Annotated in this window: 48 protein-coding genes and 1 pseudogene; 27 read left to right on the top strand and 22 right to left on the bottom strand. The window is 58.9% G+C overall.

Annotation, left to right across the window (positions count from 1 at the left end; all coding sequences use genetic code 11):
• Positions 1-219: 219 nt before the first annotated feature.
• The 12 genes and pseudogenes from glpA to G5182_RS17660 all read left to right on the top strand — a co-directional run bounded on the left by glpA (position 220) and on the right by G5182_RS17660 (position 13,982).
• Positions 220-1,893 carry an anaerobic glycerol-3-phosphate dehydrogenase subunit A gene (gene glpA, locus G5182_RS17715; RefSeq protein ID WP_421254585.1) on the top strand — a complete coding sequence of 558 codons (1,674 nt, stop codon included), beginning with the start codon at positions 220-222 and terminating at the stop codon, positions 1,891-1,893.
• Positions 1,883-3,148 carry a glycerol-3-phosphate dehydrogenase subunit GlpB gene (gene glpB, locus G5182_RS17710; protein WP_159143803.1) on the top strand — a complete coding sequence of 422 codons (1,266 nt, stop codon included), beginning with the start codon at positions 1,883-1,885 and terminating at the stop codon, positions 3,146-3,148. Before glpA ends, glpB begins: the two co-directional genes overlap by 11 nt.
• Positions 3,149-3,199: 51 nt before the next feature.
• A complete protein-coding gene (gene glpC, locus G5182_RS17705) occupies positions 3,200-4,402 on the top strand; it encodes an anaerobic glycerol-3-phosphate dehydrogenase subunit GlpC (protein ID WP_040069181.1) in 1,203 nt (400 codons plus the stop codon).
• 624 nt (positions 4,403-5,026) lie between these two features.
• Complete coding sequence (gene nrfA, locus G5182_RS17700) at positions 5,027-6,472, top strand: ammonia-forming nitrite reductase cytochrome c552 subunit (protein ID WP_216953481.1); 1,446 nt, start codon at positions 5,027-5,029, stop codon at positions 6,470-6,472.
• Positions 6,473-6,523: 51 nt separating this feature from the next.
• Complete coding sequence (gene nrfB, locus G5182_RS17695) at positions 6,524-7,123, top strand: cytochrome c nitrite reductase pentaheme subunit (RefSeq protein WP_421254584.1); 600 nt, start codon at positions 6,524-6,526, stop codon at positions 7,121-7,123.
• On the top strand, positions 7,120-7,800 hold the full coding sequence (nrfC, locus tag G5182_RS17690; RefSeq protein ID WP_139734696.1) for a cytochrome c nitrite reductase Fe-S protein: 681 nt from the start codon (positions 7,120-7,122) through the stop codon (positions 7,798-7,800). The genes nrfB and nrfC overlap by 4 nt, the downstream gene beginning before the upstream one ends.
• An 87-nt stretch (positions 7,801-7,887) precedes the next feature.
• Positions 7,888-8,841: a cytochrome c nitrite reductase subunit NrfD gene (nrfD, locus tag G5182_RS17685; RefSeq protein ID WP_421254583.1), complete on the top strand. Its 954-nt coding sequence runs from the start codon at positions 7,888-7,890 to the stop codon at positions 8,839-8,841.
• Between the two features lie 162 nt (positions 8,842-9,003).
• Positions 9,004-10,971 (top strand): heme lyase NrfEFG subunit NrfE, encoded by a 1,968-nt coding sequence (nrfE, locus tag G5182_RS17680; RefSeq protein WP_421254582.1) that lies wholly within the window; start codon positions 9,004-9,006, stop codon positions 10,969-10,971.
• Positions 10,968-11,567 carry a DsbE family thiol:disulfide interchange protein gene (locus G5182_RS17675; protein WP_421173116.1) on the top strand — a complete coding sequence of 200 codons (600 nt, stop codon included), beginning with the start codon at positions 10,968-10,970 and terminating at the stop codon, positions 11,565-11,567. The genes nrfE and G5182_RS17675 overlap by 4 nt, the downstream gene beginning before the upstream one ends.
• Positions 11,564-12,754, top strand: coding sequence for a heme lyase NrfEFG subunit NrfF (nrfF, locus tag G5182_RS17670; protein ID WP_421254581.1), 1,191 nt, complete (start codon positions 11,564-11,566; stop codon positions 12,752-12,754). Before G5182_RS17675 ends, nrfF begins: the two co-directional genes overlap by 4 nt.
• Before the next feature lie 91 nt (positions 12,755-12,845).
• On the top strand, positions 12,846-13,475 hold the full coding sequence (locus G5182_RS17665; protein ID WP_252657057.1) for a DUF2268 domain-containing putative Zn-dependent protease: 630 nt from the start codon (positions 12,846-12,848) through the stop codon (positions 13,473-13,475).
• 54 nt (positions 13,476-13,529) lie between these two features.
• Positions 13,530-13,982, top strand: a pseudogene (locus tag G5182_RS17660) (NUDIX hydrolase).
• 98 nt (positions 13,983-14,080) lie between these two features.
• Here the strand turns inward: G5182_RS17660 and phnX are convergent.
• The 3 genes from phnX to phnW are packed head-to-tail and all read right to left on the bottom strand — an operon-like array spanning position 14,081 to position 17,491.
• Positions 14,081-14,920, bottom strand: a complete 840-nt coding sequence (gene phnX / locus G5182_RS17655; protein ID WP_252657056.1) for a phosphonoacetaldehyde hydrolase — start codon at positions 14,918-14,920, stop codon at positions 14,081-14,083.
• On the bottom strand, positions 14,913-16,352 hold the full coding sequence (locus tag G5182_RS17650; RefSeq protein WP_252657055.1) for an aspartate aminotransferase family protein: 1,440 nt from the start codon (positions 16,350-16,352) through the stop codon (positions 14,913-14,915). The genes phnX and G5182_RS17650 overlap by 8 nt, the downstream gene beginning before the upstream one ends.
• Complete coding sequence (gene phnW / locus G5182_RS17645; protein WP_421254580.1) at positions 16,349-17,491, bottom strand: 2-aminoethylphosphonate--pyruvate transaminase; 1,143 nt, start codon at positions 17,489-17,491, stop codon at positions 16,349-16,351. Before phnW ends, G5182_RS17650 begins: the two co-directional genes overlap by 4 nt.
• A gap of 264 nt (positions 17,492-17,755) precedes the next feature.
• Between phnW and phnR the strand changes: the two genes are divergently transcribed.
• From phnR to G5182_RS17615, 6 genes are all read left to right on the top strand, one after another.
• Positions 17,756-18,463 (top strand): phosphonate utilization transcriptional regulator PhnR, encoded by a 708-nt coding sequence (phnR, locus tag G5182_RS17640; protein ID WP_421254579.1) that lies wholly within the window; start codon positions 17,756-17,758, stop codon positions 18,461-18,463.
• A 120-nt stretch (positions 18,464-18,583) separates the two neighbouring features.
• On the top strand, positions 18,584-19,603 hold the full coding sequence (locus G5182_RS17635; RefSeq protein ID WP_421254578.1) for a putative 2-aminoethylphosphonate ABC transporter substrate-binding protein: 1,020 nt from the start codon (positions 18,584-18,586) through the stop codon (positions 19,601-19,603).
• Positions 19,604-19,875: 272 nt separating this feature from the next.
• Positions 19,876-20,970 carry a putative 2-aminoethylphosphonate ABC transporter ATP-binding protein gene (locus G5182_RS17630; protein ID WP_042080961.1) on the top strand — a complete coding sequence of 365 codons (1,095 nt, stop codon included), beginning with the start codon at positions 19,876-19,878 and terminating at the stop codon, positions 20,968-20,970.
• Positions 20,967-22,703 carry a putative 2-aminoethylphosphonate ABC transporter permease subunit gene (locus tag G5182_RS17625; protein WP_421254577.1) on the top strand — a complete coding sequence of 579 codons (1,737 nt, stop codon included), beginning with the start codon at positions 20,967-20,969 and terminating at the stop codon, positions 22,701-22,703. The genes G5182_RS17630 and G5182_RS17625 overlap by 4 nt, the downstream gene beginning before the upstream one ends.
• Before the next feature lie 18 nt (positions 22,704-22,721).
• The gene (locus G5182_RS17620) at positions 22,722-24,128 is read left to right on the top strand and encodes an FAD-dependent oxidoreductase (RefSeq protein WP_227342706.1); all 1,407 of its coding nucleotides are present in this window, start codon (positions 22,722-22,724) and stop codon (positions 24,126-24,128) included.
• Between the two features lie 520 nt (positions 24,129-24,648).
• Entirely contained in the window at positions 24,649-26,151 is a 1,503-nt protein-coding gene (locus G5182_RS17615; RefSeq protein ID WP_227342704.1) for a hypothetical protein, read from the top strand.
• A 136-nt stretch (positions 26,152-26,287) separates the two neighbouring features.
• Here the strand turns inward: G5182_RS17615 and sucD are convergent, their stop codons facing one another.
• From sucD to sdhC, 8 genes are all read right to left on the bottom strand, one after another.
• Positions 26,288-27,160, bottom strand: coding sequence for a succinate--CoA ligase subunit alpha (gene sucD, locus G5182_RS17610; RefSeq protein WP_005333542.1), 873 nt, complete (start codon positions 27,158-27,160; stop codon positions 26,288-26,290).
• Positions 27,160-28,326 (bottom strand): ADP-forming succinate--CoA ligase subunit beta, encoded by a 1,167-nt coding sequence (gene sucC / locus G5182_RS17605; protein WP_005361097.1) that lies wholly within the window; start codon positions 28,324-28,326, stop codon positions 27,160-27,162. Before sucC ends, sucD begins: the two co-directional genes overlap by 1 nt.
• Positions 28,327-28,497: 171 nt before the next feature.
• A complete protein-coding gene (gene odhB / locus G5182_RS17600) occupies positions 28,498-29,685 on the bottom strand; it encodes a 2-oxoglutarate dehydrogenase complex dihydrolipoyllysine-residue succinyltransferase (protein ID WP_041210302.1) in 1,188 nt (395 codons plus the stop codon).
• Positions 29,686-29,718: 33 nt separating this feature from the next.
• Entirely contained in the window at positions 29,719-32,529 is a 2,811-nt protein-coding gene (gene sucA / locus G5182_RS17595) for a 2-oxoglutarate dehydrogenase E1 component (protein ID WP_164536650.1), read from the bottom strand.
• Between the two features lie 115 nt (positions 32,530-32,644).
• Entirely contained in the window at positions 32,645-33,361 is a 717-nt protein-coding gene (locus G5182_RS17590) for a succinate dehydrogenase iron-sulfur subunit (protein ID WP_216978904.1), read from the bottom strand.
• Positions 33,362-33,377: 16 nt separating this feature from the next.
• Positions 33,378-35,144 carry a succinate dehydrogenase flavoprotein subunit gene (gene sdhA, locus G5182_RS17585; RefSeq protein ID WP_013723668.1) on the bottom strand — a complete coding sequence of 589 codons (1,767 nt, stop codon included), beginning with the start codon at positions 35,142-35,144 and terminating at the stop codon, positions 33,378-33,380.
• 1 nt (position 35,145) lies between these two features.
• Entirely contained in the window at positions 35,146-35,490 is a 345-nt protein-coding gene (gene sdhD / locus G5182_RS17580; protein WP_216953466.1) for a succinate dehydrogenase, hydrophobic membrane anchor protein, read from the bottom strand.
• On the bottom strand, positions 35,484-35,861 hold the full coding sequence (sdhC, locus tag G5182_RS17575; RefSeq protein WP_005346101.1) for a succinate dehydrogenase cytochrome b556 subunit: 378 nt from the start codon (positions 35,859-35,861) through the stop codon (positions 35,484-35,486). The genes sdhD and sdhC overlap by 7 nt, the downstream gene beginning before the upstream one ends.
• 64 nt (positions 35,862-35,925) lie before the next feature.
• Between sdhC and G5182_RS17570 the strand changes: the two genes are divergently transcribed.
• From G5182_RS17570 to G5182_RS17560, 3 genes are all read left to right on the top strand, one after another.
• On the top strand, positions 35,926-36,114 hold the full coding sequence (locus G5182_RS17570) for a hypothetical protein (RefSeq protein ID WP_216953465.1): 189 nt from the start codon (positions 35,926-35,928) through the stop codon (positions 36,112-36,114).
• 189 nt (positions 36,115-36,303) lie between these two features.
• Positions 36,304-37,590 (top strand): citrate synthase, encoded by a 1,287-nt coding sequence (locus G5182_RS17565; protein WP_005346116.1) that lies wholly within the window; start codon positions 36,304-36,306, stop codon positions 37,588-37,590.
• 91 nt (positions 37,591-37,681) lie between these two features.
• Positions 37,682-37,999: a DUF4377 domain-containing protein gene (locus G5182_RS17560; RefSeq protein WP_227342700.1), complete on the top strand. Its 318-nt coding sequence runs from the start codon at positions 37,682-37,684 to the stop codon at positions 37,997-37,999.
• 77 nt (positions 38,000-38,076) lie between these two features.
• On the opposite strand, the gene G5182_RS17555 is transcribed toward G5182_RS17560, so the two are convergent.
• Positions 38,077-38,517 (bottom strand): acetyltransferase, encoded by a 441-nt coding sequence (locus G5182_RS17555; RefSeq protein ID WP_227342699.1) that lies wholly within the window; start codon positions 38,515-38,517, stop codon positions 38,077-38,079.
• 58 nt (positions 38,518-38,575) lie between these two features.
• Positions 38,576-39,421 carry a DUF5718 family protein gene (locus G5182_RS17550; protein ID WP_216953462.1) on the bottom strand — a complete coding sequence of 282 codons (846 nt, stop codon included), beginning with the start codon at positions 39,419-39,421 and terminating at the stop codon, positions 38,576-38,578.
• Between the two features lie 339 nt (positions 39,422-39,760).
• Here G5182_RS17550 and G5182_RS17545 point away from each other — a divergent pair, with 339 nt between their 5' ends.
• Entirely contained in the window at positions 39,761-40,153 is a 393-nt protein-coding gene (locus G5182_RS17545) for an NUDIX hydrolase (RefSeq protein WP_139478043.1), read from the top strand.
• A 77-nt stretch (positions 40,154-40,230) separates the two neighbouring features.
• Here the strand turns inward: G5182_RS17545 and pdxY are convergent, their stop codons facing one another.
• The 3 genes from pdxY to G5182_RS17530 form a co-directional block, all read right to left on the bottom strand.
• Positions 40,231-41,094: a pyridoxal kinase PdxY gene (gene pdxY, locus G5182_RS17540; RefSeq protein WP_216953460.1), complete on the bottom strand. Its 864-nt coding sequence runs from the start codon at positions 41,092-41,094 to the stop codon at positions 40,231-40,233.
• 172 nt (positions 41,095-41,266) lie between these two features.
• Positions 41,267-42,043 (bottom strand): DUF429 domain-containing protein, encoded by a 777-nt coding sequence (locus tag G5182_RS17535; RefSeq protein WP_227342698.1) that lies wholly within the window; start codon positions 42,041-42,043, stop codon positions 41,267-41,269.
• A gap of 84 nt (positions 42,044-42,127) precedes the next feature.
• Complete coding sequence (locus tag G5182_RS17530) at positions 42,128-42,691, bottom strand: VC2662 family protein (RefSeq protein ID WP_005333596.1); 564 nt, start codon at positions 42,689-42,691, stop codon at positions 42,128-42,130.
• A 260-nt stretch (positions 42,692-42,951) separates the two neighbouring features.
• Here G5182_RS17530 and ybcJ point away from each other — a divergent pair, with 260 nt between their 5' ends.
• Complete coding sequence (ybcJ, locus tag G5182_RS17525; protein WP_005361116.1) at positions 42,952-43,185, top strand: ribosome-associated protein YbcJ; 234 nt, start codon at positions 42,952-42,954, stop codon at positions 43,183-43,185.
• Between the two features lie 33 nt (positions 43,186-43,218).
• Here the strand turns inward: ybcJ and G5182_RS17520 are convergent, their stop codons facing one another.
• The 4 genes from G5182_RS17520 to G5182_RS17505 form a co-directional block, all read right to left on the bottom strand.
• Positions 43,219-43,692: a DUF4442 domain-containing protein gene (locus G5182_RS17520; RefSeq protein WP_019446113.1), complete on the bottom strand. Its 474-nt coding sequence runs from the start codon at positions 43,690-43,692 to the stop codon at positions 43,219-43,221.
• A 166-nt stretch (positions 43,693-43,858) separates the two neighbouring features.
• Positions 43,859-45,610 (bottom strand): ABC transporter transmembrane domain-containing protein, encoded by a 1,752-nt coding sequence (locus G5182_RS17515; protein WP_227342696.1) that lies wholly within the window; start codon positions 45,608-45,610, stop codon positions 43,859-43,861.
• Positions 45,607-47,343 carry an ABC transporter transmembrane domain-containing protein gene (locus G5182_RS17510; protein WP_227342694.1) on the bottom strand — a complete coding sequence of 579 codons (1,737 nt, stop codon included), beginning with the start codon at positions 47,341-47,343 and terminating at the stop codon, positions 45,607-45,609. Before G5182_RS17510 ends, G5182_RS17515 begins: the two co-directional genes overlap by 4 nt.
• Before the next feature lie 166 nt (positions 47,344-47,509).
• On the bottom strand, positions 47,510-50,314 hold the full coding sequence (locus G5182_RS17505) for a response regulator (protein WP_421173131.1): 2,805 nt from the start codon (positions 50,312-50,314) through the stop codon (positions 47,510-47,512).
• A 167-nt stretch (positions 50,315-50,481) separates the two neighbouring features.
• Here G5182_RS17505 and trxC point away from each other — a divergent pair, with 167 nt between their 5' ends.
• On the top strand, positions 50,482-50,916 hold the full coding sequence (gene trxC / locus G5182_RS17500) for a thioredoxin TrxC (protein ID WP_216978913.1): 435 nt from the start codon (positions 50,482-50,484) through the stop codon (positions 50,914-50,916).
• Between the two features lie 161 nt (positions 50,917-51,077).
• Entirely contained in the window at positions 51,078-52,463 is a 1,386-nt protein-coding gene (locus G5182_RS17495) for an SLC13 family permease (RefSeq protein ID WP_216978914.1), read from the top strand.
• Positions 52,464-52,829: 366 nt separating this feature from the next.
• On the opposite strand, the gene G5182_RS17490 is transcribed toward G5182_RS17495, so the two are convergent.
• On the bottom strand, positions 52,830-55,304 hold the full coding sequence (locus tag G5182_RS17490; RefSeq protein WP_227342690.1) for a glycogen/starch/alpha-glucan phosphorylase: 2,475 nt from the start codon (positions 55,302-55,304) through the stop codon (positions 52,830-52,832).
• A gap of 375 nt (positions 55,305-55,679) precedes the next feature.
• Complete coding sequence (locus G5182_RS17485) at positions 55,680-55,877, bottom strand: DUF4250 domain-containing protein (protein WP_005333612.1); 198 nt, start codon at positions 55,875-55,877, stop codon at positions 55,680-55,682.
• 230 nt (positions 55,878-56,107) lie between these two features.
• Between G5182_RS17485 and G5182_RS17480 the strand changes: the two genes are divergently transcribed.
• The gene (locus G5182_RS17480; protein WP_227342688.1) at positions 56,108-56,593 is read left to right on the top strand and encodes a cell division inhibitor; all 486 of its coding nucleotides are present in this window, start codon (positions 56,108-56,110) and stop codon (positions 56,591-56,593) included.
• Between the two features lie 412 nt (positions 56,594-57,005).
• The gene (locus tag G5182_RS17475; RefSeq protein WP_005361134.1) at positions 57,006-57,440 is read left to right on the top strand and encodes a YcgN family cysteine cluster protein; all 435 of its coding nucleotides are present in this window, start codon (positions 57,006-57,008) and stop codon (positions 57,438-57,440) included.
• Positions 57,441-57,671 lie beyond the last annotated feature (231 nt).

Below are 57,671 nucleotides of genomic sequence, written 5' to 3'. Positions count from 1 at the left end.
GTCAAACAGTGACAAGGGGCATCCGATGCCCCTTTTTTGTGCCTGTTATTCGCCACCAGCCCACAAACCGATGCGATAACAAGCGTGACAAATGTCACATAATGCTCATTAACGCGCGAGCAAATGAGCGTTTGCGAGCGCAAATTTGGCCCATATCAAACATTTCCACTCAGAAGTAGGCCACACTGGCCTCATCTGGAAGAGATGAGACGGGCAACAATGAAAAGAATAACTACACAAGTCGTCATCATAGGCGGCGGTGCCACAGGGGCCGGCATCATGCGCGATTGCGCACTGCGCGGCATCGACTGCATCCTGCTCGAGCGCGATGATATCGCCGCCGGCACCACCGGCCGCAACCACGGCCTGCTCCATTCCGGTGCCCGCTACGCGGTGACGGATCAGGAGTCCGCCCGCGAATGCATCCAGGAAAACCGCATCCTCAAGCGGATTGCCAGCCACTGTGTAGAGGACACGGGCGGCCTCTTCCTCACCCTGCCGGAAGATGACATCAATTTCCAAACCACCTTTATGGATGCCTGCGCCCTGGCCGGTATCGAAACCCGCCAGCTCGATCCCGGTGAAGCCCTGCGCATGGAGCCCAACGCCAACCCGGCGATGATCGGCGCCATCCATGTACCGGACGGTACGGTCGACCCGTTCCGCCTCGCCGCAGCCAACGTGCTGGACGCCAAAGAGCATGGCGCCCGCATTTTCACCCACAGCAAGGTACTGGGACTCTTGCGCACGCAAGATCGGGTGCACGGGGTCAAGGCCATCAACACCCGCACCGGCGAAGCGTTCGAGGTGGAGTGTCAGGAGGTGATCAACGCCGCTGGCATCTGGGGCCAGCAAATTTGCGAATACGCCGATCTCGGCATCCGCATGTTCCCTGCCAAGGGATCCCTGCTCATTATGGATTACCGCATCAACCAGCTGGTGCTCAACCGCGCCCGCAAACCGGCGGATGCGGACATTCTGGTGCCGGGCGATACCATCTCCCTCATCGGTACCACGTCGAGTCGCATCGATTACAACAAGATTGACCAGCTCACCGTCGAACCCGAAGAGGTCGAGGTGCTGCTGCGCGAAGGTATCAAGCTCGCCCCCATCATGGCCCGCACCCGTCTGCTGCGCGCCTACGCCGGGGTACGCCCGCTGGTGGCGGTGGACGGTGACGACACCGGCCGCAACATCAGCCGCGGTATCGTGCTGCTGGATCACGCAGAGCGCGACGGTCTCAAGGGCTTCAACACTATCACCGGCGGCAAGCTGATGACCTACCGCCTGATGGCGGAATGGGCCACCGATCTGCTGGCCAAGAAACTCGGTAACAACAAACCCTGCCAGACCGCCGAGCTGAGCCTGCCCGGCTCGCGGGATCCGGAGAAGGTCTCCGCTCCCGGTCTCTCGGTGCCGGTCGAAGGCTCCGCCCAATACCGCCACGGCGAGCGGGTCATCGCCTTCTTCCGTGACAATCCCAAGGCCAACGCCCTGATCTGCGAGTGCGAAATGGTCACCGCAGGTGAAATCGAATACGCCCTGCGCGAGCTGGATGTGGACAACCTCATCGATCTGCGCCGCCGCACCCGTCTGGGCATGGGCCCCTGTCAGGGCGAGCTCTGCGCCTACCGCGCCGCCGGTCTGATGCAGGAGTACGGCAAGGCCGACGGTCGCCAGGCCTGCGTCATGCTGCGCCAGTTCCTCGAGGAGCGTTACAAGGGAACCCGCCCCGTCCTGTGGGGCGATGCCTTGCGCGAGGCCGAGTTCACCTACTGGATCTACGAAGGGCTGTTTGGCCTGGGGGAATGGACGGCGCCACAGCTGGTCGCCGATACCCCACGCGACCCAACCAGCGAGACCACTCACAAGGAGAGCCGTCATGAAGTTTGACAATATCGTTATCGGCGGTGGCATGGCGGGACTCTCGGCTGCCCTGCGGCTGGTGGAGGCGGGCCAGAAGACCCTGCTGATGGCCTCCGGCCAGAGTGCCCTGCACTTCTCCTCCGGCTCGGTAGATCTGCTCGAAAGCGAGGGGGATCCCCGCGCTGCGCTGCCTGCCTTTATGGCAGCCCATCCGGATCACCCCTACAGCAAGGTGGGGATGCAAAATATCGAAGCGAGTCTGGCCGATCTGCAGCGCCACTGCGCCGAGCAGGGATTGCCGCTGGTTCGCCACGACACCAATCACCAGCGCCTGACTCCCATCGGTACCCTCAAGCGCACCTGGCTCTCCCCCGATACCTGTGCCTGCGTCACCGATGCGCCGATCCCGGACGTACTGCTGCTGGCCACTCTCGAAGGCTTTCGCGACTTTCATCCGGCACTGGCGGCGGCCAATCTGGCGACCCATCCGCGCTTCGCCCACTGCCGCATTCTGACTGGCGAGATCCGCCTGCCCCAGCTGGCCGAATTCAGCCGCAATCCCCATGAGTTTCGCTCTGCCGACATCGCGCGCCTGTGTGACAAGCACCATCTGGTGGCCGATTTGGCCAGCGAGATCAGTCGAATGGTGCAGGAGAGCGGCGTGCCCGACTGCCGCCATATCGTGCTACCAGCCTGCCTGTCGCTGGGGCTGGTTGGCCCGCGTCTGGCGGAGCTGGAGCAACGTACCGGCTGCACCATCAAGGAGGTGGCGACCATGCCGCCGTCGCTGATCGGGATGCGGATGCAGGAGGCGCTCAAGCGCCGCTTCATGGCCCTTGGCGGCACTTTCCTCACCAGCGAGCGGGTGCTGGGCGCCCGTTACGAGGGGGATCGGGTGGTCGGCGTACACACCCAGAATGGCGATGATCAGCTGTTTGAAGCGGACAACTTCGTGCTCGCCTCCGGCAGCTTCTTTAGCCGCGGTCTGGAGTCCCGTCTGCGCGGCATTCGCGAACCCATCTTCGATGCCGATGTGCTGAGTCTGGAGGAGCGCGACGCCTGGGCCGGTCGTCGCCTGTTCGACCACCACCCCTTTATGGGTTTCGGAGTCAAGACCGACGACAAGCTGCGTGTGCTGCGTGGCGGCAAGCCGCTCGCCAACCTCTACGGCGCCGGCAGCGTGCTGGCTCACTATGACCCCATCAAGGAGGGGTCAGGTTCAGGTGTCGCCGTTGCCACCGGCTGGCAGGCCGCCGGCCATATTCTGGGCGCCGCCCAATGATTTATTTGTCCCATATCCCGTGCCTTCACACCCTACGGGAGGAGAACTGACATGCTACTGGATCACGCCAACCAAACTTTCGATCAGTGCATCAAATGCACCGTCTGTACCGCCTACTGCCCGGTGGCCAAGGCCAACCCCGCCTACCCCGGCCCGAAACAGGCGGGCCCGGATGGCGAGCGGCTGCGGATCAAGAGCCCGGAGCTCTTTGACAGCGCCCTCAAGCACTGCACCAACTGCAAGCGCTGCGAAGTAGCCTGCCCGAGCGGGGTGCGCATCGGTGACATCATTGCCAAGGCCAAGCATCAGTACAGCGGTTTCAAACCGGGGATCCGCGAGTTCGTACTCTCCCACACCGATCTGATGGGCAGCATGTCTACCCTGATGGCGCCGGTGGTCAACTTCACCACCGGCCTCAAGCCGATGAAGCTGGTGCTGGACAAGGCGCTGGGGGTCTCATCCCACCGTGATCTGCCCAAATACTCCCAGGGCACCTTCCGCGGCTGGTACAAGAAGCAAAAAGAAGCGCAGGCCCGTTATGAGCGCCAAATAGCCTATTTCCACGGCTGCTATGTCAACTACAACCATCCTCAGCTTGGCAAGGAGCTGGTGCAGGTGCTCAACGCCATGAACATCGGCGTGCAGTTGCTGGAGCGGGAGAAGTGCTGCGGCGTACCGCTCATTGCCAACGGCTTCATGGACAAGGCCAAGCAGCAGGCGGCCTTCAACATCAAGCAGATGGAGAACTCCCTGCTGGGTAACGAGATGCCGCTGCTGGCTACCTCCTCCACCTGCGGCTTTACCCTGCGCGATGAATATCCCCACCTGCTGGAGCAGGACAACCATAAGGTGCGGGATCGCATCTCGCTGGTGACCCGCTTCCTGTGGAACGAGTTCTACAAGGGCAACAAACCGGCGATGAAGCCGCTCAATCTGCACATCGCCTACCACACCCCCTGCCACATGGAGAAGATGGGGGGCGTCATCTACACCCTCGAATTGCTGCGCGCCATTCCCGGGGTCAAGGTGACTGTACTGGAGTCCCAGTGCTGCGGCATCGCCGGCACCTACGGCTTCAAATCCGAAAACTACCAGACCAGCCAGACCATTGGCGAGGGGCTGTTTGATCAAATCAACCGCCTCTCCCCCGATCTGGTGATCACCGATTGCGAGACCTGCAAATGGCAGATCGAGATGAGCACCAGCTTCCGCTGCGAGCATCCCATTCATCTGCTGGCCCAGGCTCTGGCATAAGATGAGCGTGACCATATCCGCTGGTGTAAACCCCGAAGCCGGGGTATTCGTTGGTTCACCACCATGCCTTTGGGGCTGCAACCCAAACAGTATCTGATCACGATAAGACCTGAGAGGAGCCGGCATTGCCGGCTTCTCTCATTGATGTTGCCGACCATCTCGCCCATCGGCGGAACGCCCGGCCCGTACAGACTGTAACCGACAGCCCTCTCAAAAAAAGAATATTTATTCATTTATTATTTTTATACCCATAAATAGATAATTGATATGACAGATAACCCTGCATGCCTTGCCAAATAACACAGGCATACCTCAGGTGTCGCTCCGTCCCGCCACAGAGACTCATTACACTTCCAATATTCTGACTTTCTTAATAATTTAACCGGGATCTCATTTCTGTCTGTTGGTGCTCTCGGTAATTGATCTAGCGCAAGCCCCCCTCTGATAAATCATCATTCTTTTTACCCATTTGGTAATATCCAACTCGAGCAATCGCATAAAAACATGGGTTTTATTCACTAATAACAATGAAGCGGCCTGCCTGCTCCTGCTTGGCGGGGGCGAACCAATGCCCACATCCAGGATGGAACTGTCAGGTCTGGCAATGAGATCGATTAGGGAGTGATGATCGTGAGTTCACGCAACAGACAGATCAAGCTGGGCCTCGCCGCCCTGCTGCTGACTACCAGCCTTGGCACCAGCGGCTGGGCACAGGCAGCCGATGACACGCAACCCAAAGGCAAGATCGAGGCGCGCAGCGAGCTGTTCGCCAAGGATCACGCCGATCAGTTCACCAGCTGGCAAGCCACCAGCGAAAGCAAGGAACGCACCGATGCGCTGGCGGAAGATCCCAACATGGTGGTGCTGTGGGGCGGTTACCCCTTCGCCAAGGATTACAACAAGCCGCGCGGTCACTTCTATGCCCTGACCGATGTGCGCGAAACCCTGCGCACCGGCGCCCCGAAAACAGCCGAAGATGGCCCCCTGCCCATGGCCTGCTGGAGCTGCAAAGGCCCGGATGTGGCCCGCGTCATCGACGAGCAGGGTGAGGATGGCTACTTCAAAGGGATGTGGGCCAAGGGCGGCCCCGAGATCGTCAACACCATCGGCTGCGCCGACTGCCACGACACCGCCTCGAAGGAGTTCAAGGAGGGTAAACCGGCCCTGCACCTCTCCCGTCCCTATGCCGATCGGGCCATGACAGCCATCGGCAAGCCGTTCAAGGAGCAGGGGCGCTTTGATCAGCAGTCCCAGGTGTGCGGCCAGTGCCACGTGGAGTACTACTTCAGCGGCCCCACCAAGGCGGTCAAATTCCCCTGGGACAAGGGCACCACGGTGGAGCAGATGGAGGCCTATTACGATGAAATCGGCTTTGCCGACTGGACCCATGCCCTCTCCAAAACCCCCATGCTCAAAGCCCAGCACCCCGAGTACGAAACCTGGCGCGCCGGCATTCACGGCCAGAACAACGTCGCCTGTGTCGATTGCCATATGCCCAAGGTGCAGAACGAGCAGGGCAAGGTCTACACGGATCACAAGGTGGGCAACCCCTTCGATCGTTTCGAGCAGACCTGCCGCAACTGCCACACCCAGAGCAAGGAGATGCTGCAGGGGATCGTCAAGCAGCGCAAAGAGGCGGTGATCGAGACCAAGCTGAAGGTCGAGAAGCAGCTGGTACACGCCCACTTTGAAGCCAAGGCGGCCTGGGATGCTGGCGCCACCGAGGCAGAGATGAAGGATATTCTGCAGGACATCCGTCACGCCCAGTGGCGCTGGGACTACGCCATCGCCTCCCACGGGGTGCAGATGCACGCCCCCGAAGTGGCCCTCAAGGTACTTGGCAGCGCGCTGGATAAAGCCGCTGACGCCCGCACCAAGCTGGCGCGCCTGTTGGCCAGCAAGGGGATCAGCCACGAAATCGCCATCCCCGACATCTCCACCAAGGAGAAAGCACAAGCGGCCCTTGGCATGGATATGAAGCAGTTCAACAGCGACAAGGCCCAGTTCCTCAAGACCACGGTCCCCGCCTGGGATGCCGAGGCCAAAGCGGCCGGACGGCTGGCACAGTAACGGCGCCTGCGGGCCCGGCCAAACCTGGCCCGCAATGGATGGAGGCTTCCTATGGGTAATTTAACGATGGATTTATTACGACTGATGCTGATGGCAGCCATGCTGCTCACCAGCCTGCAGGGTCAGGCGGCCGAGTCGGCAGCAGCCCCTGTTCCAGCTACACATGAGGTGGAATTTTTACGCAATCCCGACAAGGCCTGTACCGACTGTCACAAGGAGCAGAGCGAAGGGATGCACGGCAAGCATGGTCAGGCGACCAATCCCAACAACCTTAAACAGGTGACCTGCACCAACTGCCACGGCCAGCCCTCCCCCCAGCACAGGGAAGGGGTCAAGGATGTGATGCGCTTCAGCCACAGCCTGAAGGATAAAGAGAGCATCAAGCTTTATCCCATCAGCGAGCAGAACGGGGTCTGCATGAGCTGCCACGAGCCCAAAGAGCTTCGCGAGACGCTCTGGGCCCACGATGTGCACGCTACCAAGCTCACCTGCACCAGCTGCCACCAGCTGCATCCGGTCAAGGAGCCCATGGTGGGGCTACCGGAGAAGTCCCGCATCAAGCTCTGCGTCGACTGCCACAGCAAGCAGCATGAGGCCAGCAAGGCCCGGCAGGAGCAGTCCAAACCGGCTACCGGCAAGGAGGCATCATGAGCTGCTCTCGCCGTGACTTTATGGCGGGCATGGGCGCGGGGGCCCTTATCATGATGACGGGGCCGACTCGTTCCCTTGCTACCCCCCTCGCCCACAGCCAGACCATCGACGGGATCCGCTATGGCATGATCCACGATGAGACGGCCTGCATCGGCTGCACCGCCTGCATGGATGCCTGCCGGGAGGTCAACAAGGTGCCGGAAGGGGTCTCGCGCCTCGAGATCATCCGCTCAGGCCCGGTCGGTGAATTTCCCGACGCCGAGTACCGCTTCTTTCGCAAGTCCTGCCAGCACTGCGACAACGCCCCCTGCGTACACGTCTGCCCGACCGGTGCCTCCCATATCCGCAAGGAGGATGGCATCGTCGACGTCAACCCGGATCTCTGCGTCGGTTGCATGTATTGCCTGGCCGCCTGCCCCTATCAGGTGCGCTTTATCAACCCGGTCACCCGAGTGGCGGACAAATGCGACTTTTGCCGCAAGACCAACCTGGCGGCGGGCAAGGAGCCAGCCTGCGTGGAGTCCTGCCCCACCAAGGCGCTGGTGTTCGGTAATCTGGATGATCCGGACAGCCCCATCGCCAAACGGCTGGTGAAAGAGACCACCTATCGCTACAAGCAGGCACTCGGCACCTCGCCCAAGATGTACCGCGTGCCCAAAGGGGAGATAACGTCATGACCATACAAGCGGCATTTCACTTCCCCTCGCTGGTGTGGGGATTTGCCCCATCGCCATCTACCGCAGTAACAGAAGGAGGAATGGATCATGTTGCATGACGCATTTCACTTCCCCTCTCTGGTATGGGACTGGCCCATCGCCATCTATCTCTTTCTGCTCGGCATCTCCGCCGGGGCCACCACCCTCTCGGTGCTGCTGCGCCGCAAGGGGGCAGGCAGCGAGAGCGGCATCATCAAGGCGACCGCCATTCTGGCGCCAGCGAGCGTGATCCTGGGGTTACTGATCCTTATCTTCCATCTGGCCCGCCCCTGGACCTTCTGGAAGCTGATGTTCCACTACCAGTTCGACTCAGTGATGTCGATGGGGGTCATGCTGTTTCAGCTCTATATGGCGGTGCTGTTCGCCTGGCTGGCGGTGGTGTTTCACACCGAGATCGAGACAATGCGCAGCCGGTTGCTGAAAGAGAAGTTCGCATTTGTGGATGGGCTGATTGGCTTGCTCGCCCGCATCGAACGGCTGCTGGCGCCGCTCTTGCTGCTGCTTGCCGTGCTGCTGGGGGCCTACACTGGCTTTCTGCTCTCGGCACTCAAGACCTATCCGCTCTTGAACAACCCGGTGCTGCCGGTGCTGTTTCTGGTCTCGGGCATCAGCTCCGGCATCGCCTCTACCATCTTGCTGGCGGTCACCCTGTTCAAGGAGAACCACCACAGCCAGGGGGTAAGTTTTGTGCATCGCTTCGAGCGGCCGGTACTGGCGGTGGAGGTGTTGCTGCTGGTCTGCTTCTTTACCGGCCTCTACTTCGGTGGCGGCCAGAAAGAGGTGGCGATGTGGGGGGCCATCGGCAGCGGCTTCTGGGCTCAGGTGTTCTGGATAGGGGTGGTGGGGATCGGCATGCTGCTGCCCCAACTGCTGGCCCTGCTGACCCCGGCGCCCCTGCGGGAGCGCAATGGCCATCTGGTGCTGGTCTGCAGCCTGACCCTGGTGGGGATCCTGCTGCTGCGCTACTTCGTGCTCTATGCCGGCCAGATGACGGTCGTGTAACCGTATACTCACCGGCGCCAGCCACCTTCGGGTGACTGGCGCTTATTTGTTGCGATGAGTTGTTGCGATTGATTGTTGCCAGAAATGTGGATGCTATTCCCCAGCGCCGGTACGGTGCAGACGCTGCGGCATAACATAGACAAATGATTGACTGGAGGTTGTGTGCTGGCGGAGCTCGGCTATCTCTCACTGTTGCTGGCGACCGGGCTCGCCCTGCTGCAAGGCACCTTGCCCTGGCTGGGATTGTGGCTCGCCTCACGCCCGCTGCTCGGCTGCGCAAAACCGTTGGCCCTCTTGGTCGCGCTCCTGCTGTTGACCGCCCTGCTGCTGCTCGCCAGCTGCTTTGGCCAAGATGATTTCACCGTCAGCTATGTGGCCCAGCACGCCAACAGTGCCCTGCCCCTGGGCTTCAAGCTGGCGGCGGTATGGGGGGGCCACGAGGGCTCCATGCTCTTTTTCGTCTTTGCGTTGGGGCTGTGGGGCGCTCTGGTGGCCCTTTGCTCCAAGCGGGTCGATCCGCTTATTACAACCCGGGTATTGGCCATCATGGGGCTGATCGTCGGGCTGTTCGGCCTCTATACCCTGATCTTCTCCAGCCCGTTTGACCGCCAGTTCCCGGGGCCGCTGGAGGGGCGCGATCTCAACCCCATGCTGCAGGATATCGGCCTCATCATCCACCCGCCCCTGCTCTATCTCGGTTACGTCGGCTTTGCGGTCAACTTCGCCTTCGCCATGGCGGCGCTCCATTCGGGCAGACTGGATGGCGCCGTGGCCCACTGGAGTCGCCCTTGGGCGCTCGGCTCCTGGGTCTTTCTCACCGCCGGCATAGTGCTGGGCTCCTGGTGGGCCTATTACGAGCTCGGTTGGGGCGGCTGGTGGTTCTGGGATCCGGTGGAAAACGCCTCTCTCTTGCCCTGGCTGCTGGGCACTGCCCTGCTGCACGCCCTGATTGTCTGCGAGAAGCGCGGCGCTTACGGCCACGCCGTGCTGTTGCTCTCCATCTTCACCTTCGCCTTGAGCCTGCTCGGCACCTTTGTGGTGCGCTCCGGGGTGCTCACCTCGGTGCACGCTTTTGCGGTGGACCCCAGCCGCGGCCTCACCCTCTTGTTGCTGCTCGGCTTGCTATTGACCAGCGCCCTCACCCTGTTTGCCCTGCGGGCGGATATTCGCGCCCCCTATGCCCGCTTTGGCTTCTTGTCAAAAGAGGGGCTGCTCGGCGCCACCATCCTGCTGCTCTGCGTGGCCTGCGCCAGCGTGTTGCTCGGCACCTTCTACCCCATGGTGTTCCAGTCGCTCCATTTGGGCTCGCTCTCGGTGGGCGCCCCCTATTTCAATACCATCTTCGTGCCGCTGGCCCTTTGCCTGATGGTGCTGATGACCCAACTGCCGCGCCTGCGCTGGCAGCTGCTTGCCGCAGGTTCCCGACTCAACACTTTGTTGCCGCCACTGTTTGGCCTGCTTGGTGGCGGGCTGCTTAGCCTTGCCTATCTGGAACAGGGATCGTTTTCCGCTAGCTGGAGCGGTATCCTCGCCAATATGGTGAGCCTCTGGCTGATGGCCAGCCTGTTGCTCCCGCTCTTGCAACTGACGTCGCGGCGTGAGCTCACCCTCAATCGGTTCGGCAGCCTGCTGGCCCACCTCGGGGTGGCGGTGTGCGCCCTCGGCATCGCTCAGGTGAGTCACCACAGTCAGGAGGGGGGCGCGGTACTCGCCGCAGGCCAGCCCTATCGGCTCGGCGCCTTCGAGTTTCGCTATGAGGGGAGCGAGCCCATCATCGGCCCCAACTACACCGCCGAGCGCATCACGCTTAGCGTGCACAAGGACGGTAAAGAGGAGGCGCGGCTGACGCCGGAGCGGCGTCACTACAGCGTGCGCACCATGAACATGAACGAGCCCGGGATCAAATGGGGAATGCTCGGCGATCTCTACGTGGTGCTTGGCGAGAAGATGGGACCCGGCGCCTATGCCATGCGACTGCACTACAAGCCGCTGGTACGCTGGATCTGGCTCGGCGGCCTGTTGATGATGGCGGGTGGCACCCTGCGCCTGCTCGCCCGCCGGCCGCTGCTGGCTAGCCATCCTGCGCCAACTACCGCCCCCTACCCTCGGCTTGAACAGGAGTCCTTATGAACGCTCGTTTGCGCCTGTTCGTGCCACTCGTGCTCACCCTGGGGCTCGGTGCCCTGCTCTGGCTCGGCCTTGGCAACAACCCCTACAGCCAGGATGAGGCCATCGCCGGCCGCACTCTGCCTGCCTGGCAGAGTGATGATCTGCTTGGCGGCGCCCCCATCCACACCGCGGCGCTCAAGAGGGAGCCCTTCGTGCTCAACGTCTGGGCCAGCTGGTGCCCCAACTGCCGCGCCGAGCATCCGCTGCTGGGTGAGCTGGCCAGCGCCGTGCCCCTCTATGGCCTCAACTACCGGGACAAGGGGGACGCCGCCCGCGCCTGGCTCACCGAGGCGGGCAACCCCTACCGCACCGTGCTGGCCGACCCCGACGGCCGACTGGCCCTTGAGCTCGGCGTCTACGGCACGCCGGAGACCTATCTCTTTGCCGGCGACGGCACCCTGCTGACCCGCCATACCGGCCTGCTCACCCGCGAGATCTGGCAACGCCAGTTTGCCCCCCTGCTTGCAAAGGCCCGCAGCAACAGCGCCAGCCAGCCCGAAGTGGAAAGAGCAGTGGAGAGAGAAGTAAAGAGACAAGTGCAGGAGAGCAAGCCATGAGCCGCCTCGGCCACGCCCTGATCGCGCCGCTCTTGCTGGCCTTGAGCTTCGGGGCCCTTGCCAGCGGGGTCGATACCTATCAGTTTCGCCACCCCGAGCTGCAAAATCGGGCGCAAGAGCTGGCCCGCGCCCTGCGCTGCCCCCAGTGCCAGAACCAGAATCTGGTGGAATCCAACTCCCCCATCGCCCGGGATCTGCGGCTCGAGGTCTACCGCTGGGTGGACGAGGGGCAGTCTGATGAGCAGGTGATCGCCCGCATGACGGAGCGCTTCGGCGATTTCGTCCGCTACGATCCCCCCTTCAAGCGCAGCACGGCGCTGCTGTGGGGCGGCCCCGCCCTCTTGCTGTTGCTGGCGCTCCATCGCCTGCGCAGAAGCCTGCATCGTCAGCAACCGGCGCGGGTACCGCTTATTGGCGACAGAGCCGAGGGGATGCTCGCCCACGACCCCAGGGCCGAGCTGAACCGGCTGATCATGGCCGAGCAGCAGGCGGGGCTTGCACCCCACAGCCGCCTCTACCGGGAGCTGGAGCTGGCCCGCCTCGCCAACACCACCCCAACCGCCGAGCAGGCCCTGCGCGAGCGGCTGGCCAAGGATCGCACCGCCCGTCCGCTGCCCTGGCTGCGGTCATGGATACTGCTTGGGGCCCTGTTGCTGGCGCTGATGGCGGGCATTTATGCCGGCACCGGCCGCTATCAGGCGTGGCAGGCTTATCAGTCGCGCACCGATCCGCTGGCGGGATTGAGCCCGCGGGATCTGCAGGACAAGGAGCTGGGCGCCCTGCACCAGCGCCTGCAAACCAACCCCGCCGATCTCGACAGCTGGGCGGCGCTGGGCCAGCTCTATCTCTATCGGGGCGAATATGACAACGCCCTGCTCGCCTACCAGCGTCTCGCTCTGCTGGAGGGGGGCGCCAGCGCGGCGACTCAAGCCGCGCAAGCCACCGTGCTCTACTATCAGGCGGGCCAGCAGCTGACTCCCGAGGCAACCCGCCTGCTGGAGAGCGCCCTCAAGCAGGACGCGGGGGAAGTGAGCGCCCTGATGCTGCTCGCCTCCGATCACTTTCTGCATGGCCGCTACAACCAGGCCATTGTGCTGTGGCAGCAACTGCTCGATGGCGAGCGCCCTCGCATCAACCGGGCCGCGCTGATTGAGGCGATCCAGACGGCAAGCATAATGGGCGGGTAACCCATTGATTGAAATAGGGTAATCGTGGTGATATGGCGCCGCGACCACGCAAGTGGTTCAGCACTCTCTTTCAATAGACAAGGATGTCTGGATGCAACTCACCCTGTTAAACGACTCGGGCAAATTCGATGGGCTCGATGACACCATTAGGCACGTTTTTGCCGAGACGGCGCACAAATTGAATGCCTTGTTCGATCTCTCCCAACTGGATGTCACCTTCAGCCCTTTTGTCGAAGGGGATGCTCCCGATTCGGGTATCGGTGGCTGGGCCATCAACATGTATCGGGTAGAACTCCAGCTTGATCTGGAACGGCCTGATATCAAAGAGGTGATCATCACCGAATTGCCTGCCGTGCTGGCCCACGAAGTCCACCATATAGTGCAAAAGAAGAACAAGGTGGAAGCAGAAACACTGGCCGAGACCCTGATTTTTGAAGGGCTGGCCTGCTACTTTGAGCAGAGGTTCAATGGTGGCACACTCCCCTCGCTGTTCAAGGAGTCTCATCACCATGACTGGCAATCGCTCCTGGCAGAGATGACACCCCATCTATCCAGCAAGCAGTTCAACTATTTAGACTTTTTCTACTGCCGTGATAACCGGCCATTTCCCAAATATGCCGGTTACTGGGTGGGGTTCAATCTGGTGGCCAGCTATCTGGCCAAAAGCGGCCTGAATGAAATAGAGGTCATGGGCCTACCCGCCGAAGCGTATTTCAATTAACACGCCTTCACACTGTTCGTGGCGATTACAGAGCACAAATCCGGAGAGAAGCTCATGATCCCCATTCGCTGCAAAGCCGTCTCCGGCGTTGCCCTTACCACTGTTGATGGCGAAACAAAATTGCTGGTGATGAAACGGGTCAAGGGGGGCTTCTGGTGCCATGTGGCGGGCACGGTGGAGGCGGGTGAAACCGGCTGGCAGACCATTATTCGGGAGTTTGGCGAAGAGACGGGGCTCAGGGTCACCGAACTCTACAACGGCCAGTATCTGGAGCAGTTCTACGATGCCGCCTTGAATACGGTGGAGGTGGTACCGGTCTTTGTGGTCTATTGCCCGCCCAATCAGGCGGTGACCCTCAACGATGAGCACACCGAATACCGCTGATGTTCCCTGGCCGAAGCCAAGGCGCTGGTGAATTTCCCCGGCCAGAAGGCGCTCTACGACCATATCTGGCACCATTTTGTCGACAATGCTCCCTCTCCCCTGATGCGGGTCGATATCCGCTGACCGCGCACAACTTCCCCCTGTAAATGCAACACGCCCCCGGATGGGGGCGTGTTTTATCTAAAGCCAGCCAAGCGCTTTTGTTAGACCCCACCAATGGCCTACGGCCGCTCGCCAGCGGCCAGACGACGGTTGATATCGGCGATAACCGGGGCGATGTCGGCAAGGGTATCAATCACATAGTGCGCCCCCGCCGCCCGCAGTTTGGCCTCCGCCGGTGCGCGCCGGGCGGCGATCTCCGCCTCGCTCATGGCGACAAACTCGTCCCAGGTGGCGCCAAATTCGTTACCGGAAACCGACAATCCCACCGTCCACATGCCCGCGTTCAATCCTTCGCTGATACCCGGCACGGCGTCATCCACCTTGATGCAGCGATGCACGGCGCTGATTCCCAGCTCAATCACGTTGGCCAGCGCCATCCAGGGACCGGGGCGACCACCGGCTTTGAGGTCATCGGTGGCGACCCAGTGATCCGGCCGATAGCCGTGATCGGCCGCAGCAGGTACCAGCGCCTCCATCACAGGACGGGGATAACCGGAGCAGGAGCCGATTTTCATCCCCTTCACCCGCAGAGCATCCAGCACCGGCAGCACACCGGGGATGGGGTCGGCGAAGCGGGTCACCGCGGCAATCTGCAGCGGCATAAAGGTGTGATAAATGTGGTCCACCTCGGCGTGGCTCATGGGGTGGCCGAAGCGGGCCTGCCAGCGCGCATCCACCGAAGGCAGACGGCCCAACGCAGAGATATGATCCCACTTGCCAAGGCCCATGGGCTGGCGTGCTTCGTCCAGGGTCACAGCAAAGTCATAGGCGCGGGCGAAGGCCTCGACGAAGATGGAGGTGGGGGCGAAGGAGCCGAAATCAACGACGGTGCCGGCCCAGTCGAGGATCAGCGCCTCCACGTCGATGGTCGGGTCTACAGCAATCTGCAAGTCAGTCATGGTGGTGTTCCTGTTTCGGTGAAAGTGCGATCTCGCCAAGGGCGCGATCGAGAATGGTGATGGCGCGCACCAGATCGGCGCGGGCGATATTGAGCGGCGGCGAGAGCTGGATGACGTTCCCTTGGGAGACCTTGAAGCTGAGCCCCAGCTCCAGACAGCGGTAGAGCAGCCGCTCGGCGGCCTGGCTGTTGCGGGTGCGACTCTGATGATCGACCACCAGATCGAGTGCCCAGAGCAAACCGATACCCCGCACTTGCCCGATCAGCGGGTGACGCTCGGCAAGCGCCGCGAGCTCGGCCGCCATAAAACGGCCATCCTCCTGCGCTTTTGCCAGCAATCCAGCTTCGCGGATTGTCTCTATAGTGGCGAGGGCCGCCGCGCAGCCGATAGGGCTCTTCTCGTGGGTGTAGTGACCGAGCGAAATAGCTGCGGCCTGATTGAAACGGTCGCGGGTGATGAGCGCGGCAAACGGTACCACCCCGCCCCCCAACCCCTTGCCCAGACAGATGATGTCAGGCTCGATGCCAAACTCTTCAAAGCTGAACCAGTGGCCAGTGCGCCCCAGGGCGTTGGGGATCTCGTCGACGATCAGCAGCACCTTGTGGCGATCGCAGATCTCGCGCACCCGCTGCCAGTAGGCCTTCGAGGGCACCTGCACATCGGTGTTGCGGATAGGTTCGGCGATAAAGGCGCCGATCCCTCCCTCCTTCTCGATGACGTACTCCAGATAATCGGCGTAGTGCTGGTCATCCCCCTCCCCGCGATACCAGACGCCGCGATAACGGGTGGGCGGTGGAATGCGCTCCACGCCGGCCATCAGCGGGCCCATACCAGCGCGAAAACAGGCCTCGCCACCAACCGAGATGGCATCGAGGGAGGCGCCGTGAAAGGCATCCCACAGGGACACCACTTTGCTGTTGCCGGTGATGAAACGGGCAAGCTTCAGGGCAATCCCCACCACCTCGCTGCCGCCGGGGGCGAACAGCACCCGGTTGAGATCGCCGGGGGCCAGTTCAGCCAGGGTGCGGGCGCAGTCGATGGCAACCTGATGGGTGTAGCGGCGGGGTGCAAACGGCAGATTGGCGAGTTGCTGCTGCACCGCGGCCACCACCCTGGGGTGGCCGTGGCCCAGCTGATGGACGCTGTTGCCGTGAAAATCGAGGTAACGCTTGCCCGATACGCTGGTCAACCAGCTCCCCTGCGCCCCCTCGATCAAATCCAGACAGGGGGTGGAGAGTGCCTGATGGAGAAAGTAGCGGCTATCCTCCGCCAATCCCGCCTGCACCGCCTCGCTCTGGTCAGCCCACCAGCGCGCCCGCCCCTCGCCAAGGTTGATATCCCCTTCGCTATCGGCGCGGCCGCTGCCGTGCAGCTTATGGTCATGCAAATCGCGGCCACGCAGATCACGACCCTGAGCCAGCATGCTGGTCATCGCGCGTCCCCTTGCCAGTAGCAGGCGCTGGCCATGGCGGCGAGCAGAGCGCGCACCCGCCCCGGGGTCACATCACCGATATTGCCGATACGGAAGCAATCGGCCTGGGAGACCTTGCCCGGGTAGATAACAAAACCCTGTGCCTTGAGCCGCTGGTAGAAGTCGGCGAAGCGGTAGTCAGGGTGGGTCGGAGAGTAGAAGGCGGTGATGATGGGAGATTGCCACTGTTCTGGCAGCAGTGGCGCAAAGCCGAGGGCAGCCATCCCCGCCACCAGCGTGCGCTGATTTTCATTGTAACGCTGATGGCGGGCGGCGATGCCCCCCTCCTCGTCCAGCTCGCGCAGCGCCTGGGCAAAGGCAAGCACGGTATGGGTGGGCGAGGTAAAGCGCCACTTGCCCCCTTGCTGCTCCATGGTCTGCCACTGGGCGTGCAGGTCGAGGGAGACCGAGCGGGCACGACCGGCGCAGGCCGCCAGCGCAGCGCGGCGGGCGATGACGAAGCCAAAGCCCGGCACCCCCTGAATGCACTTGTTGGCCGAGCTGATAAGAAACTCGATGCCAAGGCGTCCCATGTCGATGGGGATACCGCCAAAGCTGCTCATGGCATCGACAATCAGGCGAATGCCACGACGCTGGCAGAGCTCAGCTACCTCATCGAGCGGATTGAGCATGCCGGTGGTGGTCTCGCAGTGGACCATGGCCAGATGGGTGATCTCAGGGTGGCGCACCAGCATCGCCTCGATGGCGGCGGGTTCGGGGCGGTTGGTCTCGCCGCAATCCAGCTCGTGGTGGCGCAGGCCAAGGCAGCGGGCCATCTCCCCCATGCGGGCACCATAGGCGCCGTTGTTGATGATCAGCAGACACTCATCGACGCCTATCGCCGAGCCCAGCACGCTCTCTACCACATAGCTGCCACTCCCCTGCAGCAAGACGGCGCTGTAGTCACTTTGATATTCAGGGCCGGTGGCGAGGCGCACCAGCTCGCGGCGGATGGGCTCCACCACCCCCTGGTTGTAGTCCGCATCCCAGGTGCAGCTGTCTTGCAGCATGGCGGCGCGCACCGTGGCAGTGGTCGAGAGGGGGCCCGGGGTCAGCAGCAGGTAATCGACGGCGGCAGGGGCAGCAGGAATATGGGTCATGACTTCGCTCCTTTGGTATATACCAGAATGAGCACATTGTGGGTAACTGCCCCGCCAAGGTCAAAGGGGTGGCGCTACGTGCAACAAAAAATTCATTTTCAGCGCCGGGATCGCGATAATCTAGGAAGCCTGAACAGCAGGGGCGCTGCTGGTATCTACCAACGCATGTTGATGTTGCCGTGTAACGACCGGGCAGATGACCTGCCCTGTGCCCAGCCCATTGCCCAACTCATTGCACAACTTATTGCAAAACCAGGGATTTTCATGAGCAAACCGCAATACCTGCAGATCAAGGATGCCCTCGCCAACCAGATCCTGGCGGGGGGTCTGGCCCCCAACGACAAGCTCCCCTCCGAGCGGCTGCTGGGGGAACTCTATGGCACCACAAGGGTCACCATCCGCGAGGCACTGGTGCAGCTGGAGGCGAACGGCCTTATCTATCGGGAGGATCGCCGCGGCTGGTTCGTCACCCCGCCGCGCTTTCGCTTGAATCCCAGACGCACCTCCAACTTTCACCAGATAGTGCGGGAGCAAGGGGGTGAGCCGCGCACCGAGCTGCTGGAAAAAAACCGCCAGGCGGTGCCGCCCGCGTTGATGGCGCAGTTGCAGCTCAAGCCGTTCGACAGCCTGTTTCTGCTCAAACGGCTGCGCTACGCCAACGGGCGCGCTATCTGCTACTGCGAAAACCACTGCCTGCCAGAGCGGGTGCCCGGCCTGCTGGCACTGGATCTCAACGGCAGTCTGACCGAGATCTACCAGGCCCATTACGATCTCCACTATGCCCGCATGCAGGTGCGCTTCTTCCCCACCGCCCTGCCGGACGAGGTGGCCAAGGCGCTGGGGGCCACCGCTGGTCTGCCCGCCCTGCGCCTCGAGCGGCTCAACTTCGATCAGCACGGACGGGTGCTCGACTTCGATCTGGAGTACTGGCGCCACGACAGCCTGGAGATCGAAGTGGATACCCAGGATTAGTCACGGATAAATCAGGAACGGCAAAACGTCACGGGGCTGTCACGGTCACGTCATAAAGATCCCCTAGCCTCTCTCTCGACCAATCTGGTTTATACCAAACCAATTTAACTGGAGAAGAGGATGAAACAGGGAACCCATCTGCTGGCCGCCGCCGTGCTGGCTGCCATGACCGCCCCGGCACTGGCCGCGACCGATCTCACCGTCTACACCGCCTTCGAACCGGAGCAGCTCAACGAGCTGAAAACCGCGTTCGAACGCCAGCATCCGGACATCAACATCAAGTGGGTGCGTGACTCCACCGGCGTGGTCACCGCCCGCTTGCTGGCAGAAAAAGCCCAGCCCAAAGCGGATGTGGTATGGGGACTGGCGGCTACCAGCCTGATGCAGCTCGATCAGCAGCAGATGCTCAATGCCTATGCACCGAAAGGACTGGAGAAGCTCGACAGCCGCTTTCGCGACAGCAAGGCCGAGCCGCACTGGATCGGTCTGGACGCCTTCTTCAGCGCCATCTGCTTCAACAAGGTTGAGGCAGAAAAACAGGGGATCCCGGCCCCCACCAGCTGGGCCGACCTCACCAAGCCCATCTACAAGGGCAAGGTGATCATGCCCAACCCCAGCTCCTCCGGCACCGGTTACCTGAGCGTTGCGGGCTGGTTGCAGACCATGGGTGAGCAGCAGGGCTGGCAATTCATGAACGGCCTACACCAGAATATCGACCGTTACACCCACTCAGGCTCCGCCCCCTGCAAGCTGGCCGCCAGCGGTGAAACGGTGATCGGTATCTCCTTCGACTTCCCGGCCACCAGCCTCAAGGCCAAGGGTGCCCCCATCGAGGTGGTGTTCCCGAAAGAGGGGTCGGGCTGGGATATGGAAGCCGCCGCCATCATCAAGGGCACCCCCAAGCTGAAAGCCGCCAAACAGCTGCTCGACTTTGCCGCCACCGAACAGGCCAACGCCCTCTACAACAAGTCGTTCGCCGTGGTCGCCATCCCCGATGTGGCCCAACCGAGAGCGGGCTATCCGGCGGATATCAAAGGCCAGATGATCGACAATGACTTTAGCTGGGCAGCCCGCGAGCGCAACACCATTCTGGCCCAGTGGAGTGCCAGCTTCGACGGCAAGACCGAAGCCAAACAGTAAGCGTGAAGGGCGGCGGTTTGTTCACGCCAGACACACCGCTGCCAATAAACAGCCAGTCGAAGGCCAACAGCTGTTGGCCTTCGCTTTTTGGTTTTAACTTCCCGAGTTTGCATTGCCTTCAATTAGCGACGCTTCGCCCATCCACACAGGGCCCAGCCACTTGCTGACGACCCGATCTCATCTGACTGTCATCAAGCTGTCATCCCCCGATCACCTGACCGTCACACTTCACCCGCAAACTGGTATATACCAAATCAGTAGCGAGTCGAACCATGACCCAGCCCTATCTGGACATTCAACATCTCAACAAGCAGTTCGGTGCTTTTCAGGCCCTCAAGGGGATCTCTCTGACCATTGAGCCGGGGGAGTTTATCTGCTTTCTCGGCCCCTCCGGCTGCGGCAAAACCACCTTGCTCAGAGCCATCGCCGGCTTGGATCTGCCGGACAACGGCGAGATCTGGCAAGGGGGGCGCAATATCTCCCGCCTGCCGCCCCAGGAGCGCGATTTTGGCATCGTGTTTCAGTCCTATGCCCTCTTCCCCAACCTGACGGTGGCCCAGAACATCGCCTTCGGCCTTGAGAATCAGGGGCTGGCGCGGGATCTCATCAAGGAGCGGGTCGATCACTGGCTGGGGCTGGTGGATCTAACTGCCCAGTCCCACAAATACCCGAGCCAGATCTCCGGCGGCCAGCAGCAGCGGGTGGCGCTGGCCCGGGCGCTCGCCCTCTCCCCCGGTTTGTTGCTGCTGGACGAACCGCTCAGCGCGCTGGATGCACTGGTGCGCACCCATCTTCGCAGCGAGATCCGCGCCCTGCAGCAGCGCCTTGGCATCACCACCATCATGGTGACCCACGATCAGGAAGAGGCGCTGACCATGGCCGACCGCATCGTAGTGATGGAGGGCGGCCGCATCGTACAGGTGGGCACCCCGCAGGAGATCTACCACCAGCCTGCCAGCCGCTTCGTGGCAAGCTTTGTCGGCACCATGAACTTCCTCGAGACCCTGGTGCTGAGCCCCACTCAGGTGCGCCTCAACGAACAACCGCTGCAACTCGCCAACCAGGCCGCTGCCGGCAGCAAATTGCAGGTGGCGATCCGCCCCGAGGCGATCACCCTGAGTGCGCCGAGCGAGCCGTATCTTGGCCAACATGGCGTTGAAGCAACCATCGATCAGGTGGAGTTTCTCGGCGCCGCCCAGCGCCTTATCTGCACCGCCGACACCTATCTGGGCCCGCAGCAGATCCTGGTGGAGCGCCCGACCCACGAGCTGCCCCGCCACGAACAGGGTGGCTGGCGCAGCGGCATGCGCTGCTCGCTGCACTGGCCCGCCGGAGCGATGCAGCTGTTTGAAGGAGATCGCCCATGACAGCCCCCTTCGCGACCTCCTCCCTGTTGCCGCCAGCGACAGCCCGCCAAGACTCTCGCTGGCAGCGGCTCTGTCGCGGCTGGAGCCGGGATCAGCTGCTGCAACTGATCCTGCTGGTGCTCGGCATCGCCCTGCTCACCGGCGGTCTGCTGCTGCCACTGCTCACCATGCTGCAAAAAAGTCTGCAGGATGAGAACGGCCTCTGGGTGGGCCTTGCCAACTTCAGCGCCTACTTCGACTCCCCTCATCTGGGGCGCACCATCGGCAACACCCTCTGGCTCGGGGTGCTGATCACCGCGCTGGTGGTGACCATCGCCTTTGGCTACGCCTACGCCCTCACCCGCACCTGTATGCCGGGCAAGCCCCTGTTTCGCCTCATCGGTTTGATCCCGCTGTTGATGCCCTCCCTGTTGCCCGCCATCAGTCTGGTCTACTGGTTTGGCAATCAGGGGATCGCCAAGGGGCTGCTCGGCGGCGAGAGCATCTACGGCCCCATCGGCATCGTCATTGGCCTTGGCTTCTGGTGCTTCCCCCACGCCCTGATGATCCTTATCACGGCGCTGGGTCAGAGCGACGCCCGCCTCTATGAAGCCTCCCGGGTACTGGGCAGCAGCGGCTGGCGCACCTTTGTCACCGTCACCCTGCCTACCGCCCGTTATGGCCTGCTCAGCGCCGCCATCGCCGTCTTCACCCTCACCATCTGCGACTTCGGGGTAGCCAAGGTGATTGGCGGCCAGTACAGCGTGCTGGCTACCGATATCTACCGGCAGGTGATCGGGATGCAGAACTTCTCACTCGGCGCCGTTGCCAGCGTTACCCTGCTGCTGCCGGCACTGTTGAGCTTTGCACTCGAGCACAGAGTGCGCAGCAAGATGCAGGAGCAGAGCAGCACCAAGGCGGTGCCCTATCAACCCAAACCCCATCGGCTGCGGGATCTGCTGGCGCTCGGTTGGTGTACCCTCTGGGCCCTGCTGTTTCTGGCGCTGGTGGGGATGGCGGTTTACGGCTCGCTGGTACAGTTCTGGCCCTACAACCTCGGGCTGACGCTGGATCACTACGCCTTTGACAGCAACAGCGTCTACGGCTGGCAGCCATTTACCAACACCTTGCAGCTGGGCCTCTATACCGCGCTTATCGGCACCGTGCTGGTGATGGTGCTGGCCTGGGCGCAGGAGAAGGGGCGCCACTTCGCGCCGCTGCGCCAGCTGCTGCATCTGCTCGCCATGCTGTCGCTGGCGGTACCCGGCATGGTGCTGGGGCTCGGTTACATCTTCTTTTTCAACGGCAATCCGCTCTTTGGCGGCCTCTACGGCACCCTGCCACTAATGGTGCTCTCCTGCGTCATCCACTACTACACCGTGGGTCATATGACGGCGCTGACCAGCCTCAAGCAATTGCCCAAGGAGCTGGAGCTGGTGGCCATTTCTCTGCGCATTCCGCTCTGGAAGGCGTTCTGGCGAGTCACCCTGCCCGCCTCCCTGCCAGCGCTCTTGGAGATCTTTATCTATCTGTTCGTCAACGCCATGACCACCACCTCGGCGGTGATCTTCCTCTATTCGAGCGACAGCGTGCTCGCCTCCATCGCCGTGCTCAATATGGAGGATTCCGGCGATACCGCCGCGGCCGCCGCCATGGCCACCCTGATCCTGCTGGCCGCCGCTACCGTCAAGCTGCTCCAGCTCTTTTTGAGCCGCGCCCTGCTGGATCGCACCCAGCGCTGGCGCCACCCATAACCTTATCGAGGAGCCATCATGTCCACTCTTCCCTTCTGGCTGGCCGAAGCGCTCGCCGCCGAACAACCCGCGCCGCCCACGCCCCTAGTCGGCAACCACGAGGCCGATGTCTGCATCGTCGGTGGCGGCTTTACCGGGCTGTGGAGCGCCATCGCCCTTAAACAGGCCGAGCCCCACCTGCACGTCATAGTGCTGGAAAAAGATCGCTGCGGCAGCGGTGCCTCCGGGCGCAACGGCGGCTGCCTGCTCACCTGGTCGGCCAAATACCTGACCTTAAAGCGCCTGTTTGGCGAAGAGCAGGCCGCCTGGCTGGTACAAAGATCCGAGCAGGCGGTACACGAGATCGCCCACTTCTGCGAAACGCACAACATAGAAGCACAGCTGAGGGTCGAGGGCACCTGCTACACCGCCACCAGCGAAGCCCAGCGCGGCCTGATGGAGCCGGTATTGCAGGAACTCAAACGCGCAGACCTTAACCAGTGGCAAGTGATTGAAGAGGATAAACTGGCGAGCCAGAGCGGCTCCCACGTTCATCTGGAGGGGCTCTACAGCCCCCACGCGGGTTCGGTGCAACCGGCACTGCTGGTGCGCGGCCTGCTGCGGGTGGCGCGGGAACTGGGGGTCGAGGTCTATGAACACTCCCCCATGCGGCGCCTTGAGGCGGGCCAGCCTGCGCGGGTGCAAACGCCACAGGGCGAGGTGCGTGCCCGCAAGGTGCTGCTGGCCCTCAACAGCGCCATGGTGCAGCACTTTCGCGAGTTTCGCCGCAGCATAGTGCTGGTCTCCTCCGATATGGTGATAACCGACCCCGCGCCGGATGCACTGGCTGCCCAGCAGCTTGAGCACGGCCGCTCCGTGGTGGATGGCCGCACCTTTGTGCATTACTACCGCTCCACCCCGCAAGGGCGGCTGATGCTGGGCAAGGGGGGCAACACCTTCGCCTTTGCCAACCGCCATCTGGCCGAGTTCAATGCGCCGAGCCGTTATCTTGCCCCCCTCACCCGCACCCTGCACCGCTTCTTTCCGGCGCTTAAAGAGGTGCCCATCGCCGCCAGCTGGTGCGGCGCCTCCGACCGCTCGGTGGATGGCCTCCCCTTCTTCGGCCACTGGCGAGGGCAGCCCAATATTGTCTATGGCCTCGGCTACTCCGGCAACGGAGTGGCGCAAAGCTGGATCGGCGGCCAGATCCTGGCGGCCTTGGTGCGCGATGAGGTGCGGGAAGCGGACAAACCGTGGCGCGACTGCGCCCTAGTCAGCGGCCCGCGTGGCTACTTCCCGCCAGAGCCATTCCGCTGGCTGGGCGCCATGGCGGTGCGCAACGCCATCAGGCGCAAGGAGCGTGCGGAAGATGAAAACCGCCCGGTGGCCTGGTATGACAAACAGCTGGCCAAACTTGCCGATGCGGCGGGCAAGGCGGATAAATAGCCTTCCCAAGACCATATTTATTGAAACTGCCGCCCCTTGGGTCGGCAGTTTACAGGTGAAACCAGAGGGACATTATCAAGCAACATGACCAGCTGATTGACCCCTGCGTCAGCAGAATTGATGCATCAGCAGGACAGCTCCAGACAACGTTGACGCTGCGCAACAATCTTGGTTTGTTCAATTCTGGCGGCAGGCAATAACTATGACATACTCCCCCCCCCCATAATCCGAATTCGTGTCGCTTTTTAAAGTCAAGAGTTCAAAAAATCGCCACCAATCACCTTGTTAACAAATTTATTGATCTCCGACTGCTTTTTGTCTTCATTCAGTTTGCATAGTTCACTGCGTCAGTTACCATGCCTCAATTGAGGATAAACCGCCTTAGTTGATGTTGTTTTCTAAGGTTGCATTTTCAATAAAGATTATATTGGGTTGTGACTTTAAGAATTAGCTTTCGTTTGAGTGATTATTATATTTCATACTTACATGACATTTTGTATTAACTTTTTTGGTGTTATTTATGAGTCGCTGGATAGAAAATTTTGAAAAGCATCCCTTCCAAGATACTTGGTCTCAAATTGTATCGTTAAAAGATAGTATCAACTCAGATGATAAAACAGTCATCACCGATACAACTGAAATAGCAAGACTCAAGAAAGTTGTAGCATTTATAAATGAACTTTTATTAGCCTGCGACCCAGAATTAATACCAGAGCAAACATGGAGCAATTTTTCAAGCCAAGCTACTGCGTGTCTGCAAAGCATATCGAGCTTTAATAGCAGCCGAAATATTCAACATATCATTCAAGCCAACTCTAACTTGGATAATCTGTTAACTTATATACGCCCATACCAAGTAATAACAGGAAAGGCAGCTAGAGCGGCTAAAACAGCCTTTTCATCCTATACAAAAGAGATTTCTATAAGCCTAGACTCAATTAATAGAGAAATCACCACAAAATTTGACTCTATCCAATCTGACGCCGATTACCTGTTAGATGAAATTGAAAAAATAAAGAATAACGCAGCATCAGAACTGGAAAACTGCGAAATAATTAGTGAAAAAATCACAAACCTAGATGAAGATTATTTTAATAACTCCGTGAACAAAAGTTTAAAGACTAGGATGGAAGAGTTTGAGTCAGAAATAACTCAAGCCCATGAAAAAATACTGAATTTCTCTGAAATTCTCTTTGAGGGAACTTCAACCGATGACTCTGTAGAACAGAAAATAAAAGTTGCTCTCGATAATATAGAGTCAGATGCGAAAGAAAGCGCATCCCAACTTGTAAAGCTCAGGTCAAAGATTGATGACTTCAGTAATTATTACAATCTAGTTTTTGGTGAACTTCAGGATGATGAAAATAGAAAAGGAGGATTGAAATCAGAAATTGACACTAGAAAAAAAGAACTAGAAAAATTCAAAGAAACTCAAGAGTTAAAATATAAAACTCTTGTTGAAGAGATAGAGAGTTTACTCCCTAGTGCAACTAGCGCTGGTTTAGCAAGCGCATATAGAGAAATGAAAGTCAGCTTTGATGGTCCGATTATTCAAAACACAATAATATTCTACGGTACAATTGCCTGTTTAATTTTTACTGCACTTGTATCAATGACTCAAGAGCTTGGTTGGTTTTATATAAAGTTTCATAACATTCCAGAATTAACAACATTGGCCTCTAATATTTTATATAAAGCACCGATAATTATACCTGTAATTTGGTTAGCGTTGTTCTCATCAAAAAGAAGAAGTGAAGCATTACGTTTACAGCAAGAATATGCGCATAAGGAAGCCTTGGCAAAATCATTCCAAAATTTCAAGGCTCAAATTGAGGCGTTAGGGGAGGAAACCCCTGTACTCATGAATAAACTTCTTGAGGCAGCCATTGATGCTGTATCAAAAAATGCATCAGACACATTAGATAAGAAGCATGGGGACAAGACACCTGTTCATCAAACACTTGATGGAGCACTTGACTCATTAGGAAAGATAAAGGCTTTATTCGAATCTAAAAAACCTTAACCATAGTTAAAATTATATTGTAAGTTCGAATCGCAAAAAGCTAATTCGTGCTTACGATAAAGAAGAACGTATCCATCATAATAAAAACGCCGCCCATCGGGCGGCATTTTTATTAGAGATAACGGGCTAACGGGAATTACCAGCCGGTTACTTCGCGCAGGGCCTTGCCGATATCGGCCAGGGAGCGGACGGTTTTCACGCCAGCATCTTCCAGCGCGGCAAACTTCTCGGCGGCAGTACCCTTGCCACCGGAGATGATGGCGCCAGCGTGGCCCATCCGCTTGCCGGGAGGGGCAGTAACACCCGCGATATAGGAGACCACCGGCTTGGTGACGTGGGCCTTGATATAGGCAGCCGCGTCCTCCTCGGCGTTGCCGCCGATCTCGCCGATCATCACGATCGCTTCGGTCTGCGGGTCGTTCTGGAACATCTCCAGAATGTCGATAAAGTTGGAACCCGGGATGGGGTCGCCACCGATACCGACGCAGGTGGACTGGCCAAAGCCCTCGTCAGTGGTCTGCTTGACCGCTTCGTAGGTCAGGGTGCCGGAGCGGGAGACGATACCCACCTTGCCCGGCTTGTGAATGTGGCCCGGCATGATGCCGATCTTGCACTCACCCGGAGTGATCACACCCGGGCAGTTGGGGCCGATCATCCGTACGCCGGTCTCTTGCAGCTTCACTTTGACGTCCAGCATATCCAGCGTCGGGATGCCTTCGGTGATGGTGACAATCAGCTTGATGCCCGCGTCGATCGCTTCCAGGATCGCGTCCTTGCAGAACGGTGCCGGAACATAGATGACGGAGGCAGTAGCGCCGGTCGCTTCGACCGCGTCACGGACGGTGTTGAACACCGGCAGGCCCAGATGGGTGGTGCCACCCTTGCCTGGGGAGACGCCGCCCACCAGCTGGGTACCATAGGAGAGCGCCTGCTCGGAGTGGAAAGTACCCTGACCGCCGGTAAAGCCCTGGCAGATGACTCGGGTGTCCTTGTTGATCAGTACGCTCATCAGTTGGCCTCCGCTGCTTTGACGACTTGCTGCGCGGCATCGGTCAGACTCTTGGCCGCAATGATGTTGAGGCCGCTCTCGGCCAGCTTGATACCACCCAGCTCGGCGTTGTTGCCTTCCAGACGGACCACGACGGGCACCTTGACCCCCACTTCCTTGACCGCACCTATGATGCCTTCCGCGATCATGTCGCAGCGCACGATGCCGCCGAAGATATTGACCAGCACCGCTTTGACGTTGCTGTCGGAGAGGATGATCTTGAACGCCTCGGTCACCCGCTCCTTGGTGGCACCACCACCAACGTCAAGGAAGTTGGCCGGCTTGCCGCCATGCAGGTTGACGATGTCCATGGTGCCCATGGCCAGACCCGCGCCGTTCACCATGCAGCCGATGTTGCCATCGAGGGCCACATAGTTCAGCTCCCACTGGGCGGCGTGCGCTTCGCGGGGGTCATCCTGAGACGGGTCGTGCATTTCGCGCAGCTTGGGCTGACGATACAGTGCGTTGGCGTCGATGTTGATCTTGCCATCCAGGCAGTGCAGGTTGCCCTGCGCGGTGATCACCAGCGGGTTGATCTCCAGCAGCGCGAAATCGCAATCCAGGAACATCTGGCCCAGCCCCATGAAGATCTTGGTGAACTGTTTGATCTGATCGCCGACCAGACCCAGTTTGAAGGCCAGTTCGCGGGCCTGATAAGCCTGCGGACCCACCAACGGATCGATAGCCGCCTTGTGGATCAGATGGGGGGTTTCGTGGGCGATCTTCTCGATATCCACGCCACCTTCAGTAGAGGCCATGAAGACCACGCGGCGCGAACCACGGTCAACCACGGCGCCCAGGTAGAGCTCTTTGGCGATGTCGGTGCAAGATTCCACCAGGATCTTGGTGACCGGCTGGCCGTTGGCGTCGGTCTGGTAGGTCACCAGATTTTTGCCAAGCCAGTTTTGGGCAAAAGCACGGATCTCATCCTTGCTCTTGGCCACTTTCACGCCGCCCGCTTTACCGCGGCCACCGGCGTGTACCTGGCATTTGACGACCCAGGTATTGCCGCCAATCTTGTCGGCCGCTTCGGCCGCTTCTTGTGGGGTAGCACAGGCATAACCTTCGGAGACCGGCAGGCCATACTCGGCAAACAGCTGTTTTGCCTGATATTCATGCAGATTCATAGATGCTCTATCCGTGTTGTAGGTATTTCCGTCCGGGGCTGGTGTTTCTCAATCCCCTGTGAATGGGGGCCTGGGCGGCCCCTCGTTATCTTTCAATCGCTCGGGTATTACTCAAACGTCCAACAGCACACTCAGCTCGGGGCGCAAACCCCTTGCCCGGGTGCCACAGGCTTAGACGTCCAGCAACAGACGGGTCGGGTCTTCCAGCAGCTCCTTGACGGAGACCAGGAAGCCTACCGATTCGCGTCCGTCGATGAGACGGTGATCGTAGGAGAGCGCCAGATACATCATCGGCAGGATCTCGACCTTGCCGTCAACGGCCATCGGGCGATCCTGGATCTTGTGCATGCCCAGAATGGCGCTCTGGGGCGGGTTGATGATCGGGGTGGACATCAGGGAGCCGAACACGCCACCGTTGGTGATGGTGAAGTTGCCGCCAGTCAGTTCATCCACGGTCAGCTTGCCGTCACGGCCCTTGCCCGCCAGATCCTTGATGGCCTTCTCAATGTCCGCCAGGCTCATGTTGTCGCAGTCGCGCAGCACCGGCGTCACCAGACCACGGGGGGTAGAGACGGCGATGCTGACGTCGAAGTAGTTGTGATAAACCACGTCATCACCATCGAGCGCCGCGTTCACTTCCGGATAGCGCTTGAGGGACTCCACCACCGCCTTCACGTAGAAGGACATAAAGCCGAGCTTGATGCCGTGCTTCTTCTCGAAGATCTCGCCGTACTGCTTGCGCAGATCCATGATGGGCTTCATGTTGACCTCGTTGAAGGTGGTCAGCATGGCGGTGGTGTTTTTCGCTTCCAGCAGACGCTCGGCGATGCGCTTACGCAGACGGGTCATCGGTACCCGCTTCTCGCTGCGACCGGCCAGTGCGGCAACCGGAGCGACCGGAGCCGCAGCAACGGGAGCGGCGGCTGCAGGCTTGCTCAGGGCCTTGATGTAGGCTTCCACATCATCCTTGGTGATGCGACCGCCCTTGCCGGTGCCGGTCAGCTTGGCCACGTCGATGTCGTGCTCGCCAATCAGACGACGCACCGAGGGACTCAGGCCATCGGCGCCATCATCGGCCACCGCTTCGGCCGGCTTCTCCTTGGTCTCTTCACCGGCTACGGCAGCCGCCTTGATGGTGGCAATCAGCTGGCGGGAGAGGACGGTCGCCCCCTCTGCCTGCAGGATGTCGCCCAGCACGCCAGCTTGCGGTGCCGGTACTTCCAGCACCACCTTGTCGGTCTCGATGTCGACCAGCACTTCATCACGGGCAACCAGATCACCCGGCTTCTTGTGCCAGGTGGCAATGGTGGCATCCGCCACTGATTCCGGCAGATCCGGTACCTTGATCTCGATAGTCATCTAATCAGTTCCTTGTTACTTCTTGTTCAGGGCTTAGGCCAGAGTAAGGGCATCTTCCACCAAGGCTTTTTGCTGCTTGGCGTGGACAGACATGTAACCGACGGCCGGCGAGGCTGACGCGGGGCGACCGGCATAACGCAGGGTGGCTCCGGCTGGCAGCACGCCATCGTAATGGTGACGGGTGCAGTACCAAGCGCCCTGGTTCTGCGGCTCTTCCTGACACCAGACAAAGTCGGTGACGTGGCTGTAATCGGCCAGAATGGCGCGCACTTCCTCTTCCGGGAAGGGGTAGAGCTGCTCAATTCGCACCAGTGCCACATCTTGCTGCTCGGCCTTGCGACGGGCATCGAGCAGGTCGTAGTAGACCTTGCCGGAGCAGAAGACCACGCGCTTGACCGCTTTCGGATCCAGCGCATCGATCTCGCCGATGGCGTTCTGGAAGGTACCTTCCGCCAGCTCTTCGAGCTTGCTCACCGCCAACGGGTGGCGCAGCAGGGATTTGGGCGTCATCACGATGAGCGGACGGCGCATCGGACGTACCACCTGACGACGCAGCATATGGAACACCTGCGCCGGGGTTGAGGGCACGCACACCTGCATGTTGTGCTGAGCGCACATCTGCAGATAACGCTCCAGACGGGCGGAGGAGTGCTCCGGGCCCTGCCCTTCGTAACCGTGCGGCAGCAGCATGGTCAGGCCGCACATCCGGCCCCACTTCTGCTCACCGGAGGAGAGGAACTGATCCACAACCACCTGAGCACAGTTGGCGAAGTCGCCGAACTGGGCTTCCCAGATGGTGAGGCCAGCCGGCTCGGCGCTGGCGTAACCATATTCAAAGGCCAGTACCGCGTTCTCGGTCAGCACAGAGTCATACACCTCGAACGGACCCTGCTCGTCGTGCAGGTTGCACAGCGGGGTGTAGGTGCTGGCATCGGTCTGGCTGTGCAGCACGGCGTGGCGGTGGAAGAAGGTGCCACGGCCGGAATCTTCACCGGTAAAGCGGATGCGGGACCCCTTGTCCACCAGAGTGGCGTAGGCCAGGGTTTCGGCAAAGCCCCAATCCACCAGCTTCTCACCCGCGGCCATCAGACGGCGGTCTTCATAAATTTTCTCGACCTGACGCTGCAGCACGTGGGTCGCCGGATACTGGCTCACCCGCTCGCCGAGGCTCTTGAGGTGATCCATCGGCACGGCACTCTCATAGGCCATGTTCCAGTCGTGGCCCAGATAAGGGGTCCAGTCGACGGAGTGCAGCTCCATCGGCCGCCACTCCTTGCTCACCCGCTCGCCGCGATCCAGCGCTTCACGATACTCGTTGACCAGTTCGGTCGCCCGCTCCTGAGCGAGGCTCCCCTCGGCCACCAGCTGATCGGCGTAGATCTTGCGCGGGGTCGGGTGCTGCTTGATCTTCTGGTACATCAAAGGCTGGGTCGCGCTCGGCTCATCCGCTTCGTTGTGGCCGTGACGACGGTAGCAGACCAGCTCGATCACCACGTCGCGTTTGAAGGTATTGCGGTAATCCAGCGCAATCTGGGTCACCAGCACCACGGCTTCCGGATCATCCCCGTTGACATGCAGCACCGGCGCCTGCACCGCCTTGGCGATGTCGGTGCAATATTCGGTGGAGCGCAGGTCACGGATATAGGAGGTGGTGAAACCAACCTGGTTGTTGATGACGATGCGCACCGTCCCGCCGACACCATAGGCGCGGGTCTGGGACATGTTGAAGGTCTCGGCCACCACGCCCTGACCGGCCATGGCCGAGTCACCGTGAATGGTGATGGGCAACACGCTGGAGCCATCCTTGTCACCGCGACGATCCATACGGGCACGGACCGAGCCGATGACCACAGGGTTGACGATTTCGAGGTGAGAGGGGTTGAAGGCGAGCGCCAGGTGGACGTTGCCGCCCGGGGTGGCGAAGTCGGAAGAGAAGCCCATGTGGTACTTCACATCACCGGTACCCCAGGATTCGCCGTGCTTGCCGGCAAACTCGTCGAACAGATCCTGCGCACGTTTACCGAGCACGTTGATCAGCACGTTGAGACGACCGCGGTGTGCCATACCGATAACGGCCTCTTTGCAGCCCTGCTCACCGGCGCGACGGATCAGCTCCTTGAGCATGGGGATCATGGCGTCGCCACCTTCCAGCGAGAAGCGCTTGGCTCCCGGGAACTTGGCGCCAAGATATTTCTCCAGCCCTTCGGCGGCGGTCAGGCTCTCGAGGAAACGGGTCTTCTCTTCGAGGGTGTAGCTCCCCTTCCCTTCAATGGATTCGAGACGCTGTTGCAGCCAGCGCTTCTCTTCCGTGGAGGTGAGGTGCATGTAGTCGGCGCCTATGCTGCCGCAATAGGTCTTCTTCAGCGAGGCGTAGAGGTCGGAGAGCACCATGGTCTCGCGACCGATGGCGTAGGAGCCCACATTGAAGGTGGCCTCCATATCTGCGCCCTGCAGGTTGTGAAACGCAGGATCCAGTTCGGCAACGGTTTCACGCTGCCACAGGCCCAGCGGGTCCAGATTGGCATTCTGGTGACCACGGAAACGGAAGGCGTTGATCAGCTGCAATACCCGCACCTGCTTGGCATCCACTTGCGGATCGGAGACGGGGGCACTGTAGCGAGAGGGATCCTTGGCCAGACGACGGAAATAATCGCGGACCTGGGAGTGGGGTTGTTCAACCGCATGGCCATTGACCTGGGGCAGCTCGCTAAACAGGCTGCGCCACTCGTCGGACACGGAGTCAGGATTTTCCAGGAAGGATTCGTACAAATCCTCGATATAGCTTGCATTCGCACCAGCCAGGTGAGATGACTCCAACCAGGCCTTCATCACGCCGTTATGCATTTCTATCCCTTGTACTTCTTGTTACTGCTACGCAGCTTGTAGGGTTCAAACAGCCATCCTGCCACGGGTGGGATGGCTATCCGGAAGTCGGGCCAGCACAGGGCCGGCCCAAATACTAAACAGCCCGATTGAGCAACATCGACTTGATCTGGCCAATCGCCTTGGTCGGGTTCAAGCCTTTCGGACAGACGTTCACGCAGTTCATGATGCCGTGGCAGCGGAACACGCTGAAGGCGTCGTCCAGATTACCCAGCCGTTCGGTGGTCGCGGTGTCGCGGCTGTCAGCCAGCCAGCGGTAGGCGGCAAGCAGCCCGGCCGGACCGATGAACTTGTCGGGGTTCCACCAGAAGGAGGGGCAAGAGGTGGAGCAGCAGGCACAAAGAATACACTCGTACAGGCCATCCAGCTTGGCACGCTCTTCGGGGGATTGCAGGTGCTCACGCACCGGCGGCAACTTGTCTTCATTGATGAGGAAGGGTTTGACCTTCTCCCACTGGGCGTAGAACTGGGTCATGTCGATCACCAGATCACGGATCACCGGCAGGCCGGGCAAGGGGCGGATAACGACCTTGTTGCCCTTCTTCAGCAAATCGGAGAGCGGGGTGATGCAGGCAAGACCGTTCTTGCCATTCATGTTGAGACCGTCAGATCCACAAACCCCTTCGCGGCAGGAGCGGCGGAAGGCAAGCGTGGGATCCAGCTCTTTCAACTGGATCAGTGCATCGAGCACCATCATGTCGGAACCTTCAGGAATATCAAGATGATAATCCTTCATATGGGGGACGTTATCAACATCCGGATTGTATCTGTAGACAGAGAATGTGACGTTCATAGGGCTGGCTCCGCAATCAGTAAGTCCGAACCTTGGGCGGGAACGCCTCACGGGTCTTGGGTGACATGTTGACAGCACGACGGGTCATGGACTCGGTGTCCGGATGATAGAGGCTGTGGCACAGCCAGTTCTCATCGTCGCGATCCGGGAAGTCGAAGCGGCAGTGAGCACCGCGACTCTCGGTACGGAAGTTGGCGGCAACCGCCGTGGCAAACGCCGTCTCCATCAGGTTGTCCAGCTCCAGGCACTCGATGCGCTGGGTGTTGAACTCTTTGGAGGTGTCATCCAGACGGGCTGACTTGAGGCGCTCGCGGATAACCTTGAGCTCGGCCAGCCCCTCTGCCATCGCAGCCCCTTCGCGGAACACGGAGAAGTTGTTCTGCATGCAGCGCTGCAGGTCTTTGCGGATCTGCACCGGGTCTTCCCCGTCACGGCAATTTTCCCAGCGGTTGAAGCGGGCCAGTGCGGCATCCAGATCCGACTCAGAGGCATCGCGACCATGTTCCATCTCGCCCAGAGTGTTGACCAGATGCATGCCGGCCGCGCGGCCGAACACCACCAGATCCAGCAGGGAGTTGCCACCCAGACGGTTGGCGCCGTGCACCGAGACGCAGGCAATCTCGCCCACCGCAAACAGACCGACCACCGGCACATCGTTGCCGTTCTTGTCCTGGGTCAGGCACTGGCCATTCACGTTGGTCGGCACGCCACCCATCATGTAGTGGCAGGTCGGGATGATCGGGATCGGCTCTTTGACCGGATCCACGTGGGCGAAGGTGCGAGAGAGCTCGCAGATCCCCGGCAGACGGGATTCCAGCACCTCTTTGCCGAGGTGATCCAGCTTGAGCTTGATGTGCGGGCCCCAGGGACCGTCGCAGCCACGGCCTTCACGGATCTCGATCATGATGGAGCGGGCCACCACGTCGCGGCCGGCCAAGTCCTTGGCGTTCGGGGCGTAACGCTCCATGAAGCGCTCGCCATCTTTATTGAGCAGATAGCCGCCTTCACCACGGCAGCCTTCGGTTACCAGCACCCCTGCCCCGGCGATACCGGTCGGGTGGAACTGCCACATCTCCATGTCCTGCACGCCGACGCCGGCACGCAGCGCCATGCCGACGCCGTCACCTGTGTTGATGTGGGCGTTGGTGGTGGACTGGTAGATACGACCGGCACCGCCAGTCGCCAGCACGGTGGCCTTGGCCTTGAAGTAGACGACTTCACCGCTCTCCATATCGATGGCGGTACAACCCACCACATGGCCATCCTGGTTTTTCACCAGATCCAGCGCATACCACTCGGAGAAGACGGTGGTCTTGTTCTTGACGTTCTGCTGATAGAGGGTGTGCAGCAGGGCGTGACCGGTACGGTCGGCGGCCGCTGCGGTACGAGCAGCCTGCTCGCCACCGAAATTCTTGGACTGACCACCAAACGGACGCTGGTAGACAGACCCGTTATCGAAACGGGAGAAGGGCAAGCCCATGTTCTCCAGCTCATAGATAGCCTCGGGACCGGTTTTGCACATGTATTCAATGGCTTCCTGATCACCGATGTAATCGGAACCTTTTACCGTGTCATACATGTGCCACTGCCAGTTGTCGTCGTGGGCATTGCCCAGCGCAACCGTGATCCCGCCCTGAGCGGAAACAGTGTGAGAACGGGTTGGAAAAACCTTGGACAACAGAGCGCAGCTCTTGCCGGACTGGGCAATCTGCAGCGCGGCGCGCATACCGGCACCACCGGCACCAATCACCACAGCATCAAATTCACGAGTTGGAATAGTCACCTTACACACCCCACAGCACGACGAAACCCGTCATCAGATAGACAAACAGCACCACGACCAGGGCAAATTGCAGCGCCCCGCGCAGCCCTACCGGCTTGATATAGTCGGTCAACACCTGCCACAGACCGATCCAGGCATGGATCAGTACGCAGAGCAGGGCCAACAGGGTGAATACCTTGGTGAAGGTATTGGCGAAGAAACCTGTCCACACCTCGTAGGTGATGTCGTTGAACGCGACAAAACTCACCAGATAGAGGACATAGCAGGTCATGATGAGGGCGGTGGCGCGGATCAGGATGTAATCGTGAACGCCGCTGCGCCCGAAAGTTGCAGAATTGGTTACCATACAAGCACTCCCGCCAATACAGCCAGGATCGCGGTGATCACGAAGGCCACACGGGCACTCTGATTACCGGATTCCAGCTCTTCCCAATAGCCCATGTCCATGACCAGATGACGCAAACCGCCCACAATGTGGTAAGCCAGCGCAGTCAGGATCCCCCACAATACGAATTTGACCAGGAAGTTGTCCATGATGGACACCACGGTCTCAAATCCTTCGGGAGAGGCGAGTGAAGTGCCAAGCATCCACAGCAAGATGCCCAGTGCCACAAAGGTAATAACCCCTGAAACACGGTGCAGGATGGAGGCGATGGCAGTGACAGGAAAGCTGATCGTTTGTAGGTCGAGGTTGACCGGTCTCTGTTTGTTTTTCACGCTTGCCCACTCAGCTCTATTGAGCACGTTAGTTATTGTTTTAACTCACACTTGAGGGCACGGGATGGTGATTGTTGGCTATTTGTTACCAAAACACTCTGAAAAAGCCAAAACGCGAATTTTTGGTTTCACATCAGGCTTTGCCAAAGCGTTTCAAACACCAGCAGCCATGACCCACGTGGCGCAGTATATCGACGGCCTTAACCGAAGACAATCAAACAGCTACAAAGAAAACACAAAACCGCAAACTTGATCGCATATTTAATTTAACATTCCGTTAATGCCTTTAATGCCGCCCCAGCAAAATTGACATTGATAGGGAACTCTGTTTCAAATAGGGCGCTCCAGCCACCTCGGTATGGGTAACAACCTTTGCCAGCGTCATAAAAGTCGTAATAGAGTAGGACTGGAACCAAATTATAAAGAGCAAAGGAGACGTGCTATGGCTGATAAGATAGCCACCCTACACCTGCCCGGGAAAGATCCGGTTGAACTGCCGATCCTCTCTGGAACCGTTGGACCGGATGTTGTCGATGTTAGAAAGCTGGGTGGGCAAGGGTATTTCACCTTTGACCCGGGCTTTATGGCGACCGGTTCTTGCAAATCTGCCATCACCTACATTGACGGGGATCAGGGTGTCTTGCTGCACCGTGGCTACCCCATCGCCCAGTTGGCCAAAGAGTCCAACTACCTCGAAGTCTGCTATATCCTGCTCTACGGCGAGGCGCCCACCAAGGCACAGTTTGCCGATTTCCAGCGTACCGTGACCCGCCATACCATGGTGCACGAGCAGATTGCCTTCTTCTTCCGCGGCTTCCGTCGTGACTCCCACCCCATGGCCATCATGTGTGGTGTGGTGGGCGCACTCTCTGCCTTCTATCACGACGCCCTGGACATCAACAACGAACAGCACCGCGAGATCTGCGCCTTCCGCCTCATCTCCAAGATGCCGACCCTGGCGGCCATGTGTTACAAGTACTCCATCGGCCAGCCGTTCATGCATCCGCGCAACGCCCTCTCCTATGCAGGCAACTTCCTGCATATGATGTTTGCGGTACCGACCGAGGAGTACAAGGTCAATCCGGTGGTCGAACGCGCCATGGACCGCATCTTTACCCTGCATGCGGATCACGAGCAGAACGCCTCCACCTCAACCGTCCGTCTGGCTGGCTCCTCCGGTGCCAACCCGTTTGCCTGTATCGCCGCAGGTATCGCCTCCCTGTGGGGTCCGGCCCATGGTGGTGCCAACGAAGCCTGCCTGCGCATGCTGGAGGAAGTAGGCTCGGTGGATCGCATCCCCGAGTACATCGCCAAGGCCAAGGACAAGAACGATCCGTTCCGTCTGATGGGCTTCGGTCACCGTGTCTACAAGAACCATGACCCTCGTGCCACCGTGATGCGCGAAACCTGCCACGAAGTACTGACCGAGCTGCAGATCAAGGATCCGCTGCTGGACGTGGCCATGGAGCTGGAGCGCATCGCGCTCTCCGACCCCTACTTCATCGAGAAGAAACTCTACCCGAACGTGGACTTCTACTCCGGTATCATCATGAAGGCGATCGGTATCCCGATGAACATGTTCACCGTGATCTTCGCCATCTCCCGTACCATCGGCTGGATTGCCCACTGGAACGAGTTCCACTCCGATCCGGATAGCAAGATCGGCCGCCCGCGCCAGCTCTACGTGGGCCACCCGCAACGGGACTTCACGCCGCTTGATCAACGCTAATGAACTGAATCAACATGGTTTGTTACAAAGGCGGTCATTGACCGCCTTTTTGTTTGCCGCTTTAATGCCCTTTTAAGCTCAAGGAGCCCTTATGAAACCTCTGCTTGCCAGCGCCGTCCTGCTGCTCACCGCCTGTCAGGGCACCACGGTCCAACAGGGTGAGACCCTCTATATCAACAGCCAGCTGGTCGATTGCGTCGGGGTTGGCCCGATGCAGTGCATGCAGGTTCGCAGCGACGAGCAGCAGCCCTGGACGCTGTTCTACCAGCAGATAGAGGGCTTCCAGTTCGAGCCGGGCTACCGGTATCAGCTCACAGTCAGCAAGGAGCAGCTCACCGATGTACCAGCCGATGCCCCCTCCCTGCGCTATCAGCTGATCAAGGTGGTGAACAAGGTCGCCAGCAAGTAACAAACACTATCAAAAAACGGGGGATGGCTGATGCCATCCCCCGTTGGTTTATGGGTACTGCGCCTCATCAGGCACGATCAGGTCGGCGCCAGCGCCATATGTAGCAGCGGATAGGGCTTGCCCTGACCATCCAGCGGCGAGCGACCCGTCACGGTGAATCCCATCTTCAGATAGAAGCCCACCGCCTGTTCGTTCTGCTCGTTGACGTCAACCAGCGTCGCGCCGCACTGGCTGATGGCATGTGCCACCAGCAAACGCCCCACGCCACTGCCGCGCACCGCCGGTGCCACAAACAGCATCTCTATCTTGCCATCGCATAGCCCGCAAAAACCGGCAATACGCCCCTCTTCTGTGCGGGCACAGTGCAGTGTCACCGCATCGAAGTAGTGCTCCAGAATAAGCGGCTTGAGCGCGAGGATCTCGGCCTCGGGCAGGAAGTGGTGGGACGCCCGCACCGAGGCCTCCCACAGCGCGATCAGGGCCGGATAATCGGCCCGCGTTGCAGTATCAATCTTCATCAATGACTCTTTGTTGCAGCCCGCAGGATGACTGTGGCCTCCCCGCGAGCCAACCTGATTAGCGCGCCTGTACCGCTTGCAGCAGCACCGACATATCAGCATCAAAGTGGCGGCTGCGGATCGCTTCGCGAATATCCGCTTCGCTATAACGGCTGCCCGGGTAGACCACCACGCAGGAGGTGTCGCCCGGTTTGAGGAAGTGGGTCTCGCCAAACGGGGTATAGCGGGTGGCACCGATACTGATGAGCGCATGGGGAGGATGTCCCGCCTGCGCCAGCAGTCCCTGAATGTGCTCCGCCGGCCCCTCATCCTGCTGATGATTGAACTTGTCGATGGCCCAGTCGAGCAGCTTGCCGTGGAAGTAGCTGTAGTCGATGGCGGCGCTGTCTACCCCGTAAGCGTGCAGCTCGCCATCGCGCTCCAGATAGCAAGCGATGCGATAGTCATCGAGCTCGCAACCGGCGGCAAAACCGGAAAGCGGCAGCAGATTGGCCGCCAACCCCTTGCTCTCTTCGCCCCAGTTCTTCTTCTCGCTGATCTTCTTGGCATTGGGACGACGGATGGAGCAGTCGTTATAGGCGCCAAAGGCACGGGGATGGATCGCTACCACCTGCTTGCCGGCATACTCCAGCTCGCACCAGAGGGCTACTTCCGGCTCGATCTGCACCTTCTCGTCACCACTGACCGCCGCCTCCGGCAGGAAGATAGCCTTGTCGCTCAACGGGAATACCCCGAGCTGACCCGGATGGCCCGGCACGAAAAAGGGGAACAGCGCCTTGGGCGCCGTGGTATCCCGCACGACTACCGCTACGAAGTCCGACGCTTCACCCGCCTGCTCCAGATGACCGGCGAAATTCCCCGCGACCCCGAGTCCGATAAATTTGCTCTCTGCTGCTATCTGCATCTTGCTCACCTGCATCTTGACCACGCAAGGTAGCAGGCCCGTCGCCCACTACCGCTAAAGTGGCAAGATTAAACCACAAGGGCCCCGCCTTCGCCCAGTCCGGCCCTGTCGTGGTGTGCGCCAGCCCACTTTTTTAGGGACGAGAAGGCTGTGGTGAAACAGCCATTGCGTACTCTTCCAGCTACGCTGGTCACCACGCAGGAAACAGTGCGTTTCCGGCATCTTCCCTCTTTCTCCTTGGGACTCAACTTCATCTTTGTTAGGCTGCCGGCATGCAAAACAACGGTGTGCTTGAGTGCGCCACTGCTCATCACGGCAACCCCATTGGAGAGAAAACGGATGATCGACAAACTTGCCTGGCTCACCTTTAAAGATCAGCAGCTGCTCTGCGCCCGCTCCCACGGCAAGGACATCTATTACATCCCGGGCGGCAAGCGGGAACCGGGTGAGAGCGACGAGGCAGCCCTGATCCGCGAGATTGAGGAGGAGCTGGCTGTTACCCTGCAACCCGACACCCTGCGCTTTGCCTGCGAATTCAGCGCCCAGGCCGATGGCAAACCGGCAGGTGTCGAGGTGAGACTTCGCTGCTACACCGGCGAAGCAAGCGGCACCCCCATCGCTTCGGCCGAAATTGCCGAGCTGCGCTGGCTCGACAGCTCTCACCTCGATGAGCTCTCCCCCGTCTCACGTCTGCTGTTTGCCTGGCTGGTTGAGCAGGGGTTGATCCGCTGACCCCATAGCCGGGAGCGATACAAACAAAAAAGAGGTGAACCAATGGCTCACCTCTTTTGCTTCAGACATGGCAGCAATCAGGGTAGTATCACCGCTCGCACCTCCACCTTCGGCGAATCAAACGCATCTTGCGCGGCGATGAGTTGCAGCTCGTAAGCCTGCTGGCGCCAGGTCTCCTGCAGCACCGCATCCACCGAGGCGTTGGTGCGTTCGAACGCGCTGACCGCATCGTGACCAGCAAGCAAATTCGCCAGCATCAGGGCGCTGATAAGATCGCCAACCCCCACCGGCTGGCGGGCAAAGTCATAGAGCGGACGGGCAATCAGGTAATCCCCTTGCGGGGTCGCCAGCAGCATCTCGAAGCGGCTGGAGTCCTGCGCCGCACGACCGAGATGCTTGACCAGCACCAGCTTGACGCCGCGAGCCAGCAGCTGATGGGCAGCCGCGCGGGTCTGATCCAGATCAGCCAGATGGGTATCGCAGAGGGTCTCCAGCTCCAGCAGGTTGGGGGCCATCATGTCGGCCACCGGCAACGCCTGCTCGGTCAGGAAACGGGTGACGCCAGGAGCGACGATACACCCCTTCTCCGGGTGACCCATCACAGGGTCGCAGAAGTAGATGGCATCGGGGTTGGCCGCCTTGACAGCGTTGACCACGGTCAGGATCTCGTCCCCCTGCTCGGCGGAGCCAAGGTAGCCACTCAGCACGGCGTCACACTGGCTCAACACCTCGATATTGCCCAATCCTTTCACCAGCGCACTGATATGACCCGCCGGCATCGCCATCCCCTGCCACCCCTGGGCATATTGGGTGTGGTTGGAAAACTGCACCGTGTTGATGGGCCATACATCCATACCAAGGCGGCGCATGGGGAAGACGGCCGCGCTGTTGCCGGCACAACCAAAGACCACGTGGGACTGAATAGAGAGAACGGATTTCATCGGGAATACCACAGCAAAGGATCAGCAAGGTGGGCAATATATCGGATGAAGATAACGATGCGCCACCTTGGCGCGGGATGAACAGGCAATTTCCTGACTAAAGACAGGTTTTTTACGCCATTTGGCCCACATCAACAAGGTGAGCGGAGCCATGATGCGCCGCGTCCGTCCGTCACATCCCGTTGTACTCAACGCCATGACGGGCAAAGTGATAGACCCATCCCTCATCACACGGCATGTCACTGGGTGGCGAAATCAGCTCAGGCAACACAGTCACCTTGCCACCAGCGGCATATTGCAGCGCCATCAGGGCGCAGAGCGCCGCATCGTAGCGATCGGTGCCTGCCAGCACGCCCGCGGGCAGCAAGGCCGCCAGATCGGGCCGTGCCGGAGAGGCCTTGCCGCCCACTTTGGCCAATGCCGGATAGACCTCCAGCACGGCGCGACTGGCCTTCGGGGCAACGGTCGGCACCAGTTGCAGATCCGAGAGTCGCGGCAGCATGGAGAGCGCCAGGGTGGCATTGTTGCCAAGCCGGTCGAAGGTGGCCGACAGCGGCTTCTTGCCGTACTGCTGATACAGCCAGCGCTCGCAGTCGCGATAGGCGTAGGGGTTGTCTATCTCACGCTCGGGAGCTGCGCAGCTATGTGGCTGGCCATTTAGCAGATCCCGCAAGGCACGGGGAAAAGCGAGTGGCGCATCGATACCGAGCGCCAGTTGCGGGCAGGCTTCTACCTGCATCAGGGTCAGCTCGTTTTGCAGGGCCGGACGCAGCAGAGCGGCCAGATCCGGCGCCACCCGCGAGCTTAGACGAAACAGCGGCGACACCCCAAGCCAGTGCAGGCGGTTGGAGTCGGCCTGCCAGCCCACCACGGCCACCGCCTGGGCGCTGCCCTGCCAGCCACGCACATCCCAGCCGATCCCGATTGCACTCATTTGCCCTGCCGTCATCAATTACCTCTGTTCGCCTGTCACAAGTTGCAAGAGGCACAGGGTAATCAGCAGATGCCTTTAACGCAAAGCGAACTGCCTTGGTCAGAACGATTTCTGGAAGTTCACCAGCGGCAGAATGGGGAACACGCCGTTGGCGGCATAGTTGGCCAGCCCGATCTGCAAGCCATCGAGGTGCTTGGTTGCATTGATAAAGCCAATCTGGAAGGTGGTACGCTCGGCATAGTTGACGAAGCCGACGTTGGCCAGCGCATTGCCCTTGGCGATATTGACCGCCCCCCAGTTAAGCCCCTGCACATTATTGGTCAGGTTGACCAGCCCCAGATTGACGCCGGTATCCTGCCCTTCGTGCCAGTTGATGGCGTTGATGGCAACTCCGCCAAACTGGTGGCGCACCCTACCGGCACCGAGAAAGATCCCGAGCTGCAGGCCGCTGAACTGATCCACATCGGAGAGGGCGAAGATCGGCAGATCAATACCCTTCACCTGACCGGTCCGACCGTAGAGCAGCGAGGCGCGCGCCCCTTCCACCTGATGGGACGCGGGCAAATTGACCCCGGGCAGCGAGACCTGCACCGGAGTACTGGCCTGCGCGACACCGCACAGGGTCAGGGCGCTGCATGCCAGCAGCAGGCGGGAGAGTGTCATGGAAAGTTCCTTGGGCCATTGAGAGTGACCCGATCCTAACAGTAAGGGGCTAGTGTGGGCACACCAGCAGGGACGAGGTGCGTCACGATACGTCACGGTTGGCCCTCTCACCTCTCCATCAGGTCTTGCGAAAGCGCCACCTCAAGGACAATCGGCCACTTTTTCGCAGCGAGTGGCCCCTCTTCCTTTCTTTGCCTGAGCGAACTGCCTAAAATAGTCGCCCTGCTGTATCCGGCATTCATCCATCTAGAGGATTTCCCATGGAGACGTTTCTGCTCGAAGGTCACCCCTTCGTTGCCTTGTGTGACCTTATCAAACATCAGGGGTGGGCCGATTGTGGCGGCGCCGCCAAAGCCCTCGTTGCCGAAGGGCTGGTCGAGGTGGACGGTCAGGTGGAGACCCGCAAGCGCTGCAAGATCGTGGCCGAACAGGTGGTCAACTTCAACGGCATGAAGGTCGTGGTGAAAGAGGGCGTCAGCCCGGAGATTGGCTAAACCCGTTTCGGGGAGCCACTCTCCGGCAACCCGCTAGCTGGCCTTGATCGACAGGGTCAGCACAAAACGCGCCATCGCCTCATCCCCGTTCAATGACGGACAGGTGGCTACCACCTGGATGGGGCGATTGATGCGCTGACCGCTTGCCAGCGACTCGTCGATCATGGCGTCAATCTCCTCCCCCGCTGCGCAGTCGAACTGCACATCCCCCTCCGGTCGTTTCAAAAACTCCCCCTGCACATCCTTGAAGGCGAAGTGCACCTTCTTGCGCCGCTGCCGCCCCTTCTCCATCACCAGCAGACCGCCTACCAGATCGGCGCCGGTCGCCAGCGCGCCAAAATACATGCTGCCCAGGTGGTTGCGGGTACGCCAGCCAAGGGGAATGCGAATGCGCAGCGCCTTGGCGTTCATCTCTTCGATGATCGGGGCACAAAACCCGATGACGGGAATGTAGCGCCAGGCAAACAGCCGAAGCGCCAGATTGGCTTTGAAGCGTTGCAAATCCATATGCGAACTGATCCGATGAGTTAATGTAAACAACATGTTGCCTGCATCTGCGCCATTCGACAAGCACAGGGATCACGGTTACGACCTTTACCCAACGCAAAAAAACAGAGGGAACCGCACCGGTTCCCTCTTTTCGCTCATGTCGCTGTTACAGCAAATGTGCCGATCAGGCGCGCTTCTCTTCCAGCCAGGCCCCCTGACTCTGCATCTCGAACAGCTGGGCATAGTGACCGCCGAGGGCCATCAACTCACCATGGGTACCCCGCTCATTCACCTGACCGCGGGAGAGCAGCAGGATCTCGTCCGCATCGACGATGGTCGAGAGGCGGTGGGCGATGGCGATGGTGGTGCGGCCACGACGGGCGGCAGAGATCGCCTGCGACAGCGCCAACTCGGTCTGGGAGTCCACGCTGGCCGTCGCTTCATCCAGAATGAGGATACGCGGATCTCCCACCAGTGCACGGGCAAAGGAGAGCAGTTGCCGCTGACCGGCGGAGAGGTTCTTGCCCCCCTCCTCCATCAGGGTGTTGATCCCCTGTGGCAAGCTGCGCACAAAGTCGGCCAACTGCACCTCGCTCAACGCCTGCCAGAGCCGCGCGTCATCTATGCCGGCGCGGCCGAGACGCAGGTTCTCCGCCAGGGTGCCGACGAAGATAAAGGGATCTTGCTGCACCAGCCCGATGCTGCGGCGCACCGCCGCCAGCGACAGGGTATCCAGTGCGTGATCATCGAAGCGGATCTGCCCCTGATCCAGCGGATAGAAGCCCATCAGCAAGCTGATGATGGTGGACTTGCCGCTGCCGGTATGGCCCACCAGCGCCAGCATCTGGCCCGGTTTTGCGGCAAAACTGACCTCCCGCAGCACCTGCTGCTCACCATCGTAGGAGAAGCTCACCCGCTCGAAACTGACCCGCCCTTCCAGCGGGCGCAGCTCGCCCTCGGTGCTCTCGCGGGTTTCATCGAGCAGGGCAAAGACCCGCTCCCCCGCCACCATCGCCTGCTGCAGCTGGTTAAGCTGGTTGGTCATCTCGATGAGCGGCTCGATCATCCGGCCCAGATAGCTGATAAATGCGTAGAGCACACCCACCTGAATGGCACCAGTGCTGCTCAGTCCCTCGTGGGCAAACAGCGCCAACAGGCCAATCAGCACCATCATGTAGAAGAGATCGATGAGCGGACGCAGCAAAATGCCGTTGATCTTGAGGCTCTTGATCCGTGCCGACCAGTGCTGCTGATTCACCTCGGCAAAGGCGTTGGCAAAGTAGCGCTCCTGCACCATCGCCTGGATCACCGGCATCCCCTGCAGCGACTCGTTGAGGCGGCTGTTGATGTCGGAGAGCAGGCTGCGGGTCGCTCGCACCACCGGCACACTCAGTTTCTGGTAGAGCCACATCACCCCGCCCACGGCGGGCAGCAACAGGGAGCAGACCAGCATCAGCCGCAGATCCAGCAGCGCCATGGAGATGAGGATGCCGCACAAGAGCACCACCTTTTGCACCAGCAAGCCGATCACCTGCACATAGAGGTTCATGATCGCCTCGGTGTCGTTGGTGATGCGGGAAATCAGCGAGCCAGAGCGATGCTTGTCAAAATAGCTAGCTGGCAAGCGGATGGCGGTGGCAAATACCTGCTCGCGCAAAGTTTGCACCACCGCCTGAGCGATGCGGTTAAAGCGCAGGGATTGCAAATAGAAGCCAGCCGCCGAGAGCACCTGCAAACCCAGATAGCCCGCCGCAATCAGGGCAATGGTGGGCAGCACGATATTGCGTGGCGCCAGATAGTCATCGATAAAAAGCTTGATCAGCAGCGGTCCGGCCACTTCGGCGCCGGTGGCAAGCAGCAAACAGATCCCCGCCTGAATAAGCCAGCGAGGATACTGGGCGCAGTAAGCGAGCAGTCGTTTAATGGTCGGATTCACAGGCTCTCCTCCACCGCTTCTTCGAGACGCTGATAACGCACCATATCTGCGTACCAGCCATTGTGCGCCATCAGGGCACCGTGATGACCCCGCTCGCTGACGGCCCCCTGCTCCAGCACCAGGATCTCGTCGGCCTGCTCCACCGCCGTCATGCGATGGCTGACCAGGATCAGGGTGCGACGATGGGCCTTGAGGGCGTGCAGAATTTGCTGCTCAGTGTGGGCGTCCACCGCCGAGAGCGCATCGTCAAGCACCAGAATGGGCACCTCCAGCAGCAGAGCACGGGCAATGGCCAACCGCTGTTTCTGGCCGCCGGAGAGGGTCACCCCTTTCTCCCCGACCTCGGTCTCATAACCCTTGGGGAAACGCACGATATCATCGTGGACACAGGCAATGCGCGCCACCCGTTCGACCTCCTCGCGGCTCGCATCGGGTTTGCCGAGGGCGATATTGGCGGCGATAGTGGTGGAAAACAGGAATGGCTCCTGCGGCACATAGGCAAACTGGCTGCGCAGTGTGGCGAGCGGCAGCTGGTCAATCGGAACGCCACCCATGACAATCGAACCGTGAGTCGGATTGGCAAGGCGCATCAACAGCTTGAGCAGGGAGCTCTTGCCTGCCCCGGTGCGCCCCACCACCCCGAGCATCCCCCCTTGCTTGAGGGTAACGTCGATATTCGCAAGCAGGGTGCGCTGCTCGAGTTGATAGCTCACCCCTTTGATCTGCAAAGGAAAGGCAGAGGTAAACACCGCCGGCTGGGCGGGCTCTTCGATATCGCTGCGCTCCCCCAGCAGGCTTTCGATACGGGAGTAGGCGGCGCTGCCCCGCTCGATGATGTTGAACAGCCAGGCGATGGCAAACATCGGCCAGATCAGCTGGCCGAGGTACATGGTGAAGCTGGTGAGCTCACCCAGAGTCAGCTCATCGCGCAGCACCAGCACACTGCCCCCCGCCACCGCGAGGAAGTAGGAGCAACCGATACAGAGGTAGATGACCGGATCGAACTTGGCATCGATGCGGGCCACCGCCATATTGCGCTCCCCCGCCTGTTTGGTCAGCTCGGCAAAGCCTTCATCTTCCAGCGATTCAACCGCATAGGATTTCAACACCCGCACGCCGGAAAGAGCCTCCTGGGTCTTGTTGTTGAGCCTGGAGAAGGCCCCTTGCGCCGCCTTGAACTGGGTGTAGATCTGGGTGCCGAAGCGGTTCATGAAATAGGCCATCACCGGCAGCGGCAGCAAGGAGACCAGCGTCAACTGCCAAGAGTACTGGCTGCACATGATGGAGAGCACCAATACCCCGACCATGATGGAGTCCACCAGAGTCAGTACCCCTTCGCCAGCGGTCATCTCCACAGCCTGAATGTCATTGGTGGCATGGGCCATCAAATCGCCGGTACGGTGGCGCTGATAAAAATCGGGGCTCATCCGGGTGAAATGGCTGAAAAGGCGATTGCGCAACACATAGGCCAGACGGTAAGAGGCACCGAACAGCATCACCCGCCAGACGTAGCGCAGCAGATAAATCAGCACACCCAGACCAAACAGCCCCGCCAGATAGCGCATCAGGGTACCATTGTCGAGACCGCCCCTGGTGATGCCATCAACCACCCAGCCCACCACTTTGGGCGGAATAACGGTCAACAGGGCCACCATCAGTAGCAGGGAGATGGCAGCCAGATAACGGGGCCACTGCTCCTTGAAAAACCAGCTCAATCGTAGAAATACGCTCACACCACCAACCTTTAGCGCTCTCTGCCCGTGACCGCTCCAAGGAGCGGCCATCAGAGAAGCCACGCAGAAATAGAACAATGAAAACAATCGCCTCCGGCTGGAGGCGATTTGAACGAAAGCTCATCATATCCCGAACCGGGATGGTTGAGAATAATTACTATTTAATTCACTGTGACATGCGATCATCCCCTGATGAATAGGGATTATACGAATTTTCATGCTGCTCACCGGTCAACAGGAAGTGTGACACCTCTTCCCGGGTCTGGCTGAAGACCTGTTGCAACTGCTCCAGATCCGCCTCGCTCAGCACCTCGTTTTGCCGCAGGCGCCACTCCAGCTCGCCAGCCACCAATTGCAGACGGGCCGCCGAGATATTGGCAGACACCCCCTTGAGGGTGTGCAGTAGCTTGCTGGCCACCTCGGGCTGCTGACGGCGCAAGGCGGAACGGATCTCCCACAGATCGTCCTTGTGCTCCGACATAAACAGCTTGAACAGGATCTGCAATGCCTCCTTGTCCTGCTCCAGCCGCTTGAGGGCATCCTGCAGATCGAGGATCCCCATCATATCCGGCGGTTTCACCTCCATGATCCCCGCCTGCTCCACCCCTTGCGGCTTCACCCACTGCAGCAGGTTGTTGTAAAGATCCAGCTTGCTCACCGGCTTGGTGACGTAACCATTCATCCCCACCCCCAGGCAGCGCTCCTTGTCTCCATGCATGGCGCTGGCAGTGAGGGCTATGATGGGCACATCGTGCTTGTCGACCATTTTGCGGATCTGGCGGGTGGCATCGAGTCCGTCCAGCACCGGCATCTGCAGGTCCATCAGGATCACGTCAAAAGGCTGCTCGGCAACCCGCTCCACCGCCTCGCGACCATTGTTAACCACGCACACTACCGCATCGACCCGACGTAGATATTCGATGATGAGCTGCTGATTGACCCGGTTGTCTTCGGCCAACAGCACTCGGGTACCCTGCAACAGGGATTTGAAGTGCTGCTGATCCCCCTGAGCCTCTGCCTTGCGCAGATTGAGTTCATAAGAGCTGCCATTGAGCAACTCGTCCACCTTGGCCAGCAGGGCATTCTCGGTCATCGGCTTGGGCAGAAAATGGGTCAGCCCCATGCTGTCCATCCGGGCGTGCAGCCCCTCTCTGGCCCAGGCGCTGATCATCAGGATGGGTATCCGCCGCCACTGGCTGTGCTGATACATCTCCAGCGCCAGATCGAGTCCATCCTCCTGCCCCATGCGCCAGTCGAGGATTGCCAACCGCAGATTGGGCCCCTCTTCACGTAATAATTGACGGGCACGGGAAAGGGAGTTGACCGGCAGCACTCGCACACCCGCCCGAGTCAGGATGTCCCGAGCCAGATCCAGCACCAGTTCGTTGTCATCCATCACCATCACCAGCGGCTGGTTTTCGAAGAAAACTTTCCGTCCAGCCACACCGTAGACCGCCTGCGCCATCGGGATATCGAACTTGAACAGAGAGCCGACGCCAGGCTTGCTCTCTACGGTGATCCGCCCCCCCATCAGCTCCACCAGCCGCTGGGAAATATTGAGCCCAAGACCCGAGCCGCCATATTTGCGGGTATTGCCCGCCTCCAGCTGGGTAAACGCCTGAAACAGTTGGGTCTGCTTCTCTTCGGCAATGCCGATGCCGGTATCGCGCACACTGAAGCGGATCCGCATTGGATGGGAGTTGGCCAGATCGATGGAGACTTCGACCTCACCACGTTCGGTGAATTTGATGGCATTGTTCACCAGATTGACCAGAACCTGCCCCAGCCGCAGAGGATCCCCACGCAAGAAGACAGGCACCTCCGGCGATTTGCGAATGATCACCTCCACATGTTTGCGCTCCGCCAGATCGGCAAACATGCCCGCCAGCGAGTCGAGCTGCTCGCTGAGATCGAAGTCGATCTCCTCCAACGTCAGCTTGCCGGACTCCACCTTGGTCAGATCGAGAATGTCGTTGATAAGCAGCAGCAAGGTATCTGATGAAGACTTTATCTTGCCCAGATAGTCCCGTTGTTGCTGATCCAGCTCGGTCTGCAGTGCCAGTGAGCTGAAACCGATGATGGCATTCATGGGGGTGCGGATCTCGTGGCTCATATTGGCCAGAAAATCGCTTTTGGCCTGTGCCAGCAAGGCCGTCTGACGGGACAACTCGCTCAACTTCTGATTACGACGCCATAGGGTATAGGCCACCAGCACAAAACTGATCAAGGCACCGCCAAGCACCATTAAATAGAAGCGGTTCAGCAATGATGAAGCCCGCTCCAGCTTATCCATCTTCCAGCGCACCAGGTTATCGCTCACCTGCATATCGATGAGACGATGGCGCAGGGTATGATAAGCCATCACCTGACGACTCAAATCCTTGCTCAGGTTAACCAAGGTGATCACCTCGGGTTGCGAGCCGTAATGGGAAGCAAGAGCACGCTGCAACAAGCTCAGCTGTTGCTGATACTGGTTATCGGCGCTGTGTTGCAAAAAATGGCTGAGTTGGGCCAACTCATTGAGATCACGATGCAAGAGGCTCTCTGCCGGCGTGATAGCGCGTACCTTCTCAAGCTGATGCTGAAAGGGTTGCACGATATATTCCACCGCCTTTTCCATGCTGTACAGTCTGGCCAGCTCCATCTGGTAGAGATCCAAATCCTGCAGCAACCTCTGTGAAAGAGGCGTTTGCTCAACCTCAGCATCACTACGAACCCTGTGAACAAAGCTATCGAGGATACCGGATAACTGGACGAGCCGTTGCTGAACATTGCTATCATTGGCACTCTCACGACCAAGCAGGTAAACACTGTCGGTGTTGATCCGGTTCAGCACTGCCTCCGCTGCCTGATTCAGGCTGTATGCACGCTGCTGTTGACTAAGCAGTTGCCAGCAAAGAACCGAGAAGCCGAGCAACAAGGCAGCAACAAGCAGCTGTACCACAGGGCTCTTCCGTGATCCTTTATTCATCCCGTTTTGACTCTCTACTTATAATGGCCGCTGAATTGTCCGGCTTGAGCAGAGCTCGGAGTGGAAGTGTCCACCCCAGCCGAGCGCTGTGTTAACGTTATTTCACTATTTTAACTCTGGCACTATTTTCATCACAGCCACCAGAACCGATCTTCAAGGAGACTATTATGTCATTTATCACTACTTATTGTAGCCACTGCTTTACAAGAAACCGCCTGCCCTCCACCCATGTAACCCACTCCGCCAAATGTGGGCACTGCAAGGCGTCCCTGTTCAGCCAAACCCCTTGCCTCGGGAAGGCGGATAACTTCGATACCCTGATCAACTCCGATATTCCGGTCGTTGTCGATTTTTGGGCCAGCTGGTGCGGCCCTTGCCAGCAGTTTGCTCCAGTATTTCATGATGTTGCCCATGAACTCGAACCACGGATGCGCTTTGTCAAAGTCGATACCGAGCAGCAGAGCACCATTGCCGCCCGTTACGCCATTCGCAGCATCCCCACCCTGATGGTCTTCAAACAGGGTAAAGTGGTGAACCAGATAAATGGATCCCTGCCCAAGAACATGTTCAAGCAGTGGCTGGAACAGTTCATGGATGTTTAACTTATGTTTCAGCAATGTTTGATTTATGTATTTATTTCCTCATTTTTATCAATGAGTGTGTGAGTAGAGACTGATTTTCAATATGTGAGCCTGTTTCAAACAAGTGAATGGATGTAATCTCGGCAACACAAAAACAACCATAAATTAACCGAGAGAACGATATGCACACATCGGCTGTACCCGCTACTCCATCTCGTTGGCTGGATATCAAGACCGGGATCGTGATCCTGGATCTGCTCCTGCTATGCATCATGCTCGCTTGGCTCCCTTTTGATCCTATGGTCAACAAGGGGCTGGGCATTCTGGTCTTTATAGCTATTCTCTGGCTGACCGAAGCGGTCAACATCACTATCACCGCGATCTCCATCCCGGTACTTGCCACCCTGCTCGGGGTGTTTGATATGAGCAAGTCGTTGACCGACTTCGCAAACCCGGTGTTGTTCCTCTTCTTTGGCGGTTTTGCCCTGGCGGCAGCGCTATCCAAACAGGGGCTAGACACCCAGATTGCCGGTAAGGTGATGCAGCTCGCCAAGGGACACCTCGGCTGGGCTGCCATCGTACTCTTCAGTATTACTGCGGCACTCTCCATGTGGATCAGCAATACCGCTACCGCCGCCATGATGATGCCGCTGGCCCTTGGCATGCTCAAAGGTCTCGACATTCACAAGGAGCGCCGCACACTGGTCTTCGTATTGCTTGGTGTTGCCTACAGCGCCAGTATTGGCGGCATCGGCACCCTGGTAGGCAGCCCGCCCAATGCCATTGCGGCCGCCCAGATGGGGCTGGGCTTCACTGACTGGCTGAAATTTGGCATTCCTGTTGTCCTCATCTTCATGCCAGTAGGCATCGGGCTGCTCTATCTGGTAACCCGCCCCAACCTCTCACATCAGGTCAGCACAGAGCGAGTGACCATAGAGTGGACCGGCCAACGCAAGGTGACCATGCTGATATTTCTGACCACAGTGCTGTTGTGGATTGGCTCCCAGCCTATTGCCCAGGCGCTGGGAGGAATACCTCAATTTGATACACTGATCGCCATGGGAGCCATCATCGCCATCGCCGTCAGCCGGGTAGCTAGCTGGGATGACATCAACCAGAACACCGACTGGGGAGTACTGATGCTGTTTGGTGGCGGCTTGACCCTGAGCGCCATCCTTAAGCAGACCGGGGCCAACGCCTTCCTGGCGGAGCACCTATCCAACGGTCTGGCCACCATGCCGATCTTCGTCATCCTGCTCTGTCTTGCCACCTTCGTGGTGTTCCTGACCGAGCTGGTATCCAACACCGCTACCGCCGCTCTGCTGGTTCCACTGTTTGCCGGAGTCGCAGAGGCACTGGGAGTCTCTCCCATTGTCGTATCCGTGCTGATCGCTGTCGGTGCCTCATGCGCTTTCATGCTGCCAGTGGCTACCCCGCCCAACGCCATTGTCTTCGCCAGCGGCCATATCCAGCAGCGTGAAATGATGCGGGCCGGCCTGGTGCTGAACCTGGTCTTCACCGTCATTTTGACCCTGCTTGCCTATTTTATGGGCGACATACTGCATTGATGGCTGGTGGCTCGCTCGCCGGGCTCCTCAATCAACACCAGGTTCCAACAAAGCCCCGTATCATCGGGGCTTTCTCTTTTCCTGCACCCCAACGGCCATCTGTCACATCCCTGACCATCGTCAGCTTGTGCCATGCGACAGCAGCGAGAGTACACATGATGATGACTTCAGACTTATGAGCGATACGGGTGCCATGAGATGAGGTGTTCCCGGGAAAGGCTGGTAATAACGACATTAAAATAATATGTGATGCCCTGTACATCTATCACAGATGATCAAGCTTTTTGCAAATGGTGTACAAATATTTACGAATCCAAGCAGCTATAAAAAAACCCCGCATAGCGGGGTTCTCATATTAAGAGGTGATCAACCGATGTTGCAGGGTTTCAGCTTCCAGATACGATCCACATAGTCCTGGATGGAACGGTCTGAGTTGAACTTACCCATGGTGGCCGAGTTGATGATAGCCTTCTTCGCCCACAGTGCCGGATCCCGATACCAGGTATCGATCAGCTTGTGTGCATCCGAGTAGGACTGGAAGTCAGCCAAGGTCAGGTAAGGGTCTCCCCCTTCCAGCAAAGAGCGCTTGATGGAGGCCAGCTCACCCGGACGACCCGGCGTGAAGTAGTCGGTATCAAACCAGTCCAGCACGGCCTTGAGCTCGGAGTTGGCATAGTAGAAGTCGTACGGATTATAACCGCGCGCCTTCAGCGACTTCACTTCGTCCACGTTCAGACCGAAGATGGCACAGTTTTCGGCCCCCGCCTCTTCGGCGATCTCGATGTTGGCTCCATCCAGCGTCCCGATGGTGATTGCTCCGTTGAGTGCCATCTTCATGTTGCCGGTACCGGATGCTTCGTAACCAGCAGTAGAGATCTGCTCGGAGACATCTGCCGCCGGGATCAACTTCTCGGCCAGACTCACGCGGTAGTTCGGCATGAACACCACTTTCAGCTTGCCCTGGATACGAGCATCGTTGTTGACCCGATCCGCCAGCTTGTTGATGGCATAGATGATGTCTTTGGCCAGCTTGTAACCGGGCGCCGCTTTGGAGCCGAAGATAAACACACGCGGATGCATGTCATAGTCCGGGTTGGCCAGCAGACGACGATAGAGTGCCATGATGTGAATAAGGTTCAGTTGCTGGCGCTTGTACTCGTGCAGACGCTTGATCTGAACGTCAAAGATCGCCTCGGCACTGACATCGATACCGGTTTCGTCTTTGATGACCTTGACCAGCTTCTCTTTGTTATGACGTTTGATGGTCATGAACTGCTGCTGGAACGCCTTGTCGTCGGCAAATTTCACCACGCCACGCAGTTTGTCCAGTTGCAGCGGCCACTCCTTGCCCACCACTTCGTTGTAGAGACCCGCCAGCTCCGGGTTGCAGGCCAGCAGCCAGCGACGCGGGGTTACCCCGTTGGTCACGTTGCACATTTTTTCCGGCCACAGCTCGGCATACTCGGGGAAGAGATCTTCCTTCACCAGCTTGGAGTGGATCTCGGCCACACCGTTCACCTTGGACGAACCGATCACGCACAGGTTGCCCATGCGAACCTTGCGCACGGCCCCCTCTTCGATGATGGAGAGCTTGGCCTTGATGGCGTCGTTGCCCGGCCACTTGGGCTCCACCAACTCGTTCAGGAAGCGGGCGTTGATCTCGTAAATCACCTCCAGATGGCGAGGCAGTACTTTCTCGAACAGGCTGACCGACCACTTCTCCAGCGCTTCCGGCAGCAGAGTGTGGTTGGTATAAGAGAAGACCTGATAGCAGATAGTCCAAGCGGCATCCCAGTTCAGATCTTCCTCGTCAACCAGCACCCGCATCAGTTCCGGGATGGCGACAGTCGGGTGAGTATCGTTGAGCTGAATAGCAATTTGCGCGGCAAAGTTGCTGAAGTCACTGCCATGGACCCGCTTGTAGCGGCGCATGATGTCCTTGATGGAGCAAGCACAGAAGAAGTACTGCTGGATCAGACGCAGCTCTTTACCGGCATCGGTCTCATCGTTCGGATACAGCACCTTGGAGATGGTCTCGGCCTGGGCTTTCTCAGCCTGGGAGTCGATGTACCCCCCGGCGTTGAACACGTCCCAGTCGAAAAACTCGGAGGCGCGGGATTCCCACAAACGCAGGATGTTGACGGTGTGACCGCCAAAACCGACCACAGGAATATCCCAAGGCACCCCTTTAATCTTGCGACCGGCGTGCCATACCTTCTTCAGGCCGCCATTGTCACCAAACACGGTCTCGACGTAGCCATAGAGCGGCACTTCTTGCACCGACTCGGGGCGGCAGATCTCCCAGGGGTTGCCATATTCACGCCAAGAGTCCGGACGCTCGATCTGGCGGCCATCCTGGATTTCCTGACGGAACAGACCGTGTTCGTAGTGGATACCGTAACCAACCGCCGGATAGTTCAGAGTGGCCAGCGAGTCGATAAAGCAGGCAGCCAGACGACCCAGGCCGCCGTTGCCAAGTGCCATGTCCGGCTCTTGTTCGCACAGGTCGGTCAGTTCCAGACCGAGTTCGCCCAGCGCCTCTTCGCAAGTCTTGTAGAGGGAGAGGTTGTGCAGGTTGTTGGAAGTCAATCGTCCCATCAGGAATTCAGCAGAGAGATAGTGAATCGCACGAGTATCTTTCTTGAAATGAGTCTGCTGAGTGCGGGTCAGGCGCTCGTACACCTGTTCATTGACAGCCGCAGCAGTGGCTTTCCACCACGCTTCGGGAGAGGCTTTCTGTTCGCTTGTTCCCAAGGTAGAACGCAGGTGACGCACGATACTCGCCTTGAGCTGATCTTTATCCAGTTGGAGATCCTGGTCTGTCTTCTTCTTGGTAGCCATAAACCATATTCCTTCGTTACAAATAAAATTGTTATCCCGCTTGCGGGACCGGCGCTGTTGTTATCTCAAAATATGTACCGGCGTGAGAATACTAACTAAAGCGGCAGAATTAAAAGTTAACGCAAGTCACACTTTAACCGATAAAAACAGCCTGAAAAGCTTGAAAACCCTTTCCTTAAATTGATCGCACAAAAACAAACATTCCCTTTATTATCAAAAGCTTAATGAAAAAATAAAAATATTCTGGCATGAATAGGTTTTCAAAGATTGCCAAGCCTTGAAAATCCCTGAAAATAGGCAGCAAGACGGCACATTGAAACCGGTTTCAATGTGCCTGAAAAATTACCGTATAAATATGAAGCAATCATTGCATCCTTAAAGATGTGCTTTGAACTGATTGCTCAATGGATCGTAATGGTACCCAATCTGATCCAGACGCCCTGCCAACTGCTCTTCACTCATATCGTAATAGGCCAGCAACTCCTCCAACCCGTCACACTCAAGCCTTAGCTTCTCATTGATGATGCCCAGCAAGATGTTGGCATCAAGACGTTGCAAGGTACTGATATCCATGGCGGCACCTCCTGTAAATGACCTGTATAACCATGGGCGGTTACGCAAGGTTTGTCCATAGTACGAAAAACACCCAGCCAGTTTTATATTAAATAACTTTTAAAAACATAGTCTTACTAACGTCACATGCCAACACCATCACATTTTTCAGCAAAAACACCTTGTCACTGCCACAGGATAGAACTACTGTACACACATACAGCTTGGATATTCATACAGGAATCCCATATATGAACCAGCCCCTGCACTCACTGCCCTTTGCGATGAATCGTGTCATGAGCAAGCCCTGGCCAACCAGAACCGCCTGCAAAGCGGAGTTGGCTCATTATGGTGTAACTATCCAGTCTGATGATCAGTTTCTGAGCGAGCTGACAAAGCTTGGGGAGGCTCATACCGGCTGGATCTTGTTGATCGCCCCGCCGGGACGCCCCACAGTCAGCCGTCTGGAAGAGCGAGGTATCGATCCCAAGAGAGTGCTGGTGGTACATAGCCCCAAAATCAAGAACTGGCAGCAAACCCTGGAGCGCAGTCTGGGCAATGGTCACTGCGCCGCCGTATTTACCTGGCTACCCGAGCAGATCGAGCTGGATCACGTCAAGCTGCAGCGACTGGGACAGCAATCTGGCGTACTCACCCGCTTCTTTGGCGCGAAACGCACTAACCTCGACACACCTCTGCTGGCCTATTCAGAGCAAGATATCTATCTCAATCATTAAGACAAAAAACGAACGCCTACGCAGGCTCTCCCGCGGGTCGCAGCGACAGAAGGGCGCAAACAATATGTGACCAGCGGCTTTATTTGAAAGACAAGCGTGCAACAGCCTGACGGTAGGCATCGGAGATCATTTGACCCTGCTTGCTGCAAGCAGACAAACATCAAAAGATGTAACGGATCAAGAAGCAGAAAATAAAACCTGAACTGGACAATCATGCAGCCCAAGTATTCAAACCTGTGGGACTTCCTGCCCACCAGCGAACCCGTTTGAGCAATATGATGAGGCTGAAAGTCATTGCATTCATTTGAGCTGATCACGACAAATTTCCCCCCGGAGTGACCCTCTCCTTGAAATACCGGGTAACAAGGGGTATAACCACGCGTTTTATCAGGTGTAATAAGTGAGCGGTATGATGCAAGCCCCCTTTTGGCAGACCAAGAGTCTGCAGCAGATGACTGAATCCGAATGGGAATCCCTCTGCGATGGTTGCGGAAAATGCTGCCTCAACAAGCTGATAGATGAAGATACAGACGAACTGGTTTTCACCAATGTCGCCTGCAATTTGCTTAACACCAAGACCTGTCAGTGCTCTGATTACGCCAATCGTTTCAAAAAAGAGCCTGACTGTCTGCAGATCACCCATGACAAGATCACCGAATATGACTGGCTCCCCTCAACCTGCGCATATCGCCTGCTGTCTGAAGGTGACGCTCTTCCAGAGTGGCATCCTCTGCTGACCGGCAGTCGTTCCGCGATGCATCAGGCTGGTCAATCCGTCCGTGGCAAAGTCATTCACGAGGATCAGGCGGGTGAATGGATCGATCACATCATCACTTGGGCCAGCTGACACGCTCAACCCGCTATTCTCCAGAGACAAGGGCTGCACAATGTGCAGCCCTTGTTGTTTCTGCAAGCAGGGTTTGTAGCTTCACACATATCTGGCTGGCTAAACCAGACCACCTCCAAGCTGCGCATTGAGAGAGATAGAGGCAGAAGCAGAGGCAGAGGCAGAGGCAGAGGCAGAGGCAGAGGCAGAGGCAGAGGCAGAGGCAGAGGCAGAGGCAGAGGCAGAGGCAGA

This window comes from Aeromonas sp. 600948 (assembly GCF_049174875.1).
In the GTDB taxonomy this organism is placed as follows: domain Bacteria; phylum Pseudomonadota; class Gammaproteobacteria; order Enterobacterales; family Aeromonadaceae; genus Aeromonas; species Aeromonas veronii_A.
The sequence above is the reverse complement of the archived record's forward strand: the minus strand, read 5'-3'. Positions and strand labels throughout refer to the sequence as shown.

Bases quoted from the DNA above. Each gene is read 5' to 3' on its own strand.
- nrfB (WP_421254584.1), top strand. From the start codon at position 6,524: ATGGGTAATTTAACGATGGATTTATTACGACTGATGCTGATGGCAGCC.
- G5182_RS17675 (WP_421173116.1), top strand. From the start codon at position 10,968: ATGAACGCTCGTTTGCGCCTGTTCGTGCCACTCGTGCTCACCCTGGGG.
- G5182_RS17590 (WP_216978904.1), bottom strand. From the start codon at position 33,361: ATGAACGTCACATTCTCTGTCTACAGATACAATCCGGATGTTGATAAC.
- trxC (WP_216978913.1), top strand. From the start codon at position 50,482: ATGTCATTTATCACTACTTATTGTAGCCACTGCTTTACAAGAAACCGC.
- G5182_RS17535 (WP_227342698.1), bottom strand. From the start codon at position 42,043: ATGACGGCAGGGCAAATGAGTGCAATCGGGATCGGCTGGGATGTGCGT.
- nrfA (WP_216953481.1), top strand. From the start codon at position 5,027: ATGATCGTGAGTTCACGCAACAGACAGATCAAGCTGGGCCTCGCCGCC.
- phnW (WP_421254580.1), bottom strand. From the start codon at position 17,491: ATGACCCATATTCCTGCTGCCCCTGCCGCCGTCGATTACCTGCTGCTG.
- odhB (WP_041210302.1), bottom strand. From the start codon at position 29,685: ATGACTATCGAGATCAAGGTACCGGATCTGCCGGAATCAGTGGCGGAT.
- G5182_RS17560 (WP_227342700.1), top strand. From the start codon at position 37,682: ATGAAACCTCTGCTTGCCAGCGCCGTCCTGCTGCTCACCGCCTGTCAG.
- G5182_RS17665 (WP_252657057.1), top strand. From the start codon at position 12,846: ATGCAACTCACCCTGTTAAACGACTCGGGCAAATTCGATGGGCTCGAT.
- G5182_RS17620 (WP_227342706.1), top strand. From the start codon at position 22,722: ATGTCCACTCTTCCCTTCTGGCTGGCCGAAGCGCTCGCCGCCGAACAA.
- G5182_RS17530 (WP_005333596.1), bottom strand. From the start codon at position 42,691: ATGACACTCTCCCGCCTGCTGCTGGCATGCAGCGCCCTGACCCTGTGC.
- glpC (WP_040069181.1), top strand. From the start codon at position 3,200: ATGCTACTGGATCACGCCAACCAAACTTTCGATCAGTGCATCAAATGC.
- nrfF (WP_421254581.1), top strand. From the start codon at position 11,564: ATGAGCCGCCTCGGCCACGCCCTGATCGCGCCGCTCTTGCTGGCCTTG.
- sucA (WP_164536650.1), bottom strand. From the start codon at position 32,529: ATGCATAACGGCGTGATGAAGGCCTGGTTGGAGTCATCTCACCTGGCT.
- G5182_RS17475 (WP_005361134.1), top strand. From the start codon at position 57,006: ATGCAAGCCCCCTTTTGGCAGACCAAGAGTCTGCAGCAGATGACTGAA.
- G5182_RS17635 (WP_421254578.1), top strand. From the start codon at position 18,584: ATGAAACAGGGAACCCATCTGCTGGCCGCCGCCGTGCTGGCTGCCATG.
- glpA (WP_421254585.1), top strand. From the start codon at position 220: ATGAAAAGAATAACTACACAAGTCGTCATCATAGGCGGCGGTGCCACA.
- G5182_RS17615 (WP_227342704.1), top strand. From the start codon at position 24,649: ATGAGTCGCTGGATAGAAAATTTTGAAAAGCATCCCTTCCAAGATACT.
- G5182_RS17570 (WP_216953465.1), top strand. From the start codon at position 35,926: ATGGTGATTGTTGGCTATTTGTTACCAAAACACTCTGAAAAAGCCAAA.
- phnX (WP_252657056.1), bottom strand. From the start codon at position 14,920: ATGACTGACTTGCAGATTGCTGTAGACCCGACCATCGACGTGGAGGCG.
- G5182_RS17565 (WP_005346116.1), top strand. From the start codon at position 36,304: ATGGCTGATAAGATAGCCACCCTACACCTGCCCGGGAAAGATCCGGTT.
- sdhD (WP_216953466.1), bottom strand. From the start codon at position 35,490: ATGGTAACCAATTCTGCAACTTTCGGGCGCAGCGGCGTTCACGATTAC.
- glpB (WP_159143803.1), top strand. From the start codon at position 1,883: ATGAAGTTTGACAATATCGTTATCGGCGGTGGCATGGCGGGACTCTCG.
- G5182_RS17520 (WP_019446113.1), bottom strand. From the start codon at position 43,692: ATGGATTTGCAACGCTTCAAAGCCAATCTGGCGCTTCGGCTGTTTGCC.
- sucC (WP_005361097.1), bottom strand. From the start codon at position 28,326: ATGAATCTGCATGAATATCAGGCAAAACAGCTGTTTGCCGAGTATGGC.
- G5182_RS17480 (WP_227342688.1), top strand. From the start codon at position 56,108: ATGAACCAGCCCCTGCACTCACTGCCCTTTGCGATGAATCGTGTCATG.
- G5182_RS17555 (WP_227342699.1), bottom strand. From the start codon at position 38,517: ATGAAGATTGATACTGCAACGCGGGCCGATTATCCGGCCCTGATCGCG.
- G5182_RS17630 (WP_042080961.1), top strand. From the start codon at position 19,876: ATGACCCAGCCCTATCTGGACATTCAACATCTCAACAAGCAGTTCGGT.
- G5182_RS17490 (WP_227342690.1), bottom strand. From the start codon at position 55,304: ATGGCTACCAAGAAGAAGACAGACCAGGATCTCCAACTGGATAAAGAT.
- nrfC (WP_139734696.1), top strand. From the start codon at position 7,120: ATGAGCTGCTCTCGCCGTGACTTTATGGCGGGCATGGGCGCGGGGGCC.
- G5182_RS17545 (WP_139478043.1), top strand. From the start codon at position 39,761: ATGATCGACAAACTTGCCTGGCTCACCTTTAAAGATCAGCAGCTGCTC.
- sucD (WP_005333542.1), bottom strand. From the start codon at position 27,160: ATGAGCGTACTGATCAACAAGGACACCCGAGTCATCTGCCAGGGCTTT.
- G5182_RS17495 (WP_216978914.1), top strand. From the start codon at position 51,078: ATGCACACATCGGCTGTACCCGCTACTCCATCTCGTTGGCTGGATATC.
- ybcJ (WP_005361116.1), top strand. From the start codon at position 42,952: ATGGAGACGTTTCTGCTCGAAGGTCACCCCTTCGTTGCCTTGTGTGAC.
- phnR (WP_421254579.1), top strand. From the start codon at position 17,756: ATGAGCAAACCGCAATACCTGCAGATCAAGGATGCCCTCGCCAACCAG.
- G5182_RS17485 (WP_005333612.1), bottom strand. From the start codon at position 55,877: ATGGATATCAGTACCTTGCAACGTCTTGATGCCAACATCTTGCTGGGC.
- pdxY (WP_216953460.1), bottom strand. From the start codon at position 41,094: ATGAAATCCGTTCTCTCTATTCAGTCCCACGTGGTCTTTGGTTGTGCC.
- G5182_RS17625 (WP_421254577.1), top strand. From the start codon at position 20,967: ATGACAGCCCCCTTCGCGACCTCCTCCCTGTTGCCGCCAGCGACAGCC.
- G5182_RS17505 (WP_421173131.1), bottom strand. From the start codon at position 50,314: ATGAATAAAGGATCACGGAAGAGCCCTGTGGTACAGCTGCTTGTTGCT.
- G5182_RS17550 (WP_216953462.1), bottom strand. From the start codon at position 39,421: ATGCAGATAGCAGCAGAGAGCAAATTTATCGGACTCGGGGTCGCGGGG.
- G5182_RS17650 (WP_252657055.1), bottom strand. From the start codon at position 16,352: ATGACCAGCATGCTGGCTCAGGGTCGTGATCTGCGTGGCCGCGATTTG.
- nrfD (WP_421254583.1), top strand. From the start codon at position 7,888: ATGTTGCATGACGCATTTCACTTCCCCTCTCTGGTATGGGACTGGCCC.